Source organism: Desulfobacterium sp. N47 (assembly GCF_051233685.1).
In the GTDB taxonomy this organism is placed as follows: domain Bacteria; phylum Desulfobacterota; class Desulfobacteria; order Desulfobacterales; family RPRI01; genus RPRI01.
Genome location: NZ_JBAMMY010000077.1, coordinates 1 through 41,943, shown reverse-complemented (window position 1 = coordinate 41,943; position 41,943 = coordinate 1). Strand labels below are relative to the sequence as shown.

Here is a 41,943-nt window from a genome sequence, read left to right as displayed (position 1 = left end):
GATTCCCGATAAAAATCACTGCTAAAATGGCAGGTGTTACAAGAAACTTGATTATGATGGTTTTTGTTTTTCGATTGTGATCAGGCCCCTTTGAGGGGCCAGCAATCGTAAAGCCTCCGGCTTTGCCGGAGGATGTTTACTAAGACTTTGATAAAGATGTTAAAAAAACAAAACAATGTTTATTTTTGTGTATATTAATGATTTTGTTCTGTCAACTACAAATAAGGGATGGATCAGCAAGGTGTCAGCTATTGACAGACAGTGCCTTTTTTTGCATACTTTTCTCAGATAATAAATCAAATACAGGGGGTTTTTGTGGAATTTGACTGCATTTTATATGACAAATCGGATATGATAGCGACGATAAAGCTTAACCGTCCCAGGGTTCTTAATGCCATGAATAAGCAATTATGGGTTGATATGAAAGCAGCTCTTGATGATGCGGGGAATGATTCTGATGTTAAAGGGCTTCGATGACGCCCCCAAATGTTTGATAAAGTATGTACAGGCGGATACGGATAAACGGTTTCGTGAGAGTAATTTCGTCTGGGGCTGTAAGGATTCCATGTAAGCGAATTTGACAGCGTTGACGAAGAGTAGATTTTATTCCTGCGGGTAGCATACGAACCCATACCCAAACGGAACAGATATATGACAATTGCTAAAAAACTCAAGGAGGATAATCATGTCCGGAAAAGTTTTTTACAGAGAACGTAGAAAAGTTGCTGAAGGTGAACTATATGCAAATTCATTTGATAATTTATATGGAATAGTATATTAAAACTTGCCCTTGCTATTTATTGCGTTTTTTATTTATAGGGCCGTAGTTATTGGTAGCTAAGCAGGAGTATCGATTTTAAAAGGCTGAAAATGTGAGAAACAATCACCCATAAAACCGTATATGGCAAAAAAAAAGGAGGAAAACATGGGAAAAGGAATGGATATCAAAAAAGAGGGTAAAAAGAAACCGGCTAAAACATCAAAAGAAAAGAAGCTGGAAAAAAAGGATAAGAAAAAAAAGGAATAAAAAAATATTTGTTGTTTCAGGAGATATATAATTGATTGATTCTTATGATGTAAAACCGAAGCATATTGTAGATGCTCATACCCATATATTTGAAGAGGAATACCGTGAAAGATATATTGAAGAAACCTTTTCTATAGATTTTTCAATCATCTTAAATTTTAAGCGCGGAGCAGACGGGACATTGGAAGGTCTTTCAGGATCTGCGGATGTTAATAATATCTCAAAGTATTTTATTCTTCCTGTAGTTAAAGATCCAAGAAAGATAGAGCATATCAATGATTATTACTACAGGGAAAGCAAGAAAGACCAACGGGCTGTATTTTGCGGAACATTGCATCCGGACCATCCGCGCCTGGATGCAATACTGGCAGACCTTAAGTTAAAAAACGCAAAGATGATAAAGCTTCACAGTGTTTTCCAGCGTTTTAATATTACCGCCCGCCAGTCCCTTAATTTTTTCGAAAAGGTTGTTAAGGCTGACTTGCCGGTTATATTCGATACTTCCCGGATACCACCGAGATATCTTACAGATGATGATCGGCCTGAATACTATGCTAATCCCAGCAAATTACTCAAGCTGCATGAGATACTGCCTGAGTTAAAGATTATTGCAGCACATGGCGGCGGTCTTTTTATTTACGACTATGAGCGCAGAAATTTAATCGACAGCGGTATTTATATAGAACTGTCCAGCAGTTACTATAATTGCGACTGGCCGCAAAATGATTATGATATCAGCCTTGAAAATTTTATTTATATGTTGAATAATCATAATCAGGATAAATTGTTATTCGGCACTGATTCTCCATGGCAGGACCAGAAGGCTGATATGGAAAAATTTTTAAAATTACATGAAACCGGTAAGATCACAAAAGAACAGCTTGAAAATATCCTCTGGAAAAACGCCAATAGTCTTTTTGAGCTTGGATTAAAATAACAGGCAGTTTTACCCAAAAAGGATTCAGGGTTTCGAGGACTCAAGGGTTCAGGTGTTGGTTTTCTAATGCTTTAGACATTTCACTCGAATCCTCGAATCCTCGACCCCTTGAACCCTTATTATTCTAGTATTCCTGCATGGAGCCATAACCATGTTCCCCGTGGATGGATTGGTCGAGCCCGATTTTCTCAGATTCGGCAGTGATTCTGAAACCAACAGTTTTTTCAACAATAAAACATATCACTATGGTGCCGACTACAGCAAACAATATTGTAGCACCGATGCCCATCAATTGAATTGTAAGCTGATTCCAGACAGTCCAGATTTTATGGCTGACAGCTGAAGCATTTTGCATCCAGCTGTCGCGGATAAAAAAAGAAAGCAAAATTACCCCAAGAGCACTTCCGATACCGTGTATCCCGAAACAATCAAGACTGTCATCATAACCCAACTTCACTTTAACGGTAAGAGCATAAAAACACATAACAGATGAAAGAGCTCCCAATATAATTGCGCCGAACGGCAATACCACACCTGCAGCGGGAGTTATGGCAACAAGGCCGGCAAGTATGCCTGAAGCAAATCCGAGGGCGGTGGCTTTGCGGAACTTAAAGTACTCTATAATGAGCCAGGTCAAGGCACCGCTTGCGGCAGAAATCTGTGTCATGGTCAGCGCCCGGGCAGTATCCAGACCGCTGTGTACTGTTGAACCGGCATTGAAGCCAAACCAGCCAACCCATAAAAGACCTGCCCCTGTTAAAGTCATTACGAGATTATTGGGTGCCATCGGAGTTTTAGGATAACCTAGACCCAGAAATATTGCTACTATAAGAGCGCTGAATCCGGCGGAAACATGAATTACAAGTCCTCCTGCAAGATCAATAACACCTGCCGCCCCTGCATTATAAAGCCAACCGTCGGCTGCCCACACCCAGTGGCACAATGGACAGTATATAAAAAGCATCCATAATATTATAAATGTGATGTAACCGCGAAAGTAAACACGTTCCGCCAGCGCACCGCTGGTAAGAGCCGGAGCAATGATTGCAAATTTGCCCTGAAACATGGCAAGTACGTATTCGGGCACGCCTTTTATAATTGCATCATCAATACCCTTTAATAAAAAATAATCATTACTCCATCCGGCAAAACCTCCGAGGATATTCGGACCGAATGCAATGCTGTAACCGCATACTACCCATAAAACGCCGATAACAGCCATTGATACAAAACTGTGCATCATAGTGCTTAGTACGTTTTTTGTTCTTACCAGTCCCCCGTAAAACATGGCAAGGCCGGGAACCATAAGAAGCACGAAAGCGGTTGAAATCAGCATCCAGGCGGTAGTACCGGTATCCACAGGTGTGCTTTCGGATGCATGAACAATTTGTGGAGTTAAAGCAAAGATAATGGGTGCGACAGCGGCTAACAAAGATTTTTTCTTCATATATTATTCCTATTATTACATCATATTAAATAAAAGAAGTGAAAAAACGTAAAACCAACCATCAAGCAATGAATATGCCATACTTTATTAATATTTAGATGATATAATAAATAGTTATACCAATATTAATCGCACTATTAAGATAGGGAGTTAGATGAATAAATTACAATTATGTTTATTAATATCAGTATATAATTCCAATAATGTAATAAAACATGGTTTCGTATGAAGTGCACAAACCGTAATTTCGGCGGAGACTGATATCCGGATGAGTTAGCACAACATAACAAAGCTCCGAATTCATAAAATATTATCAGTAAGCCGCTTGAGAGAATAAATGCCATCAAGCCCGGCGATGCTCTTAGGTATTTTTTCATTAACCGATTGGAAATAACTTTTAAATTGCCGGTATAAGCCAGACACAAAGGCCTTGCTGCCGATAGGGTATAACAAACTCATTTGTCTTTTAATGTCGCAAGAGCCAAGAGCGGATTTGACCCCTTTGCTTTTTTTAATGTCGCAAGAGCCAAGAGCGGATTTGACCCCTTTGCTTTTTTATACAAGATATTTATACGGTTTTTTGTAAAAAAAAGGGTTTGAAATAATAATTAATAAAAACAAAGAAAACGAACGTTTTCTTTAACGCTATTTTGACATTTATTGATTCAACAAAAGGAGAACCGCCAGAATCGCTGCCTCCACCTTGTGTTCTTATTAATCAAAAAATGTTATAAACTATCCCAGGACGCCGGGGTAAAATGGGGAGAGTGAATCTGTCGTTCACCTGATGCCAGAGAGCATGTTTTGTAGAGTAGATCCTCTTCCCACTGCTTTGTTCAGTAACTCGTACGGTATCATAAACCTTCTCGAATGGGAATGAGTTTGCACTTACAAGGTTGATTCGAACAAAGTTTTTTACCAAAGTAAATATTTCTAACTTTGAAAGGAGAAGTTATATGTCAGTATCGGTTCTTGGGATAGATATAGCAAAACAGAAATTCGATGTCGCTTTGCTTGTAGATGGAAAGACAAAACATAAAACCTGTAAAAATTCGGCTGAAGGTTTTGATGTGCTGAGAATCTGGCTTGAGAAACAGGAAATTCGAAAGGTTCATGCCTGCATGGAAGCCACGGGCAATTATGGAGAAGATACTTGCGTTTTATCTTCATGATGCTGGTCACACAGTCAGCGTTGTCAATCCTGCCAGGATCAAGGGATTTGCTCAAAGTGAACTGCTTCGCACCAAGACGGATAAGCTTGATGCTTCCTTGATTGCCAGGTTCTGTTTGGCCATGAAACCAATACCATGGATACCCCCTTCACCGGAGATCAGAGCCCTGAGAGCTTTAGTCAGGCGAGTTGATAGTCTGACCAACATGCGAACTCAGGAGAAGAATCGGATCAGCATCGCATATGAAAGCGTATCTCTTTTGATTAAAGAACATATTGCTTATTTGGATCATGAAATTAAAAAGATCAGAAAAGAAATAGCGAGGTTGATTGAAGAAGATCCTAACCTCAAACGAAATAAGGATTTGCTGGATACTATTCCCGGACTTGGCAAGGTAACCATTGCTGTCATTCTGGCAGAATTAGATGATCTGGAAAAATTCAATCATGTTCGTGAGCTGGTTGCATTCATCGGACTCGCTCCAAAGGAAACACTCTCAGGATCATCTATTAAAGGAAAACCAAGATTGTGTAAAATTGGACATGTGCGGCTTAGAAAGGTTTTTTACATGCCGGCATTAGTATCGATTCAATGCAATCCTTTAATGATAGCATTTTGCAACCGCCTAAAAGATAAAGGAAAAAATGGCAAGGTAATAGTCTGTGCGATAATGCGGAAATTGGTTCATATTGTCTTTGGAGTCCTGAAATCCGGGAAAAAATACGATCCAAATTATAAACCGGTTTCCGCTTGACAAGAACGGTATCTACAAACAAATACTACCTGGTTCTTTGAAAAATGTTTATTACGAATGGAAAGAAAGTAACGATGAGTTGAGCGGGTTCCCCGCTCGAACACAAGGGTACAGGCATCCATGTCCAATGTCAAGAGCCAATTCTCGTCGCACATAAAGAAGTCATTCTATTCCTGTTGTCCACGTTCATTCTTCCAGAGTGTTTCCCACCAGTTGATTGTTGGCGAGGCTGGTCTATATACAGTCCTCACAGACTGTAGTGCATAGTTTTCTGGAAAAGGCAAAACGGAATAGGTTTTTTCTATAGGATTCCAAAGATATATTCTATTCCTTTTGCTGTCTATTGTTGCCAGTAGGCCGCAATCAAGCTGATGAGTATTTTGTATCCATTCCTTGCCCTCATTACTGTGGGAATCAAGATTCGAGAAATCCACTTGTTTTGTTTTTTTCCCCTCTTTGTCCAATATCAATACAGCACCATTGCGTGTGTCTGAGACGACATAGCCGTCTTCATATTTAATGAGACCATGCGGACGGTTTAGATCACTTATTAATGTTTTCACTGTCCCATCGTTTCTGCTAATCTCAACGGCCACTCCTCGATAAAGGAAGGTTGCTAGTATTGTTTGATCGTCACAACCATAAGTAGCCCAATTTGGGTCAACTGATTTTTGCCATTTTTCCAAACCAAGGAGGTTTTCTATATTGCCCATGTCAATTGATATAGCATGTTTATCACAGGGATCTTTGCTAAGTAATTTCTTTTTGGCATCTTTGTGGTCTATTATAAATATTTTATTTTTATACGCAGATTCTTTTCCAAGTCTAACTAAAGTGAGTCCCCGAGGATTTGTATTAAACCCATTATCCCATGCGAACCACTCCCAGCAGACGTTACCTGTTCCTATGTCAATCTCTAATATTGATTCTGTTCCCGTGCAACAAACCAAAACACGCATAGGGTTATTTTTGGAGAAATTCACACTGTGTATATTTCTAAACAGGGGGTTTTCGATTTCTTTTAAAATTTTTCCAGTATTAGTCCGAAGCACAACCAAACGATCTACAAATCCAATAACTGTGAAGTCAAATCTTACTGCAACGCCCCTTGGTTCTTTGCCTTCTATTTTCCAAAAAGCATGATCGAGTGAAAAATTTGGCAACAATGGGGTTAATGCTACGAAACCATCATCTATTTGTCCTCTCAGTTCCATAAATATTTTAGAGTAATCTTGATTCTTATGTCCTTCATCAAGCTCGTGGCTTCTATCTTTCAAAGCCTTACTATGATTACAGTTCTTAACTGCGAGAACGACAAGACTACCAACACCAAGATTATCGACTTTTTTGAAAGAAGAAAAATCAATTCTCATAATTACCTTTCTATCTCCTTGTTAATTTTGAAAAAGAAAACGCAGTGGATCGTATTCGCAGGTGTTTTTTCACTGCACTATATAGAAGCACATTCCAAAGAGCAAGGGTAAATGCCGAAGCGCTGGCTGCACCATTTATTCCGAACAGGGGGATCAAGACAAAGTTTAGCGTTATATTGAGCATTGCCGTCCATAGAAGGATTCGAACGGCAACTTTCTCATGACCACACATTGTCAAAAGATAGCCAACCGACCCCATAGAAGCATTAACGAACTGACCAGCAGCCAACAATGCCAATGGTGTCTGTGCTCGCAGAAATTCCGGACCATAAATCCAAGCGGCAATACGCCCACCCGCTACAAAAAATATTAGAGCTAAAAGCAAGGCGGGAATAAAGAATACCCTCGCACTGATAGTGACCAGCCGTTGCAATCGCGCCATATCGCCCTGAGCGTAAATTCTTGCGAAGTTAGGAGCAATTACAGCGTTCCCGGCGTGTAAACCAAAAGCCACGAATCCTGATATCTCTACTGAAACGCGGTAAATACCGACATCGTCGAATGGTCGTAACATTCCGAGTATGAGAATATCGGCTTGGTCATTAATCAAGCCTGCGCTTGCTAATAGTGCAAACGGTAACGCACGAACCAGCAATTGGCGTATGGGGTATGATGCTGGTGTTGTTAGAAGTGGTTTTGGCAGATTTTGGAACAACATAAGCAAAGCTACACACAATATCACCGCCGCAACGGAAACGTGGATTCCCATAACATATTGTGGCGAATATGGCCCAGGAACTATGGTAAAGAGACCAGCGAGAATAAGCAATAGCAACAAGGGATAGATGAACATCTCTACGGCCTGGCTTTTTACTACATGTCTTAGTCCGCGCAAGGCTGCTAGGGTTGCATTAGTCCAAACTGTAAGTAGTAACAAAGGTAGCATAACAATAAAGGTGAGAGTTTTGCTTCGTGTCATTTCGTCCCTCAACAGCCACAAGGAAGAAGCCGTAATCGCGACCAAGACAAACCATACAATTACCTCAATCAATGCTGTACTTACAAGTAGCCCACGTAAATACTGCCACTTCAGCCGCACCTCACTGGTGGCAGCCTCCCGCAATAGCAAGGCGGGCAAGCCGAATCCGGCAAGAACCTTTAAGAATAACATCCAGGCTATTGCATAAGCGTAGATACCATAATTTTGTGCTCCAAGCCCCCGCGCTAGAATGATTCCGATAAACAAGGCTAAGAGTTGACTAGCTCCTCTAATAATCGCAGAGCTTATTCCTCCGCTTACAAGCTGCCCTCGCAGGCTGTCAGCTGAACCAATAGACATTCGGATGCGGGAGATTATCATGTCAGACTGTTTTTGCGGAGGGGAATAATTATCAGCCGATTAATAATTTCTATATTTTTCATTTATGATCCTGACGCTTATAATGTTCACCCCATTCATTAAGCAAAATTGAACTACTCCATTCTTTAGAAAGTCCTATTCCAAATTTTATTTCTATACCAAGCTCTTCGCAAACAGGATATTCGGGTATTTTAGTTGGATCAGATCGATCACCACCTTTTGTAAACACGTTTGGCCTTAATCGTTTCAAGGCGACACTGACTGTATTGTCGTTTTCAATTTCAAAAGGAACTACGATATCAACTTCTCTGATACAGGAGACCATTAGGCATCTTGTGCGCAAATCCATGAATGGTTTTCCCTTCTTAGCGCGCAGAAAGGAATCACCGTTTACAATTGCGATGAGTGTATCCCCAAACGCTTTAGACTCTATGAGACAGCTAGTGTGGCCCGGGTGTAAAGGGTCATATCCTCCGGAAGTGCACACAAGGCGTCCTATTTGATCTCTGATTTTGTCAATTTCATCAAATGACATAATTTTGGCATAGTTCCCCATCATATCTCCTAAATTTATGTTTTTTAAATAAATTCTTGTTATTTATTTTCTGTGTTATTTCTTCTGCTGTCATACAGTTGATGGCGTTATATTTGTCATTTGCTCTATGCCGAAAGAGGCGATTAACGGCGGGGCTTTGCGACGAGGAACCGAGTCCGCCAACAGCCCTTGGTTAGGCCGTCAATCTTTAATTATAAGGTTTACATCATATTTTGCATCTCCATCATTTATGGAGACAATCAATTCATTTCCATCTGTCAGGGCCGACTTAAAAATGTAATCCGCTCACCGGTTCGAAAATGCTATTTTTTCTTCCAAAAAACATTATAAGAAATATTCTTCTTTTATATGTTTTATTCATATTATACATAAATTAAAGCAGATATGGTTTAGTAAAAATCAAAAATAAGCAAAATATATGCCTAAAATCAGTAACATTTTTATTCTGGAGGTTTTATTACAATTTTACGCCGTGCCTGACACCATCGAAACTATCTTCTTTATAAATATCAAAAAACATTTCGTGAAGCTTTTCTGAAGATTCATGGTACCTTCCGATATCTCCTTGGACACCAAGTGTTGGGTCAATTTTACCTGACAATCTGTTTTGTAATTGTTCTGGCACTACAATTTAGGGGTTTCCATCCGAATCTTCCATGATGGTGCCTTCATGAGACTCATAGCTGCTTTTATTATGAACGAGTCGATTTCTCTCTCTGATTAAGTCCGCAAGAGTCTGATAGACTTTGTTTTCGACGTTAATCATAAATTTGTTCGATGTCAGCAAAGGCACAATATTTATAAGCTTTCCTTTAAGTGACATAGAAAGCAGGCCAGGTATTTGTATTTTTCCATGAGTTCCATGGGAATCTGTAAAATGCTTGATCAAATAATCATTAAGGCTACACTCCAAAGCAGCAGCGCAAGTAAGTATAAAAGGAACCGTATGAATGGAATTTTCACCAGAATTAAAAAACCATCCTATTTCACTTCTATACCATGTCAATATTTCTAGATAGGTATGGTTCTGATCATAAAAATGGTCGATAATTATTTTCTTATCATTCATAGTATACTTCGGTGGCCTATCACTTAATATATAAAATATATTTTTACTTGATGATGGAAACAAAATCTGTATGAAAGGTAGTTAATTTATAAAGAAAATTAGAGTTTTTGTCAAATTATTAGTGTGATATTCCGTATAAAACAGGATTTTGTCCAGCTGATTTCATTTGTGTTGATTACTGAATGAAACCTTGTAGATCTGAGACATCTGTCGTGTTGCTGATTTCAGGAAGAAATATTGATATTATTAAAATACAGCCTAAGAACCTTACACGACCAAACAGAAAAGATTTATGACAATGAACATTACATAGTGTTTTATAATAAAAATATAATGGACCCCGAAATTTGAACTGATGGTTAAGCTGCTTTTTCTGTGATATTGACTCCATTATAAAGGAGACAGAATGAGAAAGCAATATCCAGGGAATTTTAAAGCAAAGGTTGTATTGGAAGCCATCAGGTCAGAGGATACGATAGCGGAGTTGTCATCCAAGTATGAGATTCACAGAGCCTTGGTTATGCGATGGAAAAAAGAGGCTTTGTCGGCTTTGCCGGATATTTTTGGAACCGGCAAAGAACGAGAGCAAAAGGTACGTGCTTTCATGGAAATTGAGCAACACCCTTGCGGCCGACTTTTGCGTGGAGGCACTTAATGAGGCTCTCGAACAATGTCAGCCGGAAATATTCAACACCGACCAAGGCAGCCGGTATACGTCCAGTGAATTTTTAAAGCCGCTTAAAGCCAGAGGCATAAAAATCAGCATGGACAAAAGGACGAGCTTTGGATAACATTTTCGTCGAAAGGCTGTGGCGAAGCGTGAAATACGAAGAGGTCTATATTTCAGAATACCGTACCGCCAGGAAGCCTTTTCGTCCTTAAAGAAATATTTTGTGTTCTACAACAACTTTTTCAACATACCTCAAAATATGCCACAAATCAGAATTCATAAACAAACTATGCCGCCACTTTGTTTAATCATCCAAAGCAACCTTGATCCTTATAAAAAATAGACACTTGGTTAAGCCGTTTTTAGAAACTATGACAGAATCACAGGAGGGTAATATGAGTGTACAACGAAATAGGGGATATAGTCCTTATTTTAAACGTAATGCGGTTTGTTTACCCCCAGGAACCAGGCGGGATAATACCTGAAGTGGCAGAGAATCTTGGCCTATCAATAAATTTGATTTTTATTCCCATTGAAGTATTTTTTCAGTATTAAGAGTATTTCATAATGGAATATACTACTTCATAATGGAATATTCTTTAATTTTCTCCAGAGTGTAGATGGGGCTATACATAATGCTTTTGCTGTATTTATCTTATTCCCTTTATACTTATCAAGGGTCTTCAATATATGTCTCTCCTCTAACTTTGCTAAAGGAGTATCCTCTTCCGATACAAGAAAGCTTTTTTTCTCTTTAAGTTCGTCTGTTAAATGCTCTGCATATATGATATTATCATCTACATCTAATAATGCCAGTGCTCTCTGCATAACATTCAATAGCTCTCTCACATTGCCGGGCCAGCTATAATCCAATAGAAAGGATTTCGCTTCTGAGGAAATACTTATTTGCTTATCGTTATCTTTATACTTTTCAATAAAATATGTTGCTAAAGGTATTATATCTACCTTCCTATTTCTCAATGGCGGAATGAGGAGTTTGATGCCATTTAGTCTGTAGTATAGATCTTTTCTGAATATTCCTCTATCAATAAGATCTTCTATTTTAGAGTTTGTTGCTGAAATAACTCTAACATCTATTTTTATGGGAGAACTCATCCCTATTTTTCTTATTTTTCTTTCTTCTATTGCTCGCAAAAGCTTTATCTGAAAAGAAGGTGATGTCTCACTGATTTCGTCAAGGAAAATAGTCCCTCCTTCGGCCTCTTCAAAAAGTCCCTTTTTATCCTTATCTGCACCAGTAAAAGAACCCTTTTTATACCCAAATAACTCGCTCTCTAATAATGTCTCCGGAAGGGCCCCACAATTTATAGCAACAAAGTTTTTCTTTGCTCTGAAGCTATTATTATGAACAGCTATTGCAGTCAATTCTTTACCAACCCCACTTTCTCCTTCAATAAAAACATTAATATCTTTATTGGCAATTTTATCTATTAGATAAAACACATCTTTTATTCCTTCGCTATTTCCTATAATATTCCTATAATTTCCCTTTTCTCTAACCATTTCCTTTAACTTTTCAATCTTTTTCTTTTTTTTCTGAATCTCTTCATTCTTTAAGATTAATTTTCTTTCAAGCCTTTTTATCTCCTTATCAATATTTTTTGTCTTGTAGTATTCTAAATATAGTTCTGCATTTTTATGCCATTTATTTAAAGGCTTACCTATAGCATGACAAAAGCTGTCTCCTTTGGCTATGCATTCATCCTCAATAAAGTATATCTTTTCCCCAGTGATCGCGGTACACACACCGCTTGCGTAGCCTATCATTGTCCAACAAACAGGATCGTTGCTTTTGCCTATATGGAGAAGATGCTGTTCTACCTCATAAGAGTCAGCGTAATGATATTCTGCATAGAAAGGTTTGTTATAATCAAAAGTAAAATTATAATTTAAAAAAAATATATTTCCCGAGCCTTCCTGAACATGCAAACCTTTAGCATATTTCAACTTCTCTTCACTTGAAGATCCTTTTAGAAAATCGTTTATTATCATTCCATCATTGTATCCACAAGCAAAACCGAATCTCGTTATAATCCCTCTTGCCGTATTTTCGCCTAATGTTTCAATAAGTTCCTTTCTCAATAAACCCAAAGCATCAGCTGCCAATATCAGCATTCTTTGCCCTTTGAATTTAACAATACCATTTTCTGGATAAAATTCCAATGATTCAATTAAATTAGGCTCATTCTTTTTCACTGTTCTGCTCCAATAACTACGCCAAGATCCTATGTTTATATGAGAATACAGGAGTCAGAACACAGAATGCAGAATAAAAACAGTAGTATGGTTATTTTGTCTTCTGTCTTCTGACTTCTGTCTTCTGACTCCTGACTCCTGACTCCTGTATTCTCATGCTTCGTTGTGCCCGCCCCGGGCATGGAGGTTAGTAAGGTTATCTTCCATGCAGCTTTATGTCTTTTGGTTTGAATGCTTTCCTTGAAACTTTTTTTCCTGTTTTAACAAGTTCAGTACGATATGCCGAAATATCGCATGGTCAGCATAATAGAATTATTAAATAAACTTATCTTCGCCAAAAGGCAAGAAATTTTAAGAGCTAAGTGGAGGCTTATTACAGCTCAATTTCAATCCATCCAAGGAATACAAGCTTTTTACTCCTCTTGGCACGATTTTGGCAATATCTCCGATATGCGAGGAATGATATCAAAAACAAATAGAAAAACTCGTGGGATACCGGCATAGAGACTGTGTCACAATTATATTCATAACTAACCTCCATGCCCGGGGCGGACACAACGAAGCATGAGAATACAGGAGTCAGGAGTCAGGAGTCAGAATAACCATACTATTGTTTTTCTTCTGTATTCTGACTCCTGTATTCTCATATAAAAAAATAGAAGCCAAATCTATTTGAATTGTGACACAGTCTCATAGAGCTTAGTCCAGAGTTTGGCTACTATCCGTTGGTCGACTTTTGGTAGTTTCATTTTGAAAGAGATAACCAGATGGTGTGCCGGAAAAAATATTCGTCAAGAATATGTTAAACGGGAGATAAAATCGACTCAACAAATTAGCAAAAAGTAGGAGGCTGCATTAGCCAATTTAAAGTAGCTGATCATTGTGAAAACATGTCTCGTTTTACATAATCTGGATGGAGGTTGACATCGATACTGTTTGTGCGGCTATCACCCGGAATCCCGATACTGGGGATATTAATACAGGATTATGAGTATAAAGGACAGTATATCCACCCTTCTTAAAAAGGAAAGGCCTCTCCCCTCCTTTTTTCACAGAAGGTGGTTCAGGGGGGGGCAGCATATTGTAACCCCCCCCCCTATAAAATTTAAAATAATAAGAACTGAGAACATTAAATAACTAAGGACGTAACTATGACGAAGCCTGAAGAGGAAAAAACAAAAAAAAACAAAAAGGTAGAAAAAAAGGAACCGGATATTATTTTTTACCACCCGGACCTATTCGAAGTTCCGGAAGATGGATCGCCTCCCTATTTGAAGGGATATAAGTGCAAAAAGTGTGGGCATATTGATTTCCCTAAACCTGATCTCTGTTTCAAATGTTGGGAAGAAGAGTTTGATATTGTTCGACTTTCTACGAAAGGGAAATTGTATGCACCTTCGGATATTTATATAGGGCAGCCAGGCATGAAAACACCCTATACCATTGGCTATGTCGATCTTCCTGAGAATGTAAGGGTATTTGCCCAATTGGATGGGGAGACAGGGTCATTTAAGTGCGATGAAGAAGTTGAATTGACCACCGGAACTATCAGGATGAATGCGGATGGATTGCCTGTAACAAGTTATAAATTTAGAAAATTAATCTCATAATTATTAGTCGGAGTAAATCATGAAATTACAGAGAGAAGTTTATATAGCTGGTGTAGGGGAGACAATTTTCGGCAGGCATAAACTGGATTACGATGCTTTGGGAAGGCAGGCTGCAATGCAGGCCATGAAGGGTTCAAACATTGACAGGCCCGATGTGATTCAAAGCGCATATGTAGGCAATGGGACAAACCTCATGACTACTGGACAGAGGGTTTTTAAGATTCTTGGCATGTGCGGACAAATGCCTATTATCAATGTTGAGAGCGCTTGTTCTTCCGGTGCAATGGCTGTGTATTGCGCCGCAAAAGATGTGGCCACTGGTTTGACAGAGATTTCTTTAGCTGTAGGGGCCGAAAACCATACAATGCACCGTGAAACGGGCGCTGCATTTGCGCCTGATATGAGCGATATAGAAGGTATGCAAGGTGCTGTTATGACCGGAAAATACTCGCTAAGAGCAAACCGGTATATGTATGAAACTGGTGCGACCATTGAAGATTTGGCAATGGTAACCGTCAAGAATAGACGGCATGCTACCAATAATCCTCATGCATGGTTTAAAGGTGATATCAGCATAGAGGAAGTGATTAGCTCAAGAATGGTTGCGTATCCTCTTACCTTGCATCAGTGTTGCGGTATTGCAGATGGCGCAGGAGCAGTAGTCGTATGCAGCAAGGAAATGATCAAAAAACTAGGTATTAAGAAACCGGTCAAAATAGCTGGTACCGTGGTGAGATCCGGACCTTTTCACAATATGCCAAGAGACATTACCGGTGACGATATTACCGAGGCTTCAAGCAGGCAGTTATACGATGAATCAGGGATAGGGCCAAAGGAAGTTGATATTCTTGAGCTACATGATGCTTTCACAATTGCGGAAATTCTTTATTATGAATGTATGGAATTGTGTGAAAAGGGGGACAGCCTGAAATTCTTGAGAGACGGTCAGTCTACTTATGGCGGGCAGTGCGTCGTAAGTCCAAGAGGCGGGATGCTGTCATACGGCCACCCGATAGGCGCATCCGGCGCTGCCCAGATTGCTGCAAACGTTAAACAGTTAAGGGGAGAATGTGCTGGGTACCAGGTGGAGCCTATTCCCAAAGTCGCCATGTCCCATGTAACGGGTGGGGGGCTTGCAGGTACCGAGCATGCCGCGTGCACAATGACAATGCTTGTGAGGGGTTGGTAATACATAGGTAGCTTTAAGCAATAAAAACATGCATGGACATGGATCAATAATCGTGGACATGTTTACAGAACAATCACCAAACAAGCAAATTGAGTGTGATTAATGAGGGTTTCTAAGGAGGCTTTTTTATGGAATTTGTTAAAGACAGAGTGGTCCTAATTGTCGGTGCCACAGATGAGGTGGGTGAAGCCATAAGCTTGCGGTTTGCAAAGGGGGGCGCAAAATTAGCAATTGCCGATACGGATCAGGCAAGATTAGACGGTCTTTCCTCAAAAATAAAAGAAGCCGGGAGCGATTCCATTGGCGTGGTTTGCAATCCGACAAATGCCGATGACGTGGAAAAGGCAGTTGCGTACGTGGTTGCCCATTTTGGGTGTGTAGACATTTTAGTAAATAATATTGATGATACGTCAGGTCATGGAATTAATGAGCTGGCCTTTGATGAATGGAAAAAATGCATTGGTGCCAATCTTGATTCGACATTCCTTTTCACCAAAGCAGTTGTACCCATGATGCAAGAGAAAAAATATGGTCGCGTGATTAATATGGGCAGCATTGAATATCTTGGCTGGAAGGGAAAGGCAGACTATGCAGCCTCAAAATCAGCTATTTTCGGTTTTACGCGGTCTTTGGCCCTTGAATTGGCTAAGGATGATATCACTGTCAATTATGTCGTTAAGGGAGATGTCTCAAAATCAGGGTTATCAGATAAGCAGGCTGAGGAGCTTGCTGCAATGCTGCCTGTTCAAAAGATTGGAAAGCCTGAAGATGTTGCCTTGGCAGTCGGCTTTTTCGCTTCGGATGCTTCCAAATACGTGACCGGGCAAACATTGTTTGTTTGCGGAGGGAAAAGCCTTCATTTTTCGATGTCAGTTTAAGGGATAACTTTTTCAGAATCAAAATGAGATTTGGTGGGGGGTAATTAAAATGGGAATAGAGAATAGGGTTGCACTTATTACGGGTTCAGCCAGTGGAATGGGGAAGCAGACTGCTCGAAGGATGGCAGAAAATGGGGCTAAAATCGTCATAAATGATATTGTTCCAGAAAGGGTTGATGAGGCGGTAGGGGAATTCAGAGATGCAGGCTTTGAAGTGATTGGTGAAGTGGCCGACGTATGCAATAAAGAATCTATTGACAAAATGATTAAATCCGCCGCGGATAAATTTGGGGGTGTTGATATTCTTGTGAACAACGCTGGTCTTGAAAAAGCCGGTCTCTTACGAAATCTAACTGAAAAAGACTGGGACATCACCCTCAACGTGAATCTCAAAGGCGCTTTTTTATGCAGCCAGGCGGCGCACCATCACATGATTGAAAGAAACTATGGCAGGATTATCAATATCGCGTCCAGGGCATGGCTAGGCGGCCCAGGGCAGGCCCCTTATTCATCGGCAAAGGCCGGGATGGTCGGTTTAACGAGAACTCTTGGCCTCGAATTGGGAAGGAAAGGCATTACCGTAAACTGTGTTGCCCCCGGTCTGATTCGTACACCGTTGTGGGATGAGGCGCCGGAAAAAATGAAAAACAGATTGTTGTCAAAACAGCCATCCGGAGGTTTGGGGACGGTTGATGATATTGCCAATGCAGTGATGTTTTTAGCTGATGATGAATCGTCATTCATTACCGGACAGGTTCTATATGTATGTGGCGGAAGAAGTCTCTATGCTGGGTGAGGCTTTGTCCTTCAGAGTCGGCTGTCCGGTATTTCCAAATAGACTTCGAAAAGTTATCTTTTTCTGGTTGCGGCGGCTAAAAAGAGGGAACCCTGCATATGACTAACCTCCATGCCCGGGGCGGGCACAACGAAGCATGAGAATACAACTGTAATAACTGCCAGGCTCCGGAAAAGGTTCGGAAGTACGGGAATTGAGCCTGTGCTAAAAAGGCTATGAGTAAAAAAAACAAATTGAGAGTGTTGGAGGGCGAAAATATGGGAGAAAACGGAGGGTCTTTGTCCGACATCAGGGTGCTGGATTTTACTGGGGAACTTGGCCCTTACGCGGCCAAGATGTATGCCGGGCTGGGTGCGGATGTTATACATCTCGAACCGATTGACGGCGACCCATTAAGAAAGTGTGGTCCGTTTTTCAAGGGGATTCCCGGTAGAGAAAGAGGGCTTCAATTTCTCTACTATAACGCAGACAAAAAGGGAATGCCTTTGGATTTGAGGAATGAAAAGGGAAGAGAGATATTTGTCGAGCTATGCAGGAGAGCGGATTTATTGCTTGAGAGTTTTACTCCCGGTTTTCTTGAAGGGGTAGGCCTTTCATATGATGTGTTAAGCACTGTAAATCCTAAACTCGTCCAGACATCGATCACGCCGTTTGGACAGTTTGGACCGTACAGCAAATATCCTGGCTCTGATTTGACATGTTCTGCTCTGGGCGGGTTCCTTTTTCTCGCTGGAGTCGGGAACGATAAACCGGTGAGGGCTAGTGACAATCAGGCGTACAGAATGGCTGAGGCTTATGCTGCAGTGGGAAGTTCGATTGCGCTGTATTTTGCGAAAAAGACAGGTATCGGACAGTTTGTGGATGTAGCTGGCATAGAGTCCGTGGGAATGGCCCTTGAAAATGCGGCGCAGTTTTGGGACTTGGAGGGTACGAATCGCAGAGGCCTTGGAAGAATTGCTGGGGGCGGCATCATTCACCCTTGCAAAGATGGATATGTTGTTGTTGTTGCTATTATGGGCAGAAACAAGCCTATGTGGGAGCCTTTTGTAAAATGGATGAAGGAAGAAGCCGTGGATGAATGGGAGATTTTTGATGATGACAAATGGATAGATGTCGACTATAGGGCTTCAGCGGAAGGATATGAATTATTCTGCCGGATCTTTGAACGATATTCGATGCAACATGAAAAGGCATATATCTATGATAAGGGGCAGGCACACAGGGTGGCGGTTTCACCTGTGAGCGATGGGAAAGATCTTCTTGAAAATCCACAGCTTAAGTATCGTAATTTTTGGAAGACGCTGCATCATGACACGCTTCAGGGAGATGTCGTTTATCCCGGCGCCCCTTATGAGTTCGGGAATCTGAAATGGGAGCTGAGAAACCCGGCGCCTTCTTTCGGTCAGCATACGGCGGAAATTCTAGCGGAGTGTGGTTACACCAAAAACGATATAACTTTGCTTGCAAAGGAGGGTGTAGTTTATGTTGCGGAGTCTTAAGAAATGCCTTGAAGGTATTGTTGTGTGTGACTTTTCATGGGTTGGTGCTGGACCAATAACAACAAACGTTCTGGGGCAGTGCGGCGCTGAGGTTATCAAGATAGAAAGTAAAAAAAGACCTGACATTCTGAGAAAAGGTGGTCCATTCAAGGACGGAATAGGATCAGGACTGGAGCGGAGTGGATATTTTGCGAATCGGAATCCAAATAAGAAAAGTATTTCTCTGGATATGGGGCATCCCAAGGCGCGGGATGTTGCAGTTCGGCTGATCGAGAAAAGCGACATTATTATCAATAATTTCCGTGTCGGACAAATGGAAAAATGGAATCTTGGGTGGGAAGATCTAAAGGAAATAAATCCGCGAATTATTTATGTGACCATGAGTTTGCAGGGAACGAGCGGGCCCCATAAAAGCTATATGGGTTACGGAGTCAACCTTAACGCTTTGTGCGGACTCACTGCAAGAGCAGGGTTCCCTGGCGAAAAGCCGTTCGGAACAGGCACAAACTATACGGATCATGTTATGGTGCCGTGCCACACGCTTTTCGGCATTCTCGCCGCATTGCTTGACAGAGAGTTTACAGGAAAAGGACAGATCGTTTCCATATCTCAGTTGGAATCCGCGATCTGTATGAAGCCAACTGACATTTTGGCTTACGGCGCCAATGGGGAAATCTTGGGTCCCTTAGGATATGGAGACCCCGATGCGGCTCCCCATGGCGCATACACAACGCTTGGCTATAGAAAATGGATCGCAATTGCGGTTTTTGGCGAAGATGAATGGGGGGCGTTCAAAAAAGTTATGGGAAGTCCCCATTGGGCTGAGGACCATAAATTCAGCACGTTCTCCGAACGAAAAAAGAATGAAGCAGAGCTTGATAGTCTTATCGAGGAGTGGACGAAGACGCTGTATGCCGATTGGCTTATGGAAGTCTTGTCCCGGAATGGCGTCAGAGCGGGGATTATAAATGATGCAAGGGGCGCCGTTGAGGATGAGCATTTGAGAGAGCGGGAGTTTTGGGTTTATCTTAACCATCCTGTTGTGGGAAGCAGCCTTTACAATCGTGCCCCCTTCTGCTTTTCGAAGACACCTGTGCGTATGGAAAAAGCTGCGCCTATATTGGGTCAGGATACCCATTCCGTGCTGACGGGAATGCTTGATTATAGCGAAGAAGAGGTGGATCAGCTAGTTTCTGATGAGGTGTTGGTTTAAACAAACTTCGTGCAAACAAATGAATATTTTTAGTATCCTGATGGAGGGAAGTGATGGATTTTTCAATACCTGAAGAATATATGATGCTTAAAGAATCAATGAGGGAATTTGTAAAACGGGAGATGATGCCTCTTGAAAAGACGTTACTTGAGCGGGAGTTGTCCCTTTGGAGTAAGCCGGGGCCGTTGATTCCTGAAGAAGACCATCAAAGACTGCTTCAAAAAGCCAAGGAGTTGGGGTTCTGGGGGCTTGAGGTGGAGGAGAAATTTGGAGGGCAGGGGCTTGGAATGTTGGCCAAGACGCTCGTGGTGGAAGAAATGTGCAAATGTTTGGTGGGTTTTTCGCCTCATGCTTTTACCCTGCCTCCTGATGCGCCGAACCTCTATTATTTGAATGACTGTTGTTCAGAAGTTCAGAGGGAAAAATATTATAAGCCTTACTGCGATGGCAAACTCGACTCGGCAATGGCATGTACTGAACCTGGCGCCGGATCAGATGTGAGCGGCCTGAAAACAAAGGCTGTGAAAAAAGGGGATAAGTGGGTTATCAACGGCACAAAAACTTTTACGAGCAAATGCGATTATCCCAGCGTATTTTTTATCCTCATCGCCGTAACTGATTCTGAAGCCTCCAGCAAAAATAAATTCACAGCATTTTTGATAGACAGGGAACATCCCGGTGTAAGAATCGGAAGAGAGATTCCAGTCATAGGCGCCATGCCGACATGGGACCTTATTCTGGAAGATGTAGAGGTTGGAGATGATGCCGTATTGGGAGATGTAGGCAAGGCATTTGTTCCTTTGCAAAATCGTTTTGGCGTTCGCAGGATTGAGTTGGCGTCTCGCTGTACTGGTATGGCCGAAAGATTGATTCAGATGATGATTGATCAGGCCAATAACAGGGTTACTTTCGGGAAACCTCTTGCGGAAAGGGGAGTGGTCCAGAATTGGATAGCGGATTCCACCATTGAACTTGAATCTGTTAGGTGGCTGCTTTACTATGCGGCCTGGAAGTCAGATCAAGGTTACAAGGACCTCAGGATAGAAGGTGCTTCCGTGAAGGTAGCGGCAACGGAAATGCTGACCCGTATTGCCGACAGGGCGATCCAGGTGCATGGCGGTCTCGGGGTTTCAAGTGAACTCGGAATTGAGCATGTGGCTCGTATGGTAAGGATCTGGCGGATACTGGAAGGGCCATCCGAGATTCACAGGTGGTTGGTTGCCAGGCAGATCCTGGGGCAAAAGAAAATTTACAGTCCCTTTGTAGTAGCCAAGGATGAAGACATATGAAGCAAGGAGGAGTAAACAAATGGGAGTAGATTTTATCAAGGAAAATCATGTGGCCTATGTTACGCTGAATAGACCGGAAGCAATGAATTCTCTGGATCCCGAGTCGGTCCAACGCTTGGCTGAAATATGGTCGGAGGTGAAAAAAGATAATGATATTCGCGTATCGGTTTTTACCGGTACAGGCGAAAAATCGTTTTGTACCGGGACGGATATGAAAAAAACACCCCCTCCTGAAGAGTGTATGGCCGCCATGTGGTTGAGAGACGGTCAGCCCATCATTCCTGACATGAAAATGTGGAAGCCAATAATCTGTGCTATTAACGGCTATGCTATAGGCGGCGGCTTGGAAATGGCGCTGGCCTGTGATATGAGAATCGCCAGTTCCAAGGCAAAATTCGGTTTTACCGAAGTAAAAGTGGCCAGTCTTGCGGGACTTAACGGGACCCAGTGTTTGCCCCGCGCCATTCCCCAGGCCGTGGCCATGAAAATGCTTCTGACCGGTGAGTTGATTGATGCGGAGGAAGCGTTGCGGGTGGGCTTGATCAGCGACATTGTCGAGCCGGCTGGTTTGCAGGAACTTGCGAAGAAATATGCAGAAAAGATTGCCGCAAACGCACCGTTGAGCGTTAAAGCAGCCAAGCAAGCTGTGGTTATGGGCCTTGAAATGCCCCTCGATCAGGGGATTGCTTTTTCTCATCTGCTATGGGGCGTGTTAAGGGATACAGAGGATCGAAAGGAAGGCTTTAGGGCATTTGCGGAGAAACGATCCCCTCAGTGGAAGGGGAAATAAGATACTGAGACATTTTGTGGGGTTAACCAAACGCGCATTATCTCATTATTTACATAGGAGAGTGACGCATGCATATTGTTGTATTGGCAAAGGTTGTGCCTGATTATGAAGTGCCTTCCAGCGATTTTGAGCTTGTGGGCGGAAGAGCTCATGAGAGGTACACCAGAATGATCGGGCTGTACGATGAGAACGCTATTGAGTTGGGCGTACAGATGAAAGAAAAAATCGGCGCTGCACTTACACTTGTTTCCTACGGAACGGCAGATGATATTCCTGTTTTGAGGAAAGGGATTGCCATGGGTGCTGAGCAATTAATAATCGTTTTGGGAAATTCAAACGATCCCTTTATAATTGCGTCAAATCTGAGATTGGCGATTGAAAAATTAGGCGATGTGGACCTGGTATTGTCAGGTCGGCAGTCCGCAGATATGGATCGGGGTGTTGTTCACAGTATTTTGGCCGAAATGCTGAACCTGCCGTTTATACCTCAAGTGAGCGATGTAAAAGTTGAAAACGGAGTATATAAGCTGAATCAGATTGTCGAAACCGGCAGTCGAACTCTCCAGATATCAGGAAAATCCGTTCTGTCTATAACAAGCGTTCCTGAAAATGTTCCGCGTATTCCCGCGGTTCGTGCCATTTTTGCGGCCAAGAAGAAATCTGTGGAAAAGATTGAGGAAATTAACGCTGTTGCTATGGGTGTTGAAGAAATTTCCATGGAAATACCCCAAATAGAGTCCGTTTGTGAACTTTTGCCAATTGAGGACATGGATGATACCGTAAGTTTGTTGCTCCAGAAGCTCAGGGAGGGAAGGTACTTATGAAAACTCTGATCGTTGAAGTTATCGATCCTGCAAAACTTGCTGAATTAGTAACGGTCAGCAAGAAATTTTGTGGCCAGCCTGATGTCGTCGGCATTGGGAAAGGAGAAATTCCCGGTTCCTACGGAAAAGCTTACCAAACGGAAGAAACCATAGGCGCAAATCTTTTGCCGGCACTGGCTGAACTTGTGAAGAAGTGTGGTTACGAGGTTATCCTGTTTAGTGCGACAACCACCGGGTCGTCATTGGCCGGTCCATTGGCCGCGCGTTTGCAGGCGGCAATCATTTCTGAAGTGATCGCAGTAGATTCGGATACGGAAGTGTCATGCCCCATATACGGCGGTAAGGTTGTCGCAAAATACAAGTTGAATGCGAAGCCTGCAATTCTTACCATACGGCGGAAGTATTTTGAAAAAGCCGAACTGGAAGGTGCCACGCCATCTGAAGCTCTGGAAAAGGTGCAAACACTGGTATCTCTTTTGGCTGAACACGAAGACAAAGCTGAGGGCGTTCCTCTGGAAGATGCCGACATTATCGTATCCGGCGGCAGGGGTATCGGGTCTAAAGATAGCTTCGCCATGCTTCAAGATTTAGCAACTCTGTTTAAAGAGGGCGCTGTTGGTGCCTCAAGGGGCGCTGTGGATGACGGATGGGCTCAGCCTTCCATGCAGATAGGTCAGACCGGGAAAATCGTGGCGCCAAGCATCTATCTTGCCATAGGCTTATCGGGTGCAAGTCAGCATCTCGCAGGTATTGCAAATGCCAAGTGTGTAGTTGCCATTAATAAGGACGAAGAGGCCAACATCTTTAACAGGGCTAGGTTTGGAATCGTGATGGATTACAAAAAAGTGGTGCCCGCTCTGATTGAAGCACTGAAGGAGGAAGCATAAATGGGGCGGGTTCCATATTGGAACATAAATTATGGAATTGTGGTCGATTTACTGGCGGTTCCTTTGCTATTTATCTTCCTCTATGGATTGTATGGTCACTGGAAACGGATTAAACAAGGTCTGGCTAAAACTAGTTTGCGAAGTTTTAGTTTGCCAAGTTCCTCCCTGAAGATAGGTTCCGTCTATATCTGCTCCCTTTTCACCAAAGGGATACTCGGCTCCCGTATTTACAAAAAACTGTTCACCGGCATTGCTCACGGTTTCTTGTTCTGGGGAATGCTGCTCCTGTCGATCGGGTCTGCCCTTGTGTTCACGAATGTTCTGTTCGGTCTTCCGGTCTTTAAGGGTGCATTTAACCGGTGGTTCATGTCATTTGCGCTTGACGCCGCCGGGTTAGCGGCATTATCAGGCACTCTTTTCCTGTTAATTCGCAGACTGGCGTTTCCCCCTGAGAGATTGGTTGTCGCAAAAGCGCGCTCAGGGTTCATCCTCATGGAAACAGTTATTGCAGTAATTATTTTGACTGGTTTTTTGCTTGAGGCGCTGAGGATCTCTCACAACGGATTTGAGGAAGGCGCCTTTGTGGGGAATTGGACTGCAGGCTTTCTATGCGGCAGGGGAGACAAGCTTTTCCTTCACCAAATCATTTGGTGGGGGCATGGGCTTATCGCTTTGGCTTTCATCTCTTATATTCCTTACTCTCCCCTTATCCATCTGGTTTTGGCGCCTATCAACACCGGTCTCGCCATTCCTGTGCCAGGGCCTAAAATGGGGGTACTTGACTTCGATGCCTTTGAAGCCGAGGAAGCCGAGGAAGCCGAGGATCTGCCAGGTCTTGGGGTCTGCAAACTTGCTGACTTCAGCCGCAAGAGATTGCTTGATTTTTCTACCTGTTTATGGTGTGGGAGATGCCATGAGGTATGCCCTGCGGCCCAGACAGGCAAGAGTCTTTCTCCCAAAATGGTCATCGTCACACTTTCAGAATACATGAACGAAGACAGATTTCAGGATGATTCCCTTCTTGAAGAAATATCCGGGAATGCGATTTATAGCTGTACAACCTGTGCAGCCTGCATGGAGGTCTGTCCTGTTTCAGTAAATCAGCCGAAGGCCATTATGAGAATGCGGCAGCACCTGCTTATGGAGCGGTCGGAAATACCTGAAACCATGGGGCAAGCACATAAAAGCCTTGAGGCGAGGCAGCATCCGTTTTTCGGGACAGGCTCCGGTCCCAATGACTGGCGCAAAGGCATGAATGTTCCCATTTTCAAAAAAGAAATAACCGAATATCTGCTCTGGATTGGATGTGCTGCGGTTTATGAGGAAAGGACACAGAAAGTTGCACGGTCGATGGTTAATATACTTCAGAAGGCGCGGGTTTCATTCGGAATTTTGGAAGAGAGCCGATGTACGGGCGATCCCGCCAAACAGATGGGCAATGAGTTTCTTTTTACTGAGATTGCTCGGGAAAATATAGCAGAATTCCATTCTCTTGGTGTAAAGAAAATTATTACCATCTGTCCCCATTGTTACAACAGTTTCACACGACACTATCCCCCTCTCGGCGGGTTTTTCACGGTCATTCCCCATCCCGTATTCATAAACAAAATCATAGCGTCGGGCGAACTTTCGCTTAGAAGTGAAAAACAGACTATTTGTTACCATGATCCCTGTTATTTGGGAAGACGCAATGGTATTTTTTCGGAACCTCGCAGCATTATTTCGTCGTTAGGACGATTGGTGGAAATGCCAAGAAATCGTAAACAGAGCTTTTGCTGTGGTGGAGGAGGAGGCAATTACTGGGCCGAGGAAGAAGGTTCAAGAATCAACCAGGCAAGGGCTAAAGAAGCTGTGGACACAGGGGCCGTCAAGATCGCCACTGCCTGCCCGTTTTGCCTTCTTATGATGACAGATGGGCTGAAGAAGTATACAGAAGAAATGAAGGTCTTTGATATCGCAGAGATAGTGAGTATTGCTTGCAACTAAACATTGGGATGGAGACAAAACAATTATCTTGTATTAAAACCGTATAGCGCAAACTCGAAGTCGGCATAAGCAAGAAAGTTGTTTCAAACGCATTCATAAATAGAGGAGGATAGATATGGCGAAAAAAATAGGGGTGTTGCTGTCCGGTTGCGGAGTTTTTGACGGTTCAGAGATACATGAGGCGGTTCTGACAATGCTTTTCCTCGATCAGGCGAGGGCCGAAATTATATGTATGGCTCCCGACATTCCTCAAGTCCATGTTATTGATCACATTACCCAAAAAGAAATGAATGAATCGAGGAATGTATTGGTAGAATCCGCCAGAATAGCGCGAGGAGAGATAAAAAAACTAAGCGATGTACAGGTAGATGATTTAGACGGGTTGATTATACCTGGCGGGTTCGGCTCGGCAAAAAACCTGAGTGATTTTGCTTTTAAAGGACCCGGTGGAGAGGTCAATCCTGATGTTAAACGTTTGATTGATGATATGGTTACGGCAAACAAACCCATCGGTGCCCTTTGCATCGCGCCCGCCACTGTTGCTATGGCTTTGAAAGACAAGTCCCCTGTGCTGACAATCGGCAGCGATGAGCAGACAATCGACGCTTTGCAGGCTCTCGGAGTCAAACATACGGTCTGTGCTGTTGATGAAATTGCAGTTGATAACAACAATAAGATCGTATCAACGCCTGCGTACATGTTGGGTCCCGACATAAGCCATGTGGCAATTGGTATAGAAAAGCTTGTAAAACAAGTTTTGTCCATGGTCTAACTTAAATTAAAAACAAATAAATCTCAGAACAAAATGCTTGATAAGGACGCGCAAGAAGTTATGTTTTTTTATTTATACCCTGATGGGCGCGCTTCTCAGCATAAACGATGGCAAGATTTCAGGAGGAGAAAATGGCTGAATGTAAAGAGTGTCGTTTCTTTTTTGCTGTTCCGGAACACGCGGATGATTTTAAACCCGGCAAAGGCGATTGTGTTAATGAAAGGAGGGATGAGAGGGGGAAATATTGGCTTTCCAAACCTGTTTTTGAAAATAGCGAGACCTGTGAAAGCTTTGTTAAGAAAGTGTGAGATTAATTATTTATTAAATATTACTTGACAATAGTATTAATAATCTTATTCTTAATAGTAATAATTCCTATTTTATATTTGTCCAATATAAAAGGGTTTTGATTCGCCGGGACTATTTTAGAAGAGAATTTTCAGCGTACTGAAGTTTTTTGTCCTAAATCGTTTCTGCGTGAATATCCACTTTACTCAACAGAGAAGCTTTAAAAGTTTCCTATTGGAAGGAGGTAAAAATGCAAAAAAATGTTGCCTTAAATATTTGTGAAGAGACTCCGGGAAGCACTGGAAGGGTCCAGTTTTTGTATGATCGATGCCGGTGGAAACATGTCGCGGGTGGCATGTATATGAGGCCGGAGGTGAAGGTAGGGATCGCGCGGGCACGTCTTTTGACTGAAGCGTATAAGGAAACAAGGGGTGAAAGTGAAATGATCCGAAGGGCCAAAGGATTGGATCATATCCTCGAAAATTATCCTATCTTCATTAACGATGATGAACTTATTGTAGGGGATGCAGGTGAAAATCCGGATACCTTGGCTATTTTTCCTGAGATGGGTTTTTTCCCCACAATCGATATAGTTGAGGACCCTGAGCTTATGAATGACGACATCCGGGATGAGGCGCGAGATATCGCTGAATGGTGGAAGCCTATGGGGCTACAGGACAAGTGTATGCCGTATTATGATCCGCACGAAATAGATATATCCACTCCATGGACAATTGTAGATGTGCCTCCTTTTGTTGCCAACTACATGAGTGTGTGTCCCGCGTATATGTCGGTGCTGGAAGACGGCCTATTGGGCAGGATAAAAACCTGCGAAGAAAATATAGCAAAAGCCTTTGTAAAACTGCGGGCATACCCTTGGAACGGGCCCGAGAATATGCCTCTTATGGATAAAATCGATGTCTGGCGTTCCATGATTGTGGCGGACAAAGCGGTTATCAAGTGGGCAAGAAGGTATAGTCGGCTGGCCAAGATTATCGCCGAGAATTTCGACTTGAGTGACAGCGTGCTGGGTGCCGAGAAGAGGAAGAATGAGCTTCTGGAGATATCCGATATCTGCCAGCGAATGCCGGCCGAACCTGCAAAGGGCTTTAAGGATGCCATGCAGAGCAAATGGTTCGTTTATCTTGTCTGCCACTCCCTGGAGCGTTATTCATCCGGTTATGCTCACCTGGAAGACAGACTGATGTGGCCTTATTACAAGGCGAGCGTAATTGACAGTACCGCTCAGCCGATGACCAGGGAAGACGCCATTGAGCTGATTGAATGTGAAAGGTTGAAAGTTGGTGAGCGGGGCGTTGCCAAGGGGAGAGCTCATCGCGAGGGGCAACCCGGGGCCAACGATCTGCATATCATTACCCTTGGAGGTCTTGACGAACATGGAAATGACGCTTGCAATGATTTAACCGATGCCATATTGGAGGCATCTTTAAGCGTCCGTACTCCGGAGCCATCTCTTGGTTTCAGATACAGCCCGAAGATCAATGAAAAAACAAGGCGCCTGGTTTTTGAAAATATCGCTCAGGGCTTTGGTTTTCCATCAATCAAGCATGAGGAGAAAAACACGCGTCAGATGATCGAGCATTATAAGGTTCCGCCGGACGAAGCTGCCCACTGGGCTTTGGTGTTGTGTATGGCCCCAGGGGTCGGCAAACGTCGGGGCCTCCAGAAGACCAGGACTGAGGGCGGGGGGTTAATCTGGATCGACAAATGCTGCGAGTTAGCTTTTTACGATGGTTTTGATTATTCATTTGCCAACATACAAACAGGACCCAAGACCGGGGATGCAACCAAATTTAAGACCTTTGAAGAGCTCTTTGCTGCATTTGAAAAACAGGTCGAATTTGCCACAGCGTTGCACTATCGGCATAAGGATGTAACCCGGCGGGCAGAGATCAAGTTTATTGAGTCTCCTTTTGTGGCATCCCTGGACGATGCCTGCATGGACGATGGCGTTGGTGCTTTTGTGGATAAGACCTATCCGAATCCCTGGAACAATACTCCTGGAGAGCAGGCTGCCGCCGATTCGCTTGCAGCAGTCAAAAAGCTGGTATTTGACGACAAGAAATACACGATGGAAGATGTGGTAAACGCCATGAAAGCCGATTTCAAGGGATATGAAGAGATGCGCAAGGATATGCTGGCGGCGCCCAAGTGGGGCAATGACGATCCCTATGTTGATGAAATTGGAGGGCGCGTGTTCACTATGGTAGCAGACAAATTGCTGGAACAGACAACCTACAGCGGGATGCATCCGCTCGGCAATCCCCAGACAGTCTCTACCTTTGCCACCAGGGCGCCCCGCGTAGGCGCATTGCCGTTTGGAAGATCTCATGGCGAGGTATTGCACGACGGCGGCAGTTCGCCTTATGTTGGTCTTGACAAGAAAGGTCCTACTGCAGTCTTAAAGTCAGTGGCGCACATACCGTTTGACCGGTATAAAGGGGTTCAGTTCAACCAGAGGCTTCCTGTTTCCGTTATGAGGGGAGACAAGGGTTTTCAGATATGGACGGCCTATATGAAGGCATGGCATGATTTAAACATTGATCATGTTCAGTTTAATGTGGTTGATACGAAGGATATGATCGAGGCTCAGAAAGAACCGGAAAAATGGCAATCTCTGATTGTGAGGATAGCGGGCTATAGTGCAAGATTTGTCAGCCTGCCCAAGAATGCCCAGGATGCGATTATAGCGCGAACTGAGCAGCCGTTAAGTTAAAATTCAGGTTTTCGGGTCGATATTGCCCTTCCCCTTTTATGCGAGGGGGAGGGGTAATTCAATTTTGGAGATGATTAAGACAGTTTTTCATTTAGCCAGGGAGGTTTTATTATGGCGGACACCTGTAGAAAATGCCGGTGGTCGAGAGTTGATACTGGAAATCCCATGAAAGGCGTCTGTTTTTTCGGAAGACGTGATGGATCCGCTGGCGAGTCGGCATCCGGTGTTTCATCAACGATCATTAAGGGTAAACTTGTAAATTTGAGCGATAAAGCATGTGAAAACTTTGAGCCAAAGCCTTCACATGCGCAACAGATCAGAGAGGGAATATAGGAGCTGAAAACCTTAAAGATTTTATCTGGTCGGAAATTGACCCGAAAGGAGTGGAAAACAATTGCCTCACCAAACCGCTATGGACAAGGAAGAGAGCTTCCTTGTAACCAATATTCAGAGGTTTTCATTGAATGATGGGCCCGGCATCAGGACAACTATTTTTTTAAAAGGTTGTTTGTTGAATTGCGCATGGTGCCACAATCCCGAATGTATCAATTTCCAGGAAGAACTTTTCCATCATGCTGACAAATGTGTGAGATGCGGTACATGTGTTGCCGCATGTCCTGAAAAAGCAATTGCTCCGCCCGGCAAGAGGACGGAAAAATGTACAGAGGATTTGCGTGACGTCAAACCCCCAATAATAGATAGGTCCAAATGCACCCTTTGTATGAAATGCGTGGATGTTTGTCCTCAGAACGCCATAACAAGAGTAAGCAGCGTAATGACGTTGGATGAGGCTTTTAGCGAAATAAAAAGCGATGATGTGTTTTACCGATCTTCGGGAGGGGGGATGACGCTTTCGGGAGGTGAGCCTCTTTTGCATCCCAAGACGGCCCTCGCTTTACTGAGGCTGGCAAAAGAGAATTCCATTCACACGGCAGTGGATACATCCGGGTTTCTTGACTGGGAACTTTTTGAAAGAGTTCTTCCGTATGTGGATCTTTTTCTTTTTGACATCAAGGTCATGGATGAAAAAAAACATTTAAAATGGACGGGTAAATCCAACAGGTTGATTTTTGAAAACGCAAAAAAACTTGCGAAGAACAGAGCGAATATAAGGCTCAGGCTTCCCGTTGTGCATGACGTGAACTTTTATGCGCCTGAATATGCCGAACAGGTTCTGAAGTTTGCAGAGGAACTCGGAGGCGCTGTTTCCGGTATTGATGTGCTGCCATATCATAATTTTGCTGAAAAGAAATATGATCAGTTGGGACGAAATTATTTCTTTAAGGGGTTCCCCAATTTGAATGAAGAAGATGTTGCGGAATATGGGGAGATATTGAGAGGAAAGGGGAATGCGCCATGGGAAGTGACCATAGGCGGCATACAAAAGGCGGATAATGCCAAGGATAGCTAAACATTCCATTATCTGAGGAAAACCTATGATGACAAAGATTCTTGAATTAAATGCCTGAGAGTTCTAAAACAAATATCATTGTGCCTGAAGAAGATCCCTATTTCTATGCAACAAGAAATATGGCTGACATGCTGGAAAAAATACATGCCATATCAAAGGAACAGCCGGTGAATGTTCTGGTTTCCGGTAGACAAGGGTGCGGAAAATCTTCCCTTGTAAGACAGTATGCCGCCATCTACGGGAATCCTCTTTCCGTTTTTCAGGTAGGCATACTCTCCGAACCCGGTCAGCTTTTCGGAGAATATGCGTTGGAGTCCGGAGAGACGAAATACAAACAGTTTGTCTTTCCTGAAGCCATTCAGACGCCTGACTGTGTGGTTCACCTGGAAGAAATCAACCGGCCTGAACATCCCAAAGCCTTAAACATGCTTTTTTCCCTGTTGTCGGATGATCGCGAGGTATGGATAGAAGAATTGGGGCTGTTAAAGGTAGCGAAAGGTGTTGTTTTTTTTGCCACCCTTAACGAGGGTGAAGAGTTTGTGGGAACAGAACTTCTGGATGCCGCTCTTAGGGATCGCTTTTACTTACTTTTGATGGATTATCTGCCTAATGAAGTGGAAAAGGAGGTGCTGAAGAAAAAAACCGGTATTACTTCCGAACAGGCTGACGACATTATCGCTGCGGTAAATTTCCTCAGAAGCAGCGGGGAGTTTGGGATGGATATCTCGACGCGAACGACCCTCATGATTGCAAAAATGATGGCTGTTGGCGCAAGTTTGAGCCAAGCCTTGTCCGTCAGCCTTCAGATGGGTAAAAAGGAACTCGAATCAGTTCTGCTTTCTCTTCATCTCGAAAAGGGTTATACAGAGCAAAGCAATATGGAATTTATCCTTTTAACAAAAGATTTTTTATCGAAAGAAGGGTTCGGGATACCATGATCGCCCGGAGAAGCATCAAATGGCGGGGGCAGGCCATTGAATGTTTTGCGGCGCAGAAAGCAGAGGGATACTCGGAATATTGGCGAAGGGACAAGTCACCGGTTGAGCTTCTTGAGCTTTCGAAACTTCTTTTCTCGATCAGAAGAATTGTTTCTTACGTGGGAAGAAATACGGGGGAGGTTGTTTGGGAGGGAATGGAATGTCGTGACGGCATTTCTCTTGATCCATCGCTTGTTATGGGGTCCTACCCGGTCTCCGCTGCAAAGACGGATGTCATTATTGGAATAGCCGTGGAGAAAGCTTATCAAAAGACCGAGTGGAGCGAGCGTTTAAAAAAACTTGCGTTGGAAAAGATGTGTTTGTCTAATATGAATGCCTACAGATTTTCTCTCTTTTTCGATATTGCTGAAAAAATCTATGCGGATATTCTTTCTAATAGAAACGTATTGGGTCTTTATACTAAGAAAGCCAGGGAATTTCAAATTAATGAAACGGTTAAGCGGCTTCCTTCCTCACCTACGGTGACTGAACTGCTTCATCTTTGGTGGAAAATGGCATTTGACGGAACGGAGACCGGTTTAGAAAAAAGGGATGCAGACGTATCGGGTGAAGGGTTGTTGGACAGAACGCGTATAAAGAACTTCTACAAAGGGCCATGGGCTGTCCTGAATTCCATTATGGATGCCTTGACTTATGAATGTCCGGAAATATCCGGCGTCAGGGAACGCTGTACATTTCGGTTAGAGCTCTATGCTTCCATATGGCCGAAATTATTCGACTGTATAAATTTCTGGTTTCGGGAAACCTTTAACCCCCGGCTTTTCTTTTCAAACATTGAAGGTAAGGGCATGGGAGGCAAGGAAAAAGACACTTCAACAGGAGCTATTCCCGGCCTTGGCAAAAGAATCGAGGATGTGGTTAAGGGGGAAAAAACAGATTTCACCGCTGATGTTAAATCTATTGTATCAAATGTCGATAAAGTGGTTTGCGTTAAACGCGGCAATGCCCTTGTTTGGGCAAAGAATAAAGTCGACAGGGTGTTGTTCCATAAGCTTTGTGTGTCTCTCCGTTCCATTGCCCATCGAAAGAGCACCTACAACAGGGGACTCCGTTCAGGGAAACTGGACCATAGAAGATTATTCAGGGCGTCAACAACCGGGACAGTCTTCAACCTGAAAAGAAACTATTTCGAATTCGTGCATGATGTTGTTCTTCTCGTTGACTGTTCGGGATCCATGTCCGCCAAATGGGAACAGCACGAAGTCGCCTATCAAACGCTTTTTGCAGCCATTAAAACCTATAATGGAAATGCCCGAATTTTTGGCTATAATGGGATTCGAAACATTTGCAGCATTTCGGAACTTTTTTTAGATGGACGGTTTCTTGCGATCACACCGGAGGGAAAAACCGCATCCGGGGAAGCCATTATTGCAGCGGCGTTAAGCTTGAAAAGAGGAAGAAAGGTCCCCCTCATGATTCATATTACCGACGGAGCATCAAACTGGGGATGCGGCGTGAGCGACGCCGTTGAATTTTGTAGGAAAAAGAAAATACATCTCCTGACGTTGGGGATTGGTTGTGACCAAAAAAGTAAATTGGCGCTGAGAGAGGAATACGGGAATCTTATCTGTTTTGTTGATAATATGAAAAGTTTGCCTGTCCTTTTGAAGAGACTTCTCAGATCGGGTAAAGGGGTTTATAGCGCAGCCACAAGACAAAACATGATGAATGGCGCTTCCGTATAATATTGAGCGCTGTTTAAGGAAAACATGAAGTTCTGCATCCATTAACAACGTTGGAAAATCGAGTTTTATAATTACAAAGTTTGATATATAGGACCCAGTATGTATACCATTTTAGTAATCAATGTCGGATCAACTTCAACAAAGTTGGGATTATTCAGGAACGAAAACGCCCTGTTTCTAAAAACGGTTAATCACAACAGTTCAGAGTTGGCTTCTTTTCGAACATTTATCGAACAGTCCACCTTTCGTAACAGGATAATAGAAGATGTTCTACGGCAAAAAGAAGTCAAGTTGGAAGACGTCGACCTCATTGTCAGCCGGGGAGGTGGAACAAAGCCGATTGATAGCGGGATATACCGCATCAATCAATTAATGTGTGACGATCTGCTTTCGGGTAAATATGAACGGCATCCGGCCAACTTAGGCCCGGTAATATCTTTTTCCTTAAGCAGAAAGATTGATGTCCCAGCTATCATTATTGATTCCCCATCAGCAGACGAATTTGAACCGATGGCCAGGATTTCAGGAATTCCTGAGATCAAGCGTAGAAGCGGATGCCATGTTTTGAGTCAGAAAGCGGCAGCCGGAAAAGCCGCGCGCGATATTGGCAAGCGCTATGGTGATATTAATCTGATCGTAGGGCATTTGGGAGGGGGAATATCCATCGGGGCACATAAGAAGGGAAAGATTATCGATGCCACTCACGGAATTGAAGAAGGCCCCTTTACTCCCGAGAGATCGGGGAGCCTTCCCGTGTTATCTGTTATCGAATTGTGCTTCAGCGGTGATTATAATAAAGATCAGCTCCTCAGGAGACTGGTGGGCGGTGGTGGTTTAACCGCATATCTGGGTACCAATGATGCTATGGTAATAGAGGAAAAGATATCCAAGGAAGCCAAAAACTGCGAAGAAATCTATCGGGCCATGGCATACCAAATATCGAAGGAAATAGGAGCCATGTCTGTGGTTTTAAAGGGTATAGTGGACGTCATTGTACTAACGGGAGGGTTATCCAATTCCCGTCTGCTGACTGAATGGGTCAGAGAAATGGTGGACTTTATCGCTCCGGTTAAGGTCTTTCCCGGAGAGGATGAAATGCAGGCTTTAGCAGACGGTGGATTGAGATTTTTACGAGGGGAAGAAAGAGAGAAAGAATATGATTAGGAATTTTGACGAAATTATCACACTTGCACAGAAGCATCAACCCATCAGGGTGGCGGTTGCGGCAGCCGAAGACTGGTCGGTGCTCAAGGGAATCGAAATGGCCAAAGAGCGGGGCCTGATCGAACCCATTTTTGTGGGGGATAAAGAAAAGATCAGCAGAATCATTGAAGCAGAAAACTTTAATCTAATAGCAGGGACTGATATTGTTCATGTAGAAGATGAAAAACAAGCCTGTTTCAAGGCGATTGAGATAGCCCGGGCAGGAGAGGCCGAAGCAGTTATGAAGGGAAAAGTTGATTCGGGGACGTTTATGGGCATCGCCCTCAATAGAAAAATGGGGATACGGGGGGACAGGCTTGCCAGTTGCGTGGCTTTATTGGAAGATCTTCGGGCAAACCGGATACTATATCTTACTGATCCTGTTTTGAACATCTCTCCCAATCTTATGGAAAAGGCGGAATTAATTAAGAATGCAGTCAAATTTGTAAGGGTTATGGGCATTCCCAAACCAAAAGTGGCGGTTATTTCAGCGGTTGAACTTATCAATCCGAATATGCCGTCTACAATCGATGCCGCCTGTCTTAGTAAAATGGCCGAACGTGGCCAGATAAGCGATGCCATTGTGGATGGTCCGTTTGCTCTTGATACGCTGTTTTCTCATAAGGCGGCTTTACGGAAAAAAATTGAGGGGCCATTGGCTGGGGAAGTTGACGTATTACTGGCGCCGAACATTGAAACCGCCAACGCCATATATAAGATGTGGACGCATTTTGCCGGATATAATGCGATAGGGGTTTCAATAGGGATGGAAGTCCAGCTAATTCATCTTCCCAGGGAATCAGTCCCGGAAGCCAAATTGGTTGGAATAGCGGCAACTGTTTTAATATTACGAAATAAATAATGTAATTTCAAATGGTTGATGTATCCACTTTTGCCTCGGGAAGAGAGCAGTGAAATCCTCCGTAAAATAGGAAACCTTGAAGATATCCCGGCTCTCTGCTCCCACTGAAAGCCCGCTTGAAACCTTTTTAGGACTTGGAAAAAAATAACTTATCAGTTATTTTGGCTGTTGAGTATTGAGAATAAGGCACTGATCCAAATTAAACCGCCGAGTTAATGATTTCCGCGTCTTTAAGGCGTTTATTTGTTAGGAGTTATTTGTTATGAGTTCGAAACAGGATATCATAGAGACTATCGTCGTTATTGAATGGGAAATGTTTCGGAGTGTCGAAAGCGCTGCCCCTGCGTCATGTCAGAACAGCCCCGAATCGTTTCGAGGAATACGGGCGAGCATTTACGAAGAGTGGCCCGAACCAGCGCTTGAGTCCTACCTCCGCGATCTGATAGAGGCAAGAGAAGAGAAGAGAAATCTCGTGAGCGAGAAGTATGCCAGGATGGACAACCTTTTGCCCCCGTTGAAAGAGAACCCTTTGATTGAGGATATTGTACGTATAGAGGCGGATTGGCAGGAGGAGATCAGGAATAAGTACCCGATGATTTACCAGAGTACGTGCAGAACAACGGACCCTGCGGATGACGGCAGCAATTTTTCCGTTTATCTCAGGTCGGAATTGGAAACCTACGGCGACAAAACCATAGAGCTCTACCATGAACATGTTAAACGGGCAGAAGCGAACCATGACAACCTTTCTCTCAGGATGTTGGAGCGCTTGGTAAAAAAGAGTGGCTACGAGGATCTGGAGGATGCAGAAAAGCAACTACGTGGATGAAAATACGTTTATGTCCGAGGTCGATGACATCCTGACCGTGGCCAGGAATGCGATTTTTTCTAAACGCTATGAGATTTCCGAACATGTGGTGAGGTTCTTTACGGGGGAAGGCGTTAATATTCAGGAAATTGAGGATGCGATCGTCAAAGGAAAGATTATCGAAATCCGCAGCAATCCCTTGCGGGGCAAAAGCTTTCTAAGTGTGGGAGGTTGCGGGGAAAAAGCGATCCATGTGATTTTCACTGAAACAAGGGTCGGCATTTTTCTAATCGTCATGGCCTATTATCCTTCTCCCCTGATATGGAAGGATTCTGAAAATAGACTGCCAAGAGGAGAGAATTCCGTGAACGACGCTCATGAAAAGTGTTTTTTTTGTGGTGAAGAAATAAAGTCTATTACCGTCGGCAATTTTGATTACCGCCTTGAAGGACAGCTTTACGTTATAAAGGATGTGCCGGCCGGATTGTGCGAGGGCTGTGGAGAGAAATATGTTTCGGTGGAAACAGCGGAAAGAATCAGTGCGCTGATCGCTAAAGGAGAGAATGTGGGCAGGGAGGATGTTCTTGTTTTCAAATTCGGATAGCATAATATTGGCCATGATACAAAGGGGCATGCGCAATAAATGCATTGAGGGCGCAATATGAAGGGATTGGAGCTCTGTGAAAAGTTTTTCAGGTCTTGCGGATTAACCATGATCAGGGAAAAATTTCCTTGGTATGAACGTCGGATTGCGGCTGGTCTCGTCGGCGATGGTTCTGAATGCTATGGGTTTGATGATGAAATATCCAGAGACCACGATTGGGGCCCCGGATTTTGCATTTGGCTCGGAAAAAAGGATTATGAGACGATTGGACAGGCGCTTCAAAGAGAATATGACCGACTTCCCGGATTGTTTGAAGGATACGAGCGGAGTACGGTGTATGAACATCGGGTGGGAGTTTTCGAGGTAGGAGATTTTTATGCGGGGTTTATCGGTATTTCCCAGTCCCCTCAAACCCTGGAGGAGTGGTTGTATCTTCCGGAGGATGCTCTTTCCAAATGTACTAACGGGAGTGTATTTACTGATTTTCCGGGGGTGTTTTCAAAAATCAGAAACGATTTGCTTGGGTTTTATCCCGAGGATGTGAGGTTGGCCAAAATTGCTTCGCGATGCATGACCGCCGCTCAATCTGGTCAATATAATTATATGAGATCCATTCACCGAAATGAGTGCTTTGCGGCGCAATATGCTGAAACCAAGTTTTGTTACGATGTTTTGTCTCTGGTGTTTCTTCTGAACAAACGCTATGCCCCGTATTATAAGTGGCGACATCGGGCAGTTGTCGGTCTTCCCATACTAGGCGGGTTTATTCATGGCAGAATCAGCGCTCTTATGGATACCCGGACTTCTCAAGAAAAAACGAAAATTATGGAAGAAATTAGCTCTGCCGTCATTGAAGAATTTCGAAGAGAAGGCCTTTCAGGGTTAAGCAGCGATTTCCTCCTGGATCATGGTCCTGTCATTCACGATCAGATAACGGATGATAGGTTGAGAAAACGTGATGTTTGGCTATGTTAGGTAAGGTTGTTCCCTTGGAAAACGAGTTATCGAAAATGAAAAATGTTTTAATTTTGGGTGGTAGTTATTTTGCGGGAAGGGTTTTTGTTGAGGAGCTTTTAAAGGAAAGAGCTTTTAATATCTTTGTGTTTAATCGCGGTCATGTTCCGCTTAAAATGGCGGGCGTCAGGGAAATTGTCGGCAACAGGCATTATGAAGCACAAATCGTCGATGGGGTTCCGGCGCTGGACTGGCATGCGGTTGTTGATTTTTGCGGGGAAGCCGATGAAGATATTGTAAAGATCCTTGAATATCTTCCTGGTAGAATTTTTCATTATATCTATATCAGCACAACGAGTATATATCAGAACACAAGAATTCTTCCCGTGAGTGAGGACGCGCCCAAGCTCTCAGCGCCCCAGCCTGAATTAGGGGATTATGCAGACTATGCTTTCAATAAATGGCTCTGCGAACTCAGGCTTCAGATTGATTGCCCGAAGCGTGGCATTGCCTATACGTGTCTGCGTCCGGCAATTATATACGGTCCCTATAACTATGCTCCGAGAGAAACATACTTCTTTGACCTTATATACCACAGCAAGCCGGTCATTATACCCCGGAATGATCTCCCCCTTTTCAACTTTGTGTATGTGGTGGATCTGTCGAAAGTAATTCAGAAATGTCTCGGAAATCACGCTGTTTTTGATCAAGCTTTTAATGTTTGTTCGGAGCAGCTTATATCCTATCAAAGATTAATGGAGGTTTTTGAAGAAGTTTGTTCAAAGAAAATCAGCATAGAGATGTTGAGCGTGCGGGAGATTGAGAAAAGGCAAATTCCTTTGCCGTTCCCTCTTGATTCACATCTCATCTATTCCGGAACAAAATTGCAGCGTTTGTTGGGGTTTAGTTACACACCTATTGAGAATGGCATGAAATCAACGTACGAATATTATAAGCTGGTTCAAGATGCAAAGAGAGATTCTTAGGGGTAAAAATGAGTCATATCATATTTTATCATCGTATCGTCATTTGCGCTGGCTCCGCTATGGTAAGTCTACTTGAGGTCAGTAACGCCGGAAGTTTCGGGCAAGTTGTGAAGATGGAAAACCGTTAAAAAGATATGAATGTAAAGGGTGCGGGTGAGCACAGAAACAACAAATATAGGTTAAAGGTCATGAAATGGAGTATCGGTAAGATTTCAAGTAAAAGAGCTATTTTCAATCCGGAAAAACCGGCTATAATCTTTGAAGACACCTCTTTTACATATAAACGATTGAACGATGATGTGAATCGTATCAGCCATTTGTTTCAGGAAATGGGTCTCAAAAAAGGAGATCGTATTGCAGTTAATCTTCTGAATTGTCCTGAATTCATTGTCTCATTTTTCGCGGCAGCGAAACTGGGTCTCATTTTTGTTCCCTTGAACTACCGAATGGTATCAAGGGAATTGACACACCAGCTCAACAAATGCAATTGTCGATTACTTCTCTTTCACGATATTGTTGCTAAACACATTGAGACTGTCCGTGATGCCGTGCAAGTGGAAGCCGATAAATTTATCTGCGTGAAAAGCAGTTTGACTGCTGAAAGGCAGGATTGTCCAAGCTGGGCGGTTTCATATCATAAGAGCATCGAAGACCGGCCGACGAATGAACCAACGCCTGATGCTTCGATTGATTTGGATGATCCGTTATGTATATTGTTTACTTCCGGCGTTTCGGGCGAACCAAAGGGTGCGGTGATTTCGCATGGGCAATTCTATTTTAAGAGCTTTCAAATTATAGATTATACGGATATGAGAAAGGACGATATCTTTTTATTCCAATCCCCCCTATGCCATTCCGCAGGTCTTTGCGGAGTCGCCATCCCGTGCTTATGCCGGGGTGCCACTCTCCTTATGAGACTTAATTTTGCCCCGGAGCAGTTTGTCCTGGATATTGAAAAACACAAAGCTACCATACTTTTTGCCCTCACAACAATGTTCCGATTCATACTCAATACCGGGTTGCCGGATCAGGTTGATGTTAGCAGTGTACGTGTTACTATCGGAGGAGGGGAGAAAACACCTCCAAGCCTCATTAAGGAGCTAGAGGAAAAGGGTCTTTTTCTCCAAATGGGTTACGGGCAAACGGAAAATTCGGCAATGATTTTGATGCCAAAAAATGCTATCGGGAAGAAAGAAGGGTCTTGCGGTCTGCCTAATTTCTTCACAGAGGCATGGATTGAAGATCCAGAGGGTGCTAGGCTCCCGACCGGGGAAATTGGAGAAATCGTTGCGAACGGTCCGAACGTCATGAGCGGTTACTGGGAAATGCCGGAAGAAACGGCTGAAACAATTGTCAATGGAAAACTCCATACCGGTGATTTGGGCTACATGGATGAGGATGGTTTTTTTTATTTGGTTGACAGGGCTAAAGATATGTACCGAAGCGGCGGAGAGAATGTATACTCTGTGGAAATCGAAAAAATCCTGGCGGATCATCCAAATATTGAAAACGTGGCTATCATCGGCGTACCTGATGAAAAATGGGGGGAAACGGGAAAGGCATTTATTGTTTGTCATAAAGAGAAGACCATTACCAAAGAAGAGGTGATTGAATTTTTAGATGGAAAAATCGCCAGATTCAAATTTCCCAGCCGAATCGAACTTATGGATTCACTTCCCACAACCCCATGGGGAAAAATAAAAAAATCGGCACTTAGACAATATCATTCTTCCAATAGTAATTCGGGATGAAAGTGAACCATCATTCAAGTGTCGAAACTGAATAGACGACATCAAAACCGGGGATGTTATGTTGCTCTGGGACAAGTCCATCGGAAACCCGTTTACTGGGTGGATGGTGTCCGGCATAGAGATGGCGTGAGCCCGATTCTGGCTTTTATGTGGAACTGCAGGAACCTGTTACTGTGATGTTAAGGGAGAAAGCCAGGAATTGATCCTCAAGGCTCAGAGTACCGATGCACAGTGCAGGGGCGGACTGACCCGTAGTAATAGAAGAGTCTGTAATGGATTTGGAGTGAAGGGGTCGGGCTATCCTGCCAATACATCCGTCAACCTTATAGGGAGGAACGAATGATAAAGGCAAAGCCGTTTGAAATTCCAAAAGAGCTTGTGTGGAAAGCATTTAAGCTTGTAAGAGCAAACGGAGGTGCAGCCGGAGTAGACGGGCAATCTATCATGGCTTTTGAGATTAATCTCGGTAACAATCTGTACCGGATTTGGAATCGCATGTCTTCCGGGAGTTATTTTCCACCCCCGGTAAAGGCAGCAAGTATTCCAAAGAAATCCGGTGGTGAGCGCATATTAGGTGTTCCAACCGTATCTGATCGTGTGGCTCAAATGGTAGTAAAGCTTATGCTTGAACCAAAGATTGAACCGCATTTTCATGAAGATTCCTATGTAAGGATATACACCGGCAGCAGCAATATGAAACCATTCAATTTAATTTTTTGGGGTACACTTTTAGACCCAGAAGGTCTAAAGATCGCTATGGTCGAGTCTTTGTCAATTTTACACCGGGAATAAGCCGGAGTTCTTCAAAGGCAATAAGACAGACGGTCAGAGGATGGCGTTTGCAACTTAAAAGTGAGAAATCCGTTGAAGATCTTGGCAATATGTTTAGGCCTGAGATCAGAGGGTGGATCAATTATTATTGCAAGTTTTATCCATCGGGTTTTAGCGCAGTTGCCAGGCATTTGAATTATGCTCTGGTACGCTGGGCGATGAGGAAATTTAAAAGGTTAAGAGGCCATAAAACCAGGGCTCGGCTCTGGCTTAGCAGAATTGCTAAATGTCAACCGTGGTTGTTTCCACATTGGCAAGCAGGCTTTTTACCGTAGGCTGGGATAGTGGGAGCCCGGTGAGCTGAGAGGTTCACGCCGGGTTCTGAGAGAACCTGGAGGTGAGATTCCTCCGGGTTACTCACCCATATATTCCCATGGCCAAAGGTTTTTGCTATTTGGTGGCAATTATGGACTGGGCAAGCCGAAGGGTGTTGTCGTGGCGTTTATCCAACACGATGGATACTTCATTTTGCGCCGATGCGCTTGAAGAAGCAATAATACGATTCGGTAA

General features: G+C 43.3%; 39 protein-coding genes and 2 pseudogenes. 34 read left to right on the top strand and 7 right to left on the bottom strand.

Features of this window, described 5'->3' with window-relative positions; translation table 11 throughout:
- Nucleotides 1-315: 315 nt before the first annotated feature.
- Together VXK47_RS04745 and VXK47_RS04740 are read left to right on the top strand one after the other, a co-directional pair.
- A complete protein-coding gene (locus VXK47_RS04745; RefSeq protein ID WP_435547624.1) occupies nt 316-477 on the top strand; it encodes an enoyl-CoA hydratase-related protein in 162 nt (53 codons plus the stop codon).
- A gap of 581 nt (nt 478-1,058) precedes the next feature.
- Entirely contained in the window at nt 1,059-1,964 is a 906-nt protein-coding gene (locus VXK47_RS04740) for an amidohydrolase family protein (protein WP_435547623.1), read from the top strand.
- Nucleotides 1,965-2,088: 124 nt separating this feature from the next.
- Here VXK47_RS04740 and VXK47_RS04735 read toward each other — a convergent pair whose 3' ends face one another.
- Nucleotides 2,089-3,411: an ammonium transporter gene (locus VXK47_RS04735; RefSeq protein WP_435547622.1), complete on the bottom strand. Its 1,323-nt coding sequence runs from the start codon at nt 3,409-3,411 to the stop codon at nt 2,089-2,091.
- A gap of 956 nt (nt 3,412-4,367) precedes the next feature.
- Here VXK47_RS04735 and VXK47_RS04730 point away from each other — a divergent pair.
- Both VXK47_RS04730 and VXK47_RS04725 read left to right on the top strand, forming a co-directional pair.
- Nucleotides 4,368-4,583, top strand: a complete 216-nt coding sequence (locus VXK47_RS04730) for an IS110 family transposase (RefSeq protein ID WP_435547621.1) — start codon at nt 4,368-4,370, stop codon at nt 4,581-4,583.
- Nucleotides 4,552-5,337, top strand: coding sequence for an IS110 family transposase (locus VXK47_RS04725; RefSeq protein ID WP_435547620.1), 786 nt, complete (start codon nt 4,552-4,554; stop codon nt 5,335-5,337). Before VXK47_RS04730 ends, VXK47_RS04725 begins: the two co-directional genes overlap by 32 nt.
- Before the next feature lie 167 nt (nt 5,338-5,504).
- On the opposite strand, the gene VXK47_RS04720 is transcribed toward VXK47_RS04725, so the two are convergent.
- The 5 genes from VXK47_RS04720 to VXK47_RS04700 all read right to left on the bottom strand — a co-directional run bounded on the left by VXK47_RS04720 (nt 5,505) and on the right by VXK47_RS04700 (nt 9,695).
- Nucleotides 5,505-6,710, bottom strand: a complete 1,206-nt coding sequence (locus tag VXK47_RS04720; RefSeq protein WP_435547619.1) for a YncE family protein — start codon at nt 6,708-6,710, stop codon at nt 5,505-5,507.
- 10 nt (nt 6,711-6,720) lie between these two features.
- Nucleotides 6,721-8,049 (bottom strand): flippase, encoded by a 1,329-nt coding sequence (locus VXK47_RS04715; RefSeq protein WP_435547618.1) that lies wholly within the window; start codon nt 8,047-8,049, stop codon nt 6,721-6,723.
- A 79-nt stretch (nt 8,050-8,128) separates the two neighbouring features.
- The gene (locus VXK47_RS04710; RefSeq protein ID WP_435547617.1) at nt 8,129-8,629 is read right to left on the bottom strand and encodes an adenylyltransferase/cytidyltransferase family protein; all 501 of its coding nucleotides are present in this window, start codon (nt 8,627-8,629) and stop codon (nt 8,129-8,131) included.
- A gap of 454 nt (nt 8,630-9,083) precedes the next feature.
- A complete protein-coding gene (locus VXK47_RS04705; RefSeq protein ID WP_435547616.1) occupies nt 9,084-9,251 on the bottom strand; it encodes a hypothetical protein in 168 nt (55 codons plus the stop codon).
- 6 nt (nt 9,252-9,257) lie between these two features.
- The gene (locus VXK47_RS04700) at nt 9,258-9,695 is read right to left on the bottom strand and encodes a hypothetical protein (protein WP_435547615.1); all 438 of its coding nucleotides are present in this window, start codon (nt 9,693-9,695) and stop codon (nt 9,258-9,260) included.
- A gap of 406 nt (nt 9,696-10,101) precedes the next feature.
- Here VXK47_RS04700 and VXK47_RS04695 point away from each other — a divergent pair, with 406 nt between their 5' ends.
- Together VXK47_RS04695 and VXK47_RS04690 are read left to right on the top strand one after the other, a co-directional pair.
- Nucleotides 10,102-10,350: a transposase gene (locus VXK47_RS04695; RefSeq protein ID WP_435547614.1), complete on the top strand. Its 249-nt coding sequence runs from the start codon at nt 10,102-10,104 to the stop codon at nt 10,348-10,350.
- A pseudogene (locus VXK47_RS04690) lies at nt 10,286-10,600 on the top strand (transposase); the annotation flags it as partial. The gene VXK47_RS04695 and the pseudogene VXK47_RS04690, both read left to right, overlap by 65 nt.
- 347 nt (nt 10,601-10,947) lie before the next feature.
- Here VXK47_RS04690 and VXK47_RS04685 read toward each other — a convergent pair.
- A complete protein-coding gene (locus tag VXK47_RS04685; protein ID WP_435547613.1) occupies nt 10,948-12,582 on the bottom strand; it encodes a sigma 54-interacting transcriptional regulator in 1,635 nt (544 codons plus the stop codon).
- A 1,151-nt stretch (nt 12,583-13,733) separates the two neighbouring features.
- Between VXK47_RS04685 and VXK47_RS04680 the strand changes: the two genes are divergently transcribed.
- The 28 genes and pseudogenes from VXK47_RS04680 to VXK47_RS04545 all read left to right on the top strand — a co-directional run.
- On the top strand, nt 13,734-14,192 hold the full coding sequence (locus tag VXK47_RS04680) for a Zn-ribbon domain-containing OB-fold protein (protein WP_435547612.1): 459 nt from the start codon (nt 13,734-13,736) through the stop codon (nt 14,190-14,192).
- 19 nt (nt 14,193-14,211) lie between these two features.
- A complete protein-coding gene (locus VXK47_RS04675) occupies nt 14,212-15,381 on the top strand; it encodes a thiolase family protein (protein ID WP_435547611.1) in 1,170 nt (389 codons plus the stop codon).
- Between the two features lie 128 nt (nt 15,382-15,509).
- The gene (locus tag VXK47_RS04670; protein ID WP_435547610.1) at nt 15,510-16,259 is read left to right on the top strand and encodes an SDR family NAD(P)-dependent oxidoreductase; all 750 of its coding nucleotides are present in this window, start codon (nt 15,510-15,512) and stop codon (nt 16,257-16,259) included.
- Nucleotides 16,260-16,308: 49 nt separating this feature from the next.
- The gene (locus VXK47_RS04665; RefSeq protein ID WP_435547609.1) at nt 16,309-17,055 is read left to right on the top strand and encodes an SDR family NAD(P)-dependent oxidoreductase; all 747 of its coding nucleotides are present in this window, start codon (nt 16,309-16,311) and stop codon (nt 17,053-17,055) included.
- A 257-nt stretch (nt 17,056-17,312) separates the two neighbouring features.
- Nucleotides 17,313-18,554, top strand: coding sequence for a CaiB/BaiF CoA transferase family protein (locus tag VXK47_RS04660; RefSeq protein WP_435547608.1), 1,242 nt, complete (start codon nt 17,313-17,315; stop codon nt 18,552-18,554).
- Nucleotides 18,538-19,767, top strand: a complete 1,230-nt coding sequence (locus tag VXK47_RS04655; protein WP_435547607.1) for a CaiB/BaiF CoA transferase family protein — start codon at nt 18,538-18,540, stop codon at nt 19,765-19,767. Before VXK47_RS04660 ends, VXK47_RS04655 begins: the two co-directional genes overlap by 17 nt.
- Nucleotides 19,768-19,820: 53 nt before the next feature.
- Complete coding sequence (locus VXK47_RS04650; protein ID WP_435547606.1) at nt 19,821-21,056, top strand: acyl-CoA dehydrogenase family protein; 1,236 nt, start codon at nt 19,821-19,823, stop codon at nt 21,054-21,056.
- Nucleotides 21,057-21,075: 19 nt separating this feature from the next.
- The gene (locus tag VXK47_RS04645) at nt 21,076-21,846 is read left to right on the top strand and encodes an enoyl-CoA hydratase/isomerase family protein (protein WP_435547605.1); all 771 of its coding nucleotides are present in this window, start codon (nt 21,076-21,078) and stop codon (nt 21,844-21,846) included.
- Nucleotides 21,847-21,914: 68 nt separating this feature from the next.
- Nucleotides 21,915-22,670 carry an electron transfer flavoprotein beta subunit/FixA family protein gene (locus tag VXK47_RS04640; protein ID WP_435547604.1) on the top strand — a complete coding sequence of 252 codons (756 nt, stop codon included), beginning with the start codon at nt 21,915-21,917 and terminating at the stop codon, nt 22,668-22,670.
- Nucleotides 22,667-23,557, top strand: coding sequence for an electron transfer flavoprotein subunit alpha/FixB family protein (locus tag VXK47_RS04635; RefSeq protein WP_435547603.1), 891 nt, complete (start codon nt 22,667-22,669; stop codon nt 23,555-23,557). Before VXK47_RS04640 ends, VXK47_RS04635 begins: the two co-directional genes overlap by 4 nt.
- Nucleotides 23,558-25,543: a heterodisulfide reductase-related iron-sulfur binding cluster gene (locus VXK47_RS04630; protein ID WP_435547602.1), complete on the top strand. Its 1,986-nt coding sequence runs from the start codon at nt 23,558-23,560 to the stop codon at nt 25,541-25,543. It abuts the gene before it with no gap.
- A 115-nt stretch (nt 25,544-25,658) separates the two neighbouring features.
- On the top strand, nt 25,659-26,315 hold the full coding sequence (elbB, locus tag VXK47_RS04625) for an isoprenoid biosynthesis glyoxalase ElbB (protein WP_435547601.1): 657 nt from the start codon (nt 25,659-25,661) through the stop codon (nt 26,313-26,315).
- Nucleotides 26,316-26,446: 131 nt separating this feature from the next.
- Nucleotides 26,447-26,623, top strand: a complete 177-nt coding sequence (locus VXK47_RS04620; RefSeq protein ID WP_435547600.1) for a benzylsuccinate synthase gamma subunit family protein — start codon at nt 26,447-26,449, stop codon at nt 26,621-26,623.
- Nucleotides 26,624-26,853: 230 nt separating this feature from the next.
- Nucleotides 26,854-29,340 carry a pyruvate formate lyase family protein gene (locus VXK47_RS04615; RefSeq protein WP_435547599.1) on the top strand — a complete coding sequence of 829 codons (2,487 nt, stop codon included), beginning with the start codon at nt 26,854-26,856 and terminating at the stop codon, nt 29,338-29,340.
- Between the two features lie 111 nt (nt 29,341-29,451).
- The gene (locus tag VXK47_RS04610) at nt 29,452-29,673 is read left to right on the top strand and encodes a hypothetical protein (protein WP_435547598.1); all 222 of its coding nucleotides are present in this window, start codon (nt 29,452-29,454) and stop codon (nt 29,671-29,673) included.
- Between the two features lie 61 nt (nt 29,674-29,734).
- Nucleotides 29,735-30,751 carry a glycyl-radical enzyme activating protein gene (locus VXK47_RS04605; RefSeq protein WP_435547597.1) on the top strand — a complete coding sequence of 339 codons (1,017 nt, stop codon included), beginning with the start codon at nt 29,735-29,737 and terminating at the stop codon, nt 30,749-30,751.
- Nucleotides 30,752-30,801: 50 nt separating this feature from the next.
- Nucleotides 30,802-31,689: an AAA family ATPase gene (locus tag VXK47_RS04600; protein ID WP_435547596.1), complete on the top strand. Its 888-nt coding sequence runs from the start codon at nt 30,802-30,804 to the stop codon at nt 31,687-31,689.
- Nucleotides 31,686-33,434 carry a vWA domain-containing protein gene (locus tag VXK47_RS04595; protein ID WP_435547595.1) on the top strand — a complete coding sequence of 583 codons (1,749 nt, stop codon included), beginning with the start codon at nt 31,686-31,688 and terminating at the stop codon, nt 33,432-33,434. Before VXK47_RS04600 ends, VXK47_RS04595 begins: the two co-directional genes overlap by 4 nt.
- Before the next feature lie 99 nt (nt 33,435-33,533).
- Nucleotides 33,534-34,598, top strand: a complete 1,065-nt coding sequence (gene buk / locus VXK47_RS04590) for a butyrate kinase (RefSeq protein ID WP_435547594.1) — start codon at nt 33,534-33,536, stop codon at nt 34,596-34,598.
- Complete coding sequence (locus tag VXK47_RS04585) at nt 34,591-35,499, top strand: phosphate acyltransferase (RefSeq protein WP_435547593.1); 909 nt, start codon at nt 34,591-34,593, stop codon at nt 35,497-35,499. The genes buk and VXK47_RS04585 overlap by 8 nt, the downstream gene beginning before the upstream one ends.
- A 262-nt stretch (nt 35,500-35,761) precedes the next feature.
- Nucleotides 35,762-36,328 (top strand): DUF4125 family protein, encoded by a 567-nt coding sequence (locus VXK47_RS04580; protein WP_435547592.1) that lies wholly within the window; start codon nt 35,762-35,764, stop codon nt 36,326-36,328.
- Nucleotides 36,303-36,911, top strand: a complete 609-nt coding sequence (locus VXK47_RS04575) for a YgiT-type zinc finger protein (protein ID WP_435547591.1) — start codon at nt 36,303-36,305, stop codon at nt 36,909-36,911. The genes VXK47_RS04580 and VXK47_RS04575 overlap by 26 nt, the downstream gene beginning before the upstream one ends.
- Nucleotides 36,912-37,019: 108 nt before the next feature.
- Entirely contained in the window at nt 37,020-37,886 is an 867-nt protein-coding gene (locus tag VXK47_RS04570) for a DUF4037 domain-containing protein (protein WP_435547590.1), read from the top strand.
- Nucleotides 37,887-37,921: 35 nt separating this feature from the next.
- Nucleotides 37,922-38,851 (top strand): NAD-dependent epimerase/dehydratase family protein, encoded by a 930-nt coding sequence (locus tag VXK47_RS04565; protein ID WP_435547589.1) that lies wholly within the window; start codon nt 37,922-37,924, stop codon nt 38,849-38,851.
- A gap of 188 nt (nt 38,852-39,039) precedes the next feature.
- Nucleotides 39,040-40,602: a class I adenylate-forming enzyme family protein gene (locus VXK47_RS04560; RefSeq protein WP_435547588.1), complete on the top strand. Its 1,563-nt coding sequence runs from the start codon at nt 39,040-39,042 to the stop codon at nt 40,600-40,602.
- A 339-nt stretch (nt 40,603-40,941) separates the two neighbouring features.
- Nucleotides 40,942-41,394: a hypothetical protein gene (locus VXK47_RS04555; RefSeq protein WP_435547587.1), complete on the top strand. Its 453-nt coding sequence runs from the start codon at nt 40,942-40,944 to the stop codon at nt 41,392-41,394.
- Nucleotides 41,319-41,708: a group II intron maturase-specific domain-containing protein gene (locus VXK47_RS04550; protein ID WP_435547586.1), complete on the top strand. Its 390-nt coding sequence runs from the start codon at nt 41,319-41,321 to the stop codon at nt 41,706-41,708. The genes VXK47_RS04555 and VXK47_RS04550 overlap by 76 nt, the downstream gene beginning before the upstream one ends.
- Before the next feature lie 62 nt (nt 41,709-41,770).
- Nucleotides 41,771-41,943, top strand: a pseudogene (locus VXK47_RS04545) (DDE-type integrase/transposase/recombinase); the annotation flags it as partial.

Coding starts and splice junctions, on each gene's coding strand:
- elbB (WP_435547601.1), top strand. CDS start 25,659: ATGGCGAAAAAAATAGGGGTGTTGCTGTCCGGTTGCGGAGTTTTTGAC.
- VXK47_RS04600 (WP_435547596.1), top strand. CDS start 30,802: ATGCCTGAGAGTTCTAAAACAAATATCATTGTGCCTGAAGAAGATCCC.
- VXK47_RS04655 (WP_435547607.1), top strand. CDS start 18,538: ATGTTGCGGAGTCTTAAGAAATGCCTTGAAGGTATTGTTGTGTGTGAC.
- VXK47_RS04575 (WP_435547591.1), top strand. CDS start 36,303: ATGCAGAAAAGCAACTACGTGGATGAAAATACGTTTATGTCCGAGGTC.
- VXK47_RS04680 (WP_435547612.1), top strand. CDS start 13,734: ATGACGAAGCCTGAAGAGGAAAAAACAAAAAAAAACAAAAAGGTAGAA.
- VXK47_RS04725 (WP_435547620.1), top strand. CDS start 4,552: ATGGAGAAGATACTTGCGTTTTATCTTCATGATGCTGGTCACACAGTC.
- VXK47_RS04715 (WP_435547618.1), bottom strand. CDS start 8,049: ATGTCTATTGGTTCAGCTGACAGCCTGCGAGGGCAGCTTGTAAGCGGA.
- VXK47_RS04710 (WP_435547617.1), bottom strand. CDS start 8,629: ATGATGGGGAACTATGCCAAAATTATGTCATTTGATGAAATTGACAAA.
- VXK47_RS04580 (WP_435547592.1), top strand. CDS start 35,762: ATGAGTTCGAAACAGGATATCATAGAGACTATCGTCGTTATTGAATGG.
- buk (WP_435547594.1), top strand. CDS start 33,534: ATGTATACCATTTTAGTAATCAATGTCGGATCAACTTCAACAAAGTTG.
- VXK47_RS04735 (WP_435547622.1), bottom strand. CDS start 3,411: ATGAAGAAAAAATCTTTGTTAGCCGCTGTCGCACCCATTATCTTTGCT.
- VXK47_RS04555 (WP_435547587.1), top strand. CDS start 40,942: ATGATAAAGGCAAAGCCGTTTGAAATTCCAAAAGAGCTTGTGTGGAAA.
- VXK47_RS04665 (WP_435547609.1), top strand. CDS start 16,309: ATGGGAATAGAGAATAGGGTTGCACTTATTACGGGTTCAGCCAGTGGA.
- VXK47_RS04650 (WP_435547606.1), top strand. CDS start 19,821: ATGGATTTTTCAATACCTGAAGAATATATGATGCTTAAAGAATCAATG.
- VXK47_RS04720 (WP_435547619.1), bottom strand. CDS start 6,710: ATGAGAATTGATTTTTCTTCTTTCAAAAAAGTCGATAATCTTGGTGTT.
- VXK47_RS04695 (WP_435547614.1), top strand. CDS start 10,102: ATGAGAAAGCAATATCCAGGGAATTTTAAAGCAAAGGTTGTATTGGAA.
- VXK47_RS04560 (WP_435547588.1), top strand. CDS start 39,040: ATGAAATGGAGTATCGGTAAGATTTCAAGTAAAAGAGCTATTTTCAAT.
- VXK47_RS04635 (WP_435547603.1), top strand. CDS start 22,667: ATGAAAACTCTGATCGTTGAAGTTATCGATCCTGCAAAACTTGCTGAA.
- VXK47_RS04640 (WP_435547604.1), top strand. CDS start 21,915: ATGCATATTGTTGTATTGGCAAAGGTTGTGCCTGATTATGAAGTGCCT.
- VXK47_RS04675 (WP_435547611.1), top strand. CDS start 14,212: ATGAAATTACAGAGAGAAGTTTATATAGCTGGTGTAGGGGAGACAATT.
- VXK47_RS04630 (WP_435547602.1), top strand. CDS start 23,558: ATGGGGCGGGTTCCATATTGGAACATAAATTATGGAATTGTGGTCGAT.
- VXK47_RS04565 (WP_435547589.1), top strand. CDS start 37,922: ATGAAAAATGTTTTAATTTTGGGTGGTAGTTATTTTGCGGGAAGGGTT.
- VXK47_RS04700 (WP_435547615.1), bottom strand. CDS start 9,695: ATGAATGATAAGAAAATAATTATCGACCATTTTTATGATCAGAACCAT.
- VXK47_RS04660 (WP_435547608.1), top strand. CDS start 17,313: ATGGGAGAAAACGGAGGGTCTTTGTCCGACATCAGGGTGCTGGATTTT.
- VXK47_RS04610 (WP_435547598.1), top strand. CDS start 29,452: ATGGCGGACACCTGTAGAAAATGCCGGTGGTCGAGAGTTGATACTGGA.
- VXK47_RS04670 (WP_435547610.1), top strand. CDS start 15,510: ATGGAATTTGTTAAAGACAGAGTGGTCCTAATTGTCGGTGCCACAGAT.
- VXK47_RS04645 (WP_435547605.1), top strand. CDS start 21,076: ATGGGAGTAGATTTTATCAAGGAAAATCATGTGGCCTATGTTACGCTG.
- VXK47_RS04620 (WP_435547600.1), top strand. CDS start 26,447: ATGGCTGAATGTAAAGAGTGTCGTTTCTTTTTTGCTGTTCCGGAACAC.
- VXK47_RS04570 (WP_435547590.1), top strand. CDS start 37,020: ATGATCAGGGAAAAATTTCCTTGGTATGAACGTCGGATTGCGGCTGGT.
- VXK47_RS04730 (WP_435547621.1), top strand. CDS start 4,368: ATGTCAGTATCGGTTCTTGGGATAGATATAGCAAAACAGAAATTCGAT.
- VXK47_RS04585 (WP_435547593.1), top strand. CDS start 34,591: ATGATTAGGAATTTTGACGAAATTATCACACTTGCACAGAAGCATCAA.
- VXK47_RS04595 (WP_435547595.1), top strand. CDS start 31,686: ATGATCGCCCGGAGAAGCATCAAATGGCGGGGGCAGGCCATTGAATGT.
- VXK47_RS04615 (WP_435547599.1), top strand. CDS start 26,854: ATGCAAAAAAATGTTGCCTTAAATATTTGTGAAGAGACTCCGGGAAGC.